Raw genomic sequence first — 56,964 nt, forward strand, 5'->3', positions numbered from 1 at the left:
ATTAAGGTCGGAAAAGCGCCGAGCAACATCTTCACGGGCATTGAACTTGGCACATCCTCCCTTTGGGTACAACAGCAATTGGGGCACCCAACAAGAGTGGGAGAGAACTGGTGGGGCTATCGTTTTTCTGACGCGTTGGTCTCCTTAGAATTCGATGCAAGCATGGGCATAGACACTATTGCTGTGGCTTTGGTAGACGCTAAATCGACATTCGATTTCCCTACAGTGCATTTTGACAGCCCGCCACTGGGGAAAATGATGTTATCGGATGTCCTCGTCGAACACCTTCAACTGGAGCATGTAGAGTCCCTAATGGCACTACATTACTTTTGGCGCCCTGTGGCCACACTTTCCCGGAATGCTCTTTGAAAGCGAATTCGAATGGAGCAAAGACGAAGAACGGCTCATCACCCCACCGAACAAAGTAAGAATTAACTGGGCAGCCCTTTCCAGGCGTTCGGGGCCTGCACACTTTCCATGGGACTTCGGGTTGAAACTCTAACGTAGACTTTCTGATCCGTCCGACAAACGCAAGGGCCAAGAAAGACTCTCCTATTCACAGGTGCTCTGCTGACCCGCTTTATGGCAGCGTTGCGGAGAGGCAATCTGTTTATTTTTCTTTCATTCGTTGTTAAGCTTCGGCTTCGCGCGCGAGTACATGGAATGCTTCATCATTCGACATACACCATCCAATCCCGGAAACATAGTTCCTGCGGTTAAACCCATGTACTTTAAATCTTGTAGCGCCTCGGTCGCAAACTTGATCGGCACATCTGCAGCAACAAGATACTCTTTGCCCTCCACTGCTCCAGCCTCAAGTAACACATGCTCGACATTGGTTGCATTCGTTACCATAAATAGTCCCTGTTGCGCATATAGCCGTGGATTTCGCAATGGGCCAATCTCAAGCGCCGCAGCGTATGGACGATAGAACGGTACTGTTATTGAACTCTTGCCTGTTCGGGTTATAAAATCACTAGATAAACCATAAACCCGTACATGAGTAGCATCTCGCGAATCTTGCCATTCGATTGCATCTGCAAACGCAAAGAAGGCCGCAACATAAGGAGAGCGAGTCCAATCTAGCAGCGGAGTAGGCAAACCGTGATGCTGAGCCAAACCCAGTAGAGTTGCGTAATCCTCTCCGTTTGAGAGGGCAAATCGTGTTCCTTCAACCGCTTCAACGTGTGCTTTAAATTCCGGCAGCGTCTCTGCACAATAACGTTCTAACCGATTACGGCCTACTCGCTGAAGGGACGTGCGCAACCTAAATTTGTTGCTTCCATGACCTCGGAAGGCGCTCATTAAACCGAGCTGGCGCACCTCATCGGCCCATCGCTTAAATTCCGCCCAGCTACCGCATTGATGCGCATTTAACTCAGCAGTATCTTTCACTGGAGAAAAATCTGCGTCGCCAGATGAACCGTCAGTGCATGACCAGCGGCCCCGCCACTCCTCCCCTTCGCGAATGAGAGACATTCGGTAAGAAGCGAAATTGCTTTCTAAAATTTTCTTATCCTGAGCAACAACCAGTCCCCCGCCTTGGTCAGTATCGTAGAGCAGCGTAGGTACTAATTGGATACTGGTCCCCACGGCATTGTCATAAACCACTTTAGCCGATACCGCGAACGGCTTTTCCTCGTTTCCCCATACATGAATAGTGACCTCATCTGGCTCATCATCGTCTCGGAACAGGAAAGCTGGACGCCATCCAGTTAAGGTCTCGACTTTACCGACGTATTGGTTATCCATAAGGAAGGCTTGAGTTCAAATGTCAGAGGATACGAAACGGCCGAGCGAATGTCTATAAAGAAAGCAGAATGCCAAGTGATCTCTGAACAACAACGGCGCGTGGTATCCTCTCGCCTTCATCGGCATGAGCTAGCGTTGTGTACCACATGCACGCAGCGCCTGAGTCCTCAATGCAGCACAAGAACTAACATAAGCTATTGATTCAATGAGAAAAATTATTCTCTACGGCATTCCGAACTGCGACACCGTCAAGAAAGCGCGCACCTGGCTCGCCGAGCACGGCCAGGACGTCGAATTCCACGATTTCAAGAAGCAAGGTCTCACACGGGAGATCCTTGCGGCCTGGTTGCAGCAGCTCGACTGGGAAGTCCTGGTCAACCGCAAGGGCACGACCTGGCGCAAGCTGTCCGACGAGCGCCGCGCGCAAATCGTCGACAAGGCCAGCGCGCTGGAGCTGATGCTGGAGAACACCTCCGTGATCAAGCGCCCGGTGCTGGAAGGCGCCGGCCCGCTGAAGGTCGGCTTTTCAAGCGACGCGTACGAGCGCAGCTTCGGAGACTCGCCGGCATGAAGACCACCCGCACCCTGCAGCTGACCGAGGAACTGATCGCCCTCGATTCGATCACCCCGCAGGACAAGGGCTGCCAGCAGAAGCTTCAGGCGCTGCTGGCGCCGCTCGGCTTCAGCTGCGAGACCATCGAGTCGAACGGCGTGACCAACCTGTGGGCGCGCCGCGGTACCGAGTCGCCGGTGTTCGTGTTCGCCGGCCACACCGACGTGGTGCCGGCAGGCCCGCTCGACCAGTGGCAATCGCAGCCCTTCGCCCCGACCCGGCGCGACGGCAAGCTGTACGGGCGCGGCGCGTCCGACATGAAGACCTCGATCGCGGCCATGGTCGTCGCCGTCGAGGAGTTCGTCGAGGCGCATCCGGGCCACGCCGGCTCGATCGCCTTCCTGATCACCAGCGACGAGGAAGGCCCGGCCGTGGACGGCACCGTGGTCGTCTGCGAGATGCTGGAAGAGCGCGGCGAGACCCTGGATTACTGCCTGGTCGGCGAACCGACCTCCAGCCACGTGCTGGGCGACATGATCAAGAACGGCCGCCGCGGCTCGCTCAGCGGCTGCCTGACCATCAAGGGTGTGCAGGGCCACATCGCCTACCCGCACCTGGCGCGCAATCCGATCCACCAGGCGGCGCCGGCGCTGGCCGAACTGGCCGCCGAGGTCTGGGACGAAGGCAACGAGTACTTCCCGCCAACCAGCTGGCAGGTCTCGAACATCCATGCCGGCACCGGCGCCAACAACGTCATCCCCGGCGAGATGAAGGTCGACTTCAACTTCCGCTTCTCGACCGCCAGCACGGCCGACGGGCTGGAGCAGCGCGTGCACGCCATCCTCGACCGCCATGGCCTGGACTACGACCTGAAGTGGACGCTGTCCGGCGAACCCTTCCTGACGCCGAAGGGCACGCTGTCCGAAGCCATCTGCGGCGCCATCAAGCACGAGCTGGGCGTGGTCACCGAACTGTCGACCACCGGCGGGACCTCCGATGGGCGCTTCATCGCCCGCATCTGCCCCCAGGTGATAGAATTCGGGCCACCGAACGCCAGCATCCACAAGATCGACGAGCACATCGAACTGCGCTACATCGATCCGCTCAAGAACATCTACCGCCGCACGCTAGAGACGCTGCTGGCGCCCGCGCCCGCTGCGGCGTAACCATTTTCCGCGAGACCCATCATGGCCACGACCAATTTCAGCACGCCGCGCGACCTGCTGCGCTACGCCGTCACCCGCTTCAACACCGCCAAGCTGTTCTTCGGCCACGGCAGCGCCGAAGCCTTCGACGAGGCGGCCTACCTGATCCTGCACACCCTCAAGCTCCCGCTCGATCGGCTCGATCCCTTCCTCGACGCCAAACTGCTGCCGGAAGAAGTGCTGCAGGTGCTGGCCGTGATCGAACGCCGCGTCAGCGAGCGCGTGCCGGCCGCCTACATCACCAACGAAGCCTGGCTGGGCAGCTACAACTTCTACGTCGACGAGCGCGTGCTGGTGCCGCGTTCCTTCATCGCCGAGCTGATCCCGAACCTGTTCAGCCCGTGGGTGTCGGACCCGGAAGGCGTCGAGAACGTGCTCGAACTGTGCACCGGCTCCGGCTGCCTGGCGATCATGCTGGCCGACGCCTTCCCGAACGCGCTGGTCGATGCGGTCGACATCTCGAAGGATGCGCTGGCGGTGGCCGAGCGCAACATCCGCGACTATAAACTCAATGGCCGCGTCAACCCGATCGAGTCCGACCTGTACGAGAACGTGCCGTTCAAGAAGTACGACCTGATCGTCACCAACCCGCCTTACGTGAACAGCGATTCGATGGGCAAGCTGCCGCCGGAGTACATGCGCGAGCCGCAGATCGCCCTGGCCGGCGGCGAGGATGGCATGGACCTGGTGCGCAAGATCGTCGACGGCGCCGCCGAGCGGCTGACGCCGGAAGGCGTGCTGATCGTCGAGATCGGCAACGAGCGCGAATACGCGGAAGCGGCCTTCGGCCACCTGGGCCTGACCTGGCTGACCACCAGCCAGGGCGACGATGCGGTGTTCCTGCTGACCGCGGAGCAGCTGGCCAAGTAATTCTCACCGTCGTTCCCGCGAATAACTCTCACCGTCGCCCCCGCGAAGGCGGGGGTCCAAGTTAACGGCGAACCACCAGCACTTGGATTCCCGCCTGCGCGGGAACGACGATTTCGAAGTGACCTCCAATGATCCGATTTCTCAACGTCAGTCTCATGCGCGGCACCAAGCCGCTGCTGGAAGACGCCGACCTGACCCTCAACCCCGGCGATAAAATCGGCTTGATCGGCGCGAACGGCGCCGGTAAATCCAGCCTGTTCGCGATGCTGAGGAGCGAACTGCACCCGGACCAGGGCGCGATCGATTTCCCGCAGCGCTGGCGCATGGCCTACGTGGCGCAGGAAACCCCGGCGCTGGACCGCCCGGCGATCGAATACGCGATCGACGGCGACGCCAACCTGCGTACGCTGCAGGCCGAGCTGGAGCGCCTCGAAGCGGCCCCGCACACGCAGGAAAACGGCATCGCGATCGGCAACCTGCACTCGGCGCTGGCGGATGCCGACGCCTACACGGTGCAGTCGCGCGCCGAGCAGCTGCTGCTGGGCCTGGGCTTCTCGCTGGAGCAGATGCAGCAGCCGGTGGCCAGCTTCTCGGGCGGCTGGCGCATGCGCCTGAACCTGGCGCAGGCGCTGATGTGCCCTTCCGACCTGCTGCTGCTGGACGAACCGACCAACCACCTGGACCTGGACGCGATCATCTGGCTGGAAGACTGGCTCAAGCGCTACCAGGGCACCCTGATCATCATCTCGCACGACCGCGACTTCCTCGACGAAATCGTGAACGTGATCGTGCACATCGACGAGCGCAAGCTGAAGCGCTACTCGGGCAACTACTCCGCCTTCGAGCGCCAGCGCGCCGCGCACATGGTGCTGGCCCAAGCGGCTTTCGAGAAGCAGCAGCGCACCCGCGCCCACCTGCAGTCCTTCGTCGACCGCTTCAAGGCCAAGGCCACCAAGGCGCGCCAGGCCCAGAGCCGCATGAAGGCGCTGGCCAAGATGGAAGAGCTGGCGCCGCTGCGCGCCGCCGCCGAGTTCTCCTTCGAGTTCCGCGACCCGGTCTCGGCGCCGAATCCGCTGCTGGTGATGGAAGACGTCGACGCCGGCTACCCGATCCTCGACGCGCACGGCGACAAGGTCGGCGGCAAGACCATCGTCCACCGCGTGAACTTCTCGCTGCAGACCGGCCAGCGCATCGGCCTGCTGGGCGTGAACGGCGCCGGTAAATCCACGCTGATCAAGACGGTCGCCAACGAACTGGCGCCGCTAGCCGGCAAGGCCACGCTCGGCAAGGGTCTGGTGATCGGCTACTTCGCCCAGCACCAGGTCGAGATGCTGCGCCACGACGAATCGCCGCTGTGGCACCTGCAAAAGATCGCGCCGACCGTGCGCGAGCAGGAGCTGCGCAACTTCCTGGGCGGCTTCAACTTCCCGGGCGACATGGTGACCAGCCCGATCAAGCCCTTCTCCGGCGGCGAAAAGGCGCGCCTGGCGCTGGCCCTGATCGTGTGGCAGCGCCCTAACCTGCTGCTGCTGGACGAACCGACCAACCACCTGGACCTGGAAACGCGCGAGGCGCTGACCATGGCGCTGGCGCAGTTCGAGGGCACGCTGGTCGTGGTCTCGCACGACCGCCACTTGCTGCGCGCCACCACCGAGGAATTCATCATCGTCGCCGACGGCCGCCTGCAGCCCTTCGACGGCGACCTGGACGACTACAAGAACTGGCTGTTCCAGACCAAGCTGGGCAAGACGTCCGAATCCACGCCGCTGCCTTCGAAGGACGACAAGCCGGCTGCGGCTGCGGCGGCGCCGGCCGCGGCGCTCGACCGCAAGGAGCAGAAGCGCCTCGAAGCCGAGGAGCGCCAGCGCCTGGCCGCCGTCAAGAAGCCGATCGAGAACCGCATCAAGCGCATCGAGGAGCAGATGGCCAAGCTGAATGCGCGCAAAGCGGAAATCGACGCGCGCCTGCTGGAGCCGGCGATCTACGAAGCGGACAAGAAGGAAGAGCTGAAGACGCTGGTCGCGGACCAGGCTTTCCTGGTGCGCGACCTCGGGACGCTGGAAGAGGAGTGGCTGGAACTGCAGGAGCAGCTGGAGAGCCTGGCGGCCTGACCGTCGCTCCCGCGAAGGCGGGAGTCCCAGTTTGACGCGCTGTGGAGTTGTCGGAAGAACTTGGGTCCCCGCCTCCGCGGGGACGACGGAACATTATGCAACTTGCCGCGAACTGGCCGGCCTTTGCACCGACATCAGCTTCTCGATATCGACCAGGATCAGGCGGCGTCCGCCCGCCTGCCCCAGGCCGAGCAGGTAGTCCGGGCGCGCCTCGTCGCCGCCCGACGGCGGCAGCGGCGCCACCTGGTCCTGCCGCAGCGTCACCACGCCGGTCACGCCATCCACCACCATCCCCATCGCGCAGCTGGACAGCTTGAGGATGATCACGTCGGTCATCGGGTCGGGCGCGTCCGGCGAGGTGCCGCAGGCCACGCGCATGTCGACCAGCGGCATGATCACGCCGCGCGACACGGCCACGCCGCCGATGATCTCGCCGCTGGAGGCGAAGCGCTCAAGTGCCTTGAGCACGCGCAATTCCTGCACCTTCGCAAAGTCGATACCGTATTCGAGGCCGCCGAGCGTGAAGCTCAGGAACTGGGTCGGATGAGAGCCGGAAGAAGTCGTCGTGTCATGCATGGCGCGTCCTTTATTCAGGATTGTCATACTACGGTGCATGCCCGGTTTCACAATTGACTGCAGTCAATCTTTCCTACAAGCAGGAACAAGCTTGCTTTCGCCGGATGCGTCCGTACAATGACCGCGCATGTGCGCAAGCGAAATGAAGAGGAACCGATCATGTACCAGTGGCTGCGACGCCTGATTTCCGGTCGCCCCGCGCCTGCGCGGCCGGTGCCGCCCGTGGAGCCGGTGCCCACCCTTGCGCCCGCCGCTAGCCCCTCCTCTGCGCCCTCCCCGCCCGCCGCGCCTCCTGTCCCCGCAGCGGCTCCGGCGCCCGACGGCGCTGCCCTCTCCGCCGCGCAGACGGGACGCCCGCCGGTGCCCTTCGAGCTGCTCGACCGCGTCGGCACCGCCTGGCATGCCTGGCTGTTCCAGCGCGAGGACGAAGGCGGCCTCGAACTCAATCCTTTCGAAGCCCAGGTGCTGGAGACCCTGGCCGGCATCCTGTCCTCGCAGCAGTCGGGGGCCGCGCTGGTGCGGCGCATGCCGGGCCTGATCCCGCAACTGCTGCAAAGCCTGCGCAGCGAGTCCTTTTCGGGCAGCGCCCTGTCGCGCACCATCTCGTCCGACGTGGTGCTGGTGGCGGCGGTGATCCGCCTCGCCAACAGCTGCTACCAGGGCACCGGCGCGACCGTCACCAGCGTCGAGCAGGCCGTGATCCTGATCGGCCAGGAAGGCCTGCGCCAGCTGATCACGACGGTCGCCTTCCGGCCCATCATCGACGTGCATTCGGGCTTCTACGTGCGGCGCCTGGCGCCCATCCTGTGGGAACACTCGGAGCGCTGCGCGACGGCGGCGCGCAGGATGGCGGCAGCGCGCGGCGTCGAAGCCTTCGACGCCTTCCTGGCGGCCCTGCTGCAGAATGTCGGCCTGACGGTGGCGCTGCGGACCATGGACCAGGTCACCAAGGGCGAGCCGCAGCTGGGCTCCGGCATCTTCTGGGCCCAGCTGGCACGCGACACGCGGCGCCTGAGCGTCAGCATCGCGCGTGAGTGGAACTTCCCGGAAACCGTGGTGCAGGCGCTGGACGAACAAGGCGGCCTGCGCAAGGGTGCGCGGATGTCGCCGCTGGGGAGTCTGCTGATGCTGACCGACTACCTGGGCAAGCTGCGGGTGCTGGCCGAGAAAGGGGTGATCGAGGATGGCGACCCTGCGCCGATGGCCGGGTTGCCGGAGGATGCCGGGGAATGCTACGCGCTGCTGGCGGCCAGTTAAGCGTCATCCCCCGTCATCCCCGCGCAGGCGGGGATCCAAGTCTGCCTGTGCCGACGTGACGCCTGCAAAACTTGGGTCCCCGCCTGCGCGGGGACGACGGTAATCAGGCTAACGACGACGGTCAAGGCTTCACGGATGCATCGGTCCTGGCCAGCTCGCGGTTCTGCTCATCCAGCCAGGTCTTCAGCGGCGCGAAATAATCCAGCATCGCGGTCGCATCCATTTTGTCCTCGCCGGTGACGGCTTTCAGCGCTTCCGGCCACGGCTTCGATTTGCCCATGGCGAGCATCTGCTGGAACTTGGCGCCGGCCTGCTTGTTGCCGTAGATCGAGCAGCGGTTGAGCGGGCCGCTGTAGCCGGCTTCGCGGCACAGCGCGCGGTGGAACTGGAACTGCAGCACGTGGGCCAGGAAGTAGCGCGCATACGGCGTATCGCTGGCGACGTGGAACTTGGCGCCGGCATCGAAGCCGTTCTCCAGCATCGGTGCCGGACGGCTCACGCCCTGGTACTGCTCCTTCAGCGCCCACCAGGCCTTGTCGTAGTCGGCCGGCTTGACCTGGCCGGAATACACCTGCCAGCGCCACTTGTCGACCATGTAGCCGAAGGGCAGGAAGGCGACCTTCTGCAGCGCGGTGTACAGCAGCGGACCGATGTCCGCCGACGGATCCGGCTCGGTCTTCATCAGGCCGACCTGCTTCAGGTAGGCCGGGGTGATCGACAGCGCCACGGTGTCGCCGATGGCTTCGTGGAAGCCGTCGTTGGCGCCGTTCTTGAAGAGCGGCGGCTGCACGCTGTAGGCCAGGTCGTAGTACAGGTGGCCCAGCTCGTGGTGGATGACGCGGAAGTCCTCGGCGGTCGGGGTGATGCACATCTTGATGCGCACGTCGTCCTTGCCGTCCAGGTCCCAGGCCGAGGCGTGGCACACGACTTCACGGTCGCGCGGCTTGGTCAGCAGCGAGCGCTCCCAGAAGGTCTCGGGCAGCTTGCGCATGCCGAGCGAGGTATAGAAACCTTCGGCGTAGCGCGTCATCGCCACGGCGTCGGTCTTGCGCTCTTCCAGCAGCGCGGTCAGGTCTTCGCCGCCGTCCTTGGTGGCGGGTTTCAGCAGCGGGTAGAGGTTGTCCCAGCTTTGCGCCCACATATTGCCCAGCAGGTGGGCCGGGATCGGACCAGTCGCCGGCACGACGGACGCGCCATAGGCCTGGCGCAGCTTGAAGCGGGTGTAGGTGTGCAGCGAATCGTAGAGCGGCTTGACCTGCTGCCACAGGCGCTCCATCTCGCTTGAAAAGGCTTCGGGGCTCATGTCGTAGCCCGAGCGCCACAGCGCGCCGGTATCGGCATAGCCCATGGTGCGGGCGCCCTTGTTCGACACCTCGACGTATTTGGCGTAGTCGTCCTTGTAGCTAGGGGACTGCGCATGCCAGCCGAGCCAGACTTCCTTCAGGCGGTTCGGGTCGCGGCTGGTGGCCAGCACTTTTTCGAGCTCGCCGAGCGGCATGCAGGCCGGCTTGGCGGCGCCGGCGGCAGATGTGGAAACCGAGGCCGGGCAGTACTTGGCCGAGCCGTAGGCGCCGGTCATGTGGGCCGCCAGGCGGGCGTAGGTGGCGCGGTCCTTCGCTTCCGGCAGCATCAGGGTCTGCTGCAGCAGCATCAGCTTGCGCGCGCTGGCTTCGGGCAGCTTCAGGTCCTTGTAGCGGCGCGCCTTCAGGGCGGTCTCGCCGCTCAGGGTCAGGAAGCCTTCGCTGGCCTGGGCCGTCATCGACTGGGTGTCGAGGGTGATGAAGTTCTCGGCCACCCATTCGGCGCGCTGGGCGTCCAGACCGAGCTGCTCCAGGCGTTCTTCGGCATCCTTGATGAAGGCTTCGGCCTCGGCGACGGTCGGCTTGCCCTGGGCCTTGGCGGGCGCCCTGGTGGCGGCAAACGCCGGCAGTGCCACGACCGCGCCGGCCACCAGCGTGGCGATCAGGCTGCGGCGGAAATTCGGATGATGCGTCTTCAAGCTGTCTTCTCCTCTTGGTCTTTTTTGTCGTCGCTGCTCCATGCAAAACGTCCGTGCGCGCCGGAGAACAGCAGTGCGCCGTTCTGCGGTCCGCGCAGGCGCGTCCTGATCTCGCGCGGCGCTATGATATACGGGCTGCCGGCCGCCGGGCTGAATCCGAGCACGCGCACCAGGGTGTCGCCCTGTACCTGCTGCACGCCGACGCTGGACACGCAGGCGGCATCGCGGCGCTGGCGTTCGAGGTCGGCCAGCACCTTGCGGCCCTCTTCCTGGTCCGCCTCCAGCTGTTTGAGCCTGGCGGACGCCTCGCCGATCGCTTTCAAGGCCGGCGCCACCTCCTGCGCCATGCGCTGGAACTGGCGCGCCTGCTCGGGGGTGAAGCTGATCTCGTTCTTGCGCACGGTTGATGCCAGCAGCAGGTAGCGCCGCACCTCCGGCTGCGCGGTCAGGCTGTCCATGCCGGCCTTCTGGCGCGCCGCCAGTTGGGCGAACTGGGCCAGGCGCGCCGTGACCACGGCGATGATCTCGTCGATCTGCGGCCCCTCCGGGCACAGCACGTAGACCAGCATCTCGCCCTGCTTGCGCGGCGCCGCGCATTCGATGTCCACGCGGCGCCCGGCGATGGCGCTGCCCTCGGCCTGGCCGATGCGCACCTCGTCGCCGATCACTTCGCAGTTGACCGCATGGGCGATCGTGATGCGGGTGCCGGAGACCACGCAGTTCTCGGCGCGGTCCAGCACGATCGCGCCGTCGGCGGCATGCAGCACCGCGCCCGATGCGACGCCGGCCACGCGGATGTCGCCGTGCTGGTTATGGGCGCTGCCGCCGACCAGGTTGGCATGCAGCAGGATGCGGCCGCCGCGCGAGACCAGGCGCCCGTAGACGTCGCCGTGCACGGTGATGCTCTCGCCTTCGATGACGCGCTTTTCCTGCACCTCGCCAAACTCTTCGTAGTCGCCGCTCAGCTCCAGGTTGCCGGTGGTCTTGGCGCTGACACCGTCGCGGCTGACGATCTTGTCGCCCACCGAGATCTTGCTGGTCGCGCTGTCCACGGTCAGGAAGCCGGCCTGTTGCGACACCAGGAATTCGCCGTCCTGCGCGCGTTCGACCCTGGTGCCGGGACCGGCATATTCGCCCAGGTCGACGTCCTTGCCCGGCTTGGCAGGCAGCGCCGAGCCGGCCATCTCGAAGCCGGGCGTGCCCAGCGTGAGCGGGATCTTTTGCAGCAGGCGCACGCCGGGCTGGATTTGCGGGAAGCGGTTCTGGAAGCGGTGCAGGTCGAGGCGGCCGTTGGCGAGCTGGCGCGGCGCGTCGTTGCGGTGGATGTCGTCCGAGATTTCGACGATGCGGGCGTCCTGCCCCGGCACCGGTTCGAGGCGCCGGGCCACCGTCACGCGGTCGGCCTTGCTTGACGCGATCGCGGCGCGCACCGCGTCCAGCTCGATGCCGAAGCGGATGCCCTTGCCCCACATGTCGGCGATGAATTCGTCGGGGTCGAGGCGGGCCGGCAGGCCGGGCGCGTCCGGATCGGCGGGGTCCGTCAGCCAGACCGGCTCGAAGTAGTATTCGGCGTAGCCCTTGCCGATCTTGACCGCGCGGTACAGCTCGCGCCGGGCGGGATCGAAGGGCAGGATGTCGGCGGCGATCCGGATTTGCTGGTTCGCGCCGTCCGGGCCGGCAAGCGCCGGACCATGGCCGAACAAGGCCTTGAGCAGGACGGGATAGTCGACGCCGGCCAGGTAATGGCCGCCGCGGAAGATGCTGTCGATGGCAGCCACCAGCGTGGTGCCGAGTACGGCGGGGTCCGCATACACGCCGTCATGCCGCTTGGCGATGCAGTGTTCGGAGGTAGACACGTGAACTCCCAGTCCAGGTACGGCCCGGCGCGGTTTGGGCCGGGGCTCAGACTGGGTAGCGTATCACGTAGATTGTGATGCGGAAAGGATTATGCGATCAGCGATGCGGTCAACGGCGGGGCGGGTACAGGTCCATGCCCGCCTCGTTGATCTGGCGGCGCATTTCGCGGCGCTCGTCCGGCGTCATGCGTCCGCTGCCGCTGCGGCGCACGTCGCGCTGCTCCTGCTGCTGTTGCTGGTACTGCTGCTGCATGCGGCGCTGTTCTTCGTAGGCGCGGACGTCGTAGCGCGGGTCGCGCTCCGGGCTCAGGTAACGGCCGCCGCGATCGCCACGGTCGCCGCGGTCGGCCTGCATGGCCGGGCTGTCGCGGCGGTCGAACTGGCGGTCGCCGTACTGCTGGGCAAACGCGGCGCCCAGGCTGCCGGCCATCAGCACGCACGCCAACGCACCGCGAAGCGCGCAGCGGGCAAGCAGCCCGGCCTTCGTTCCTGCGATGTTGTGAGTGACGCTGTTCATGGTGTGCCTCTTCCGCGATGCCAAGTAAGGAGATAAGCTAAAGCTGTGATGCGATTCGGTTTCGATGTGAGCCCAGTTTATGAGGATTCCACTGCGGGTATAAGGCTAATTGGGTAAAGTTTGTAACACAATGTAATGCCTCGACAATATCTCCTGTCCGCGAAGGCATATGACGTTACCATAGCGACATTAATCTGACAAATCTGACAGACTCATGAATGCAACAAGCTCGAACAACGGAGGCCAGAACAACGGCCATTCCGCGAAGATCATGGTGGTCGACGACGACGTGCGCCTGCGCGATCTGCTGCGCCGTTACCTGACCGAACAGGGCTTCCAGGTGGTCACCGCCGAGAGCGCGCCGGCCATGAACAAGCTGTGGCTGCGCGAGCGCTACGACCTGCTGGTGCTGGACCTGATGCTGCCCGGCGAGGACGGCCTGTCGATCTGCCGCCGCCTGCGCGGCGCCGGCGACCAGACCCCGATCATCATGCTGACCGCCAAGGGCGAAGACGTGGACCGCATCGTCGGCCTCGAGATGGGCGCCGACGATTACCTGCCCAAGCCCTTCAACCCGCGCGAGCTGGTGGCCCGCATCAACGCGGTCCTGCGCCGCAAGGGCCCGGACGAGATCCCCGGCGCGCCGTCCGAGACGCCGCAGACCTTCGAGTTCGGCGACTTCGTGCTCGACCTCGGTACCCGCACGCTGAAGAAAAACGGCGAGACCGTGCCGCTCACCACCGGCGAATTCTCGGTGCTGAAAGTGTTCGCCCGCCACGCGCGCCAGCCGCTGTCGCGCGAGAAGCTGATGGAACTGGCGCGCGGCCGCGAGTACGAAGTGTTCGACCGCTCGCTGGACGTGCAGATCTCGCGCCTGCGCAAGCTGATCGAGCCGGATCCTTCCAGCCCGCTGTACATCCAGACCGTATGGGGCCTGGGCTACGTGTTCATCCCCGAAGGGCAGCCGCGCTAAGTGTCCGTTTCAGTCTCTCCGACGAGTTTCACGGCGCGGCGCAGGCGCCTGTTCGGCCGCATGAAGAGCGGCCTGTTCTGGCGCACCTTCCTGCTGCTGTCCTTCCTGACCGGTCTGTCGATGGCATCGTGGATCGGCATGATCAACGTGTTCCAGCGCGGCCCGCAGGCGGAGCAGACCGCCGAACTGCTGGTCTCGGTGGTCACCCTCACCAAGGCCGCGCTGACCCACTCCGCGCCCGACCTGCGCACCGAGCTGCTGTTCGAGCTGGTCTCGAACGAAGGCATCCGCATCCTGACGCTGGAACCCGACGACAAGGTCGAGCCGCCGCCCTCGAACGCGCTGATGCCGGAGATCGCCGCGATGGTCCGCCAGCGCCTCGGCAAGGACACGCGCTTCTCGCGCAAGGTGAACGACATGCCGGGCTTCTGGGTCAGCTTCGACATCGACGGCGACAAATACTGGCTGATGCTGGAACGCGACCGCCTGGCCGGTCTGACCCGCGTGCAGTGGCTGGGCTGGGCCACGGTGGTGGGCGCGCTGTCGCTGCTGGGCGCGGCGCTGATCTCGACCCTGATCAACCGCCCGCTGGCGCGCCTGACCGCGGCCGCACGCTCGATCGCCCAGGGCAAGCGGCCCGCGCCGCTGCCCGAAAAAGGCTCGCAGGAGATCATCGAGGCCAACCGCAGCTTCAACCAGATGGTCGACGACCTGCAGCAGCTCGAGAAGGACCGCGCCATTATCCTGGCCGGCATCTCGCACGACCTGCGCACGCCGCTGGCGCGCATGCAGCTCGAAGTCGAGATGGCCAATTTGTCGCCGGAAGCGCGCGAAGGCATGCAGTCCGACATCGCGCAGATGGACGCCATCATCGGCCAGTTCCTCGACTTCGCCCGCCCGACCGAGGCCGCCACCTTCGTGCCGGTCGACCTGTCCGAGCTGCTGGAAGACTGCGCCCATGCCGCAGCGCGCCTGCCCGACGTGCGCACCCGCACCGCGATCGAACCGAACATCCGCGTGCCGGCGAATGCCACCGACCTGCGGCGCGTGATCAACAACGTGATCGAGAACGCCCGCCGCTACGGCAAGACCCCGGGCCATGACGTCACCGAGATCGACATCGTCTGCCAGGTCCGGATGACCGCCCACGGCCGCCGCGCGGTGGTCGAGATCGGCGACCATGGCGTCGGCGTGCCGGACGACCAGATCCAGCTGCTGCTGCGCCCCTTCACGCGCCTCGACAGCGCGCGTGGCCAGGCCAACGGCGCCGGCCTTGGGCTGGCGATCGTCGAACGCGTGATCACCCGCCACAACGCCGACCTGCAGGTGCGCAGCCGCGAAGGCGGCGGCCTGGTGCTGCAATTCGCCTTCCCGCTGGCGTCCTGAACTTTCTCTTTTTTGCCATGACCGATACTTCCCTCTCCTATTCCGACGTCGAACAGGCTGCCGCACGCATCGAAGGCGCGGCCCACCGCACGCCGGTCCTGACGTCGAGCACCGCCGATGCGATGGCCGGCGCGCAGTTGCTCTTCAAGGCCGAGAACTTCCAGCGCATGGGCGCCTTCAAGTTCCGCGGCGCCTACAACGCCATCGCCAGGTTCAGCGAGGCCCAGCGCCAGGCCGGCGTGCTGACCTTCTCCTCGGGGAACCACGCGCAGGCGATCGCGCTGTCGGCCAGGCTGATGGGCATCAAGGCCGCCATCATCATGCCGAAGGACGCGCCGGAACTGAAGGTGCGCGCCACCCAGGGCTATGGCGGCGAAGTGATCTTCTACGACCGCTACACCGAGAACCGCGAAGAGATCGGCGCGCGCCTGGCCCGCGAGCGCGGCATGACCCTGATCCCGCCCTACGACCATCCGGACGTGATCGCCGGCCAGGGCACGGCCGCCAAGGAGCTGTTCGACGAGGTCGGCGAGCTGGACCTGCTGCTGGTGCCGCTCGGCGGCGGCGGCCTGCTGGCCGGCTGCGCGCTGGCCGCGTCGAAGCTGTCGCCCAACTGCACCGTCATCGGCGTCGAGCCGGAAGCCGGCAACGACGGCCAGCAGTCGCTGCGCAGCGGCCAGATCGTCGATATCGGCGTGCCCCAGACCATCGCCGACGGCGCCCAGACCAGCCACCTCGGCCAGCATAATTTTGCCGTCATCAGGAAGATGGTGTCCGACATCGTCACCGTCAGCGATGCCCAGCTGGTCGAGACCATGAAGTTCTTCGCCGAGCGCATGAAGACCGTCGTCGAGCCGACCGGCTGCCTGGCCGCCGCGGCAGCACTCCACGGCGTGGTGCCGGTGACCGGCAAGAAGGTCGGCATCCTGATCAGCGGCGGCAACGTCGACCTTGCCCGCTTTGCAAAACTCGTGAGCGCGTAAGCCGCCACGCACCCTGTCAAGGGCGGCAATCCCGAAGAACGGGCGGTAAAACCGCCTGTAATCGTGGCTTAGAAAACAATAGCGCCCCGCTATTCTTCTTCCTAGTTTGATATCTCACAAAGGGAAGATGATGTTTTCGGGATTTATTCACCTGTCGTCCAATGCGGTCATGGTGGCCATGGCCGTTTCGTTCGCGCTGAGCATCATCGCCAGCGAACTCTACCTGCACAGGTCGCGCAGCCACCGTGCGATCACCTTTCATCCGGTGATGTGCCAATTCTTCCGGATGTGGATCTTCCTGACGACCTTCGGGATGACCACCAAGGCCTGGGTTGCCGTGCACCGCAAGCACCACGCCAAGACCGACACCGTCGACGACCCGCACAGCCCGGTCATCCATGGCCTGATGACCGTCCTGACCAAGGGCGTGCTCCTGTACCGCAAAGCGGCCACCGATCCCCAGGTGATCAAGACCTACGGCGTCGGCATCCATGACGACTGGATGGACACCCACCTCTACACCAAGCACCGCTTCAAGGGTGCCTGGTTCTTCCTGTTGCTGGAGATGGCGCTGTTCGGCGCCGAGCATGGCCTGTACATCTGGCTGTTCCAGCTCTCGGTGTCGCCGGTCTGGGCGGCAGGCTTCGCCAACGGCTTCTTCCACGTCGTCGGCTACCGCAACTTCGAAACGCGTGAGCATTCGCGCAATTTCTTCCCGATCGCCATCCTCCTGTGCGGTGCGGAGCTGCACAACAACCACCACGCCTATCCGGCCTCGGCGAAAGCCTCGATGCGCTGGTTCGAATTCGACGGCGGCTGGCTGATCATCCGCGTGCTGGCTTTCTTCCGTCTGCTGACGATCAATCGCGTCGAAACCGGCGTGTTCGAAACGCGCGACCAGAGCGCGCTCTCCGAGAGCGGCGCCAACGCCTGAGCGCGTTAAACCGCGCACAGTCGGGCTGGCCTCCCCGGCGTAGAGTGACATGGCAGTACAACTCTACATGGAGGCCACAATGAACAAACTGCAAAAGCTTCTGCTTGCCAGCCTGGTCGCCGGCGCCTTCGGCAGCGTTGCCGTCCCGGCGCTGGCCGATACCATCATCATCCGCGAGGCGCCGCCGGCGCCGCGTGCCGAGCGGGTTCCGCCACCGCGCCGCGGCTACGTCTGGGCGCCGGGCCACTGGGAATACCGCCACGGCCGTTACGTCTGGAACCGCGGCACCTGGCTTCGCGAACGCCACGGCTACGCCTACCGCGCCCCGACCTGGGTCGAGCGCGATGGCCGCTGGGTGATGGAACGCGGCGGCTGGCGCCGCGGCGACCGTGACGGCGACGGCATCCGCAACGGCCGCGATCGTGACCGCGACGGCGACGGCATCCCGAATCGCATGGATGCGCGTCCGAACAATCCGAACCGCGGCTAAGCTTTCAATCAAGTATCGTTCAGGAAGCGGGCAAGGCACGGCGTGAAAACGCCGCCCTTGCCCGCTTCCTTTTCCGCCCTCACGGTGAGGCACCGAACAGAGAGCAGCGGGCACGGCGCGCAGACTGTAGCCATACCACAGGAGAACGATATGAAAAGCCCTGTCAAGCTACTGAGCATGTTTGCCGCCGCCGCGCTGTCGGCATCGATGGCGGTCCCGGCACTGGCCGGCAATGAAATCGTGAAGTGCGTCGATGCGAGCGGCCACGTGACGCTGACCGACCAGCCCTGCGAGGCCGGCGCCGCGATGGTCAAGCTGTCGAGCGCGAATTTGGAACCGCAGCCGCAGCCGCAACGCCACGTGGTCACGCCCGCCGAGCTGCGCCACGACGGCTGGAAGCGGCCGCAGGCGGCCCGCCCCGCCACCCTGTCGCGCGACATCGCCACGCTGAAGGAAGCGCGGCGCATGCTGATGTTGCAGGAAACCCGCCCGCGCCTGGCCGGTCTGAATTAATCCGGACGGCTCAGTGCAGGTCGCGCAGCGGAACGATGTCGGCCAGTGCCGGCTCGTTGGCCGGCGCGCCCAGCGTGCGCACCAATTGCAGCACTTCCTCGCTCTTGATGAAGCTGGCCGACGAACTGGCCGTCAGCAGTTTTTCCGGCGGCTGCGAACGCGAAATCGCCCAGCCCTGCACGTAGTCGACGCCGATCTCGGCCAGCGTACGCACCGTTGCCGCATCCTCGGCCCACTCGGCAATCGTCTTCATGCCCAGGTTCAGTGCCAGGTTGACGATCGCCTCGACGATGGCGACGTTGGCCGGGTGAGCGTTGATGTTGACGATGAAGTTACCGTCGATCTTCAGCACGTCGGCCGGCAATTCCTTCAGATAGGAGAACGAGGTGTAGCCGGCGCCGAAGTCGTCCAGCGCCACCTTCACGCCGAAGGCGCGCACCTGGTCGATGAAGCGGCGCGTGTTGTCGAGGTCATGCAAGGCCACGCTCTCGGTGATTTCCATGCAGAGGCGGCCTGCCACGTGTTCGTGGCGCGCCAGGATTTCCAGCGTGTCCTGCACGAAGCGCTCGTCGTTCAGCGAGGCCCCCGACAAATTCATGCAGACGAAGCGGGTATTGGTCAGCGACTCGACGTGGTCCTCGATCCAGGCCAGGGTGCTCGACAGCACCCAGCGGTCGATCACGCCTGCGCGGCCGCTCTTCTCGGCCGCCGCGATCACCGGGCCGGCCGCCGACACGCGCCCATCCGGCTCGCGCATGCGCAGCAGCACCTCGAAGTTCAGCGATTCGTGCGGCGAGCGCAGCGACATGATCGGCTGCATCTCGAGGAACATGCCTTCGGTCGGGTTCGGGCCGTTCAGGCGGGCGACCAGGTTCAGCTCCGCCTCGCGCTCCTCGAAGGCGCTCGAACCGCGCTTGTACACGACCAGGCCTTCGCTGTTGCCGTCCTTGGCTTCGCGGCAGGCGCGGTCGGCGGTCGAGATGGCATCCTTCATCGCCATGCCCGGCGCGACTTCGATCAGGCCGACCGAGCCGCGCACGTGGAAGGCCTTGTCGCCGACGCGATAAGGCGAGCCGCCGATGCGGTCGACGATGCTGCGGCAGATCAGCGAGGCCAGCGAGATCGCGGTGTCCGGCATCACGATCACGAATTCGTCGCCGCCCACGCGGCCGACCTGCTGGTTGCCGGCCAGCGTCATCGCCACCCGTTCGCAGACCTGCTTCAGGACTTCGTCGCCGGCGGCGTGGCCGAACAGGTCGTTGATCAGCTTGAAGCGGTCGAGGTCGAGATAGGCCAGGGTCAGCGGACGGCCCGGCGCCGCGTTCGCGGCGACCGTCTCGAACAGCTTTTCCAGCCCGCGGCGGTTGAAGACCTTGGTCAGCGGGTCGTTGTTGGCCATGAAGCGCAGCTGCTCGGTGGCCTTGTGCTTTTCGGTCACGTCCTGCAACACCGCTTCGATGCGGCCGCGCGCCAGGGTGGCGCTGACCATGAAGCGCTGGCTGCCGTCGCGGCTGTCGAGCTGCATCTCGGCTTCGCTCTGCAGGTGCACCTTTTCATGCAGCTCGACCCACAGGCTCCCGGCGAAGAACTGCTTCCAGGCGGTGCGGCCCGGCACGATGGCGTCGGCGCCCAGCATCTTGCGCAGGGCCGGGTTCGCGCTCAGGAAGTTACCGTAGGTGTCGAGGGTGAACAGGCCGACCGGCATGGCCTCGTAGGCGTGTTCGAGTTCGGCCTGGGCGGCGATCCGCTTCCTGGTTTCCATGCGCATCTGCTCGGCGATCGCCAGGGCCGCCAGCAGGCTGGAGGCCAGCGCCGCGGTCACGCTGTTGACCACGCCCAGCAACTGGCGCGCGCCGAGGGCGGCGGAAAACACTTCGGTCAGGCCGCCCACGTAGGTGACGACGAAGGAGGCGGCAAACCAGATCGCGACCCGCGACTGCGAGCGCAGCATGATGGTCAGCAGGCCCATGATCATCATCGTCAGGCCGGCTGCCACCACGCCCCACATCACGGGCAGGAAGTAGCCGTAAGGCAGCCACAGTGCGCACGGCAGCAAGGCCAGCGCCAGCCACTGCATGAAGCGCAGCGGCGTGATGAAACGGGTCCGCTGCAAGTCGTGACCGAACAGGGTCATGTACAGCGTCAGGGTCGACACCGAGTACAGCGCCATGGTCAGCGCGCGGCTCGGCAGCAGCCACTCGGCCGGCACCACCTGCCCCAGCCATTGGGTGTCCCAGCCGGCCGACAGGGCGCCGACCCGCAGGTTCAGCATCAGCCAGGCCGCGAACTGCAGGTAGATGGCCTGGCGGTTGATGATGGCCGTGATCAGGATGAACAGGCTCAGCACGATCATGCCGCCGTCGAGCAGGCCCGACTGGCGGTGGAAGTGCCGGGTCGACAGCTCCAGCTGATCCGCCGGCCACAGCAGCGCGGTCACATGCGCCGGCCCCGAGAAGGTGGCGCGGCACAGCACGTCGACCGGCATGTTCGGCAGCCGCAGCGCAAAGCCGGACTTGACCGCGGCAAGCGCCCCCTGCTCGCCGCCGCGCGAGGCATGGCCCAGCTCCTGCAGGGTGGCGGCGTCCCAGCAGCGGATCGCCAGCGCATGGCGCGAGGGAAGCTCGACCGCCTCGTTCGGGATGCCATTGGTACGCAGCTTGAACCACAGCGGCGCTTCGGAAAGGTGGGTATCGTGGAACTCGACCGGTTGGGTGCGCGCCAGGGCATGCAAGGCCGCCGCGGGCGTCAGCGGGCCCGCGCTCTCGTCCACCGCGTGCAAGGCCAGGGGCTGGCTGCCGGTGGCGACGTCATGGCTGTTCCACGCCACCAGCGCCAGCACCGAGACCAGTGCGACGCAGGCCGGCACCAGGTACACCGACAGGAAACGCATCGTCGCTTCGACGATGCGATGCGCTGCCATTACCGGGAGCGATTTCTGCGACGGAACGAGGGGCTGGAGCGGCTGAAACATGTAAGCAATCGATTGAACGTCAATTGCCCGCAAGAATACAGCCTGCCTATGATTCCGTCATGCAATTTCTGTGTCAGGCAACGGCAAACTGCCTGATCGGGCTGGCGATGGGGGCCATCTGCGGCATCGCTGCCCTGAGCGTGTGGCGCGTCCGCAACTCGCCGACCTGAATGTCCGGGTGCGAGGTCTGGCGCACGAACTTCAGCAGCGGGTGTTTGGCGGCGGTCCAGCGCGCTTCCGCGGTGGCGATCTCGAAGGCCATCACCCGGTGCGGGATGTTGCCGACATGGCTCAGCGGAATCATCTGGCCAGGTTCGAACACGTCGGAGAACATCAGTTGCTCGTACTGGCGATCGATCGGGGCACGTCCGGTGGCGATCGCGAATTCGGTGCCGCTCTGCTCCCAGAACTGGAAGAAGGCCTTCATCAGGGCCACCTTGACCACGTGGCCGATGCGCCCTTCCGATACGCCAAGACGGGTCACCTCGGCCAGGCGGCGGCCCTGCAGCCAGTCCGGCAACTCGATCGATTCCTCGACATGCAGGGGACCGTGGACATTGGTCTGGATGCGTGCGGTGCCCAATGCCGAGCCGTCCAGCTTGGATTCGGCGAGCAGCACGATCGTGTCGTTCGCATAGTCGCAGGCTTCCGGCAGGGCCAGGGTGCGTGCGAAGTCCGGCACATGGCGCGCGTAGGCGGACTGGCGGATGCGGACAGCCTTCCACAGCGCCTCCTCGGTATCGACACGGCGCACGGTGAACGGCAGGCGCTCGACCGGCATCTCTTGCTTGGCGTTGATGGATACGGGAATAGCGGGTTGGCGCATGTCCATGGCAGACTTCCTTAATTAGGGAATAACGAGAATTTATGTTGACTATTATCAATTCCCCAAAAAATTCCGAACTGCTGAGCAGGGCCCCTTTTCACCCCTTATTCATGAATTTCCGCACGGTCGTTCTACGCTTGTTCAATTTCTTTTCCGCTTATTTTTCGCTTATTTTCCGCTTACATGAAGCGAGCGGTTCCGGCCACCCGGATCGCGCTGCCCGGCGCATCGCCGATACCGGCCTGCAGGCGCGAGCGCATGCCCATATCCTCGCCCTGCACCACCTCGATCGCGCCGCCGTGCGGCCAGCCGAGGTCGCGCAGGTAGCCGGCCAGGGCCGCGGTGCCGGCGCCGGTGGCCGGGTCCTCGTACACGCCGCCGAAAGCGAAGGGATTACGGGTGTGGAACAGGCGCGCGCTCTCGGCCCACACCAGCACGATGGTGACCAGGCCATGCGCCTGCATCAGCGTGCGCCCCGCTTCGAGCTCGTAGCGCATGGCCGCCAGCAGGTCGCGGCTGGCCAGGGCCAGCACCAGGTGGTCGTTGCCGGCGTGCGCCAGGCCGGGCGGAATGCGCGGGTCGAGGTCGGCCTCGCCGTAGCCGAACAGGTCCAGCGCGGCGGCCACCAGTTGCGGATCGGCGGGCTGGCTGCGGGTCGGCGGCGACTGCAGGCTTGCCAGCGTCAGGCCGCCTTCGCGCCGGCCCTCGACGGTGATGTTGGCCTGGTTCAGCGCCAGCGGGTAGACGCCGTCACCGAATTGATGCGCCAGCGCGGCACCGAGCGCGATCGTGGCATGGCCGCAGAACGCGACCTCGGCTTCGGGCGAGAAGTAGCGGACACGGAAGGTATCGCCGCTGCGCGCCGCGAAGGCGGTTTCCGAGAAGCCGACCGCATGCGCCATGCGCTGCATCTCGGCATCCGGCGGCAACGCGCTGCCGATCCAGACGCCGGCCGGGTTGCCGCCCTCGTCGCCGTCGGAAAAGGCGGAAATGCGCAGTACATCGGTGGACGTCGGGTTCATGGCGGCTCCTGATAAAAAGACCATGATAATGCCGGACAACGAAGCTTGCTGAGGGCTTGACGATGGCCCCGGCCCGGCCTATAGTTAGATCATTGTCTAATTAGATAAGATTCGAACATGACCGGCAAGCTGACCGCCGCCTTCAAGGCCATCGCCGATCCGACGCGCCGCGAGATCCTGCACCTGCTGCGCAAGGAAGAGATGACGGCCGGCGACGTGGCCGCCCGCTTCGACATGACCAAGCCGACCATGTCGCACCACTTCTCGGTGCTCAAGGACGCGGGCCTGATCAGCAGCCGGCGCGAGGGCCAGACCATCTGGTACGCGCTGAACACGACGGTGCTGCAGGACGTCCTGGCCTGGACCCTGGACATGGCCGGCGGCGCCGCGGCGGACAAGACAAACAAGGCAGACAAGGGAGACCGGCAATGACGAAGCAGCGCTTTCTGTGGTGGTCGGTTCCGGTGTTCGTGCTCGTGCTGGCGGCCACCCTCTTCGTGTACCGGGACCTGCCGGCGACCATTCCCACGCACTGGGACGCGGCCGGCCAGGCCGACGGCCATGGACCGCGCGCCATGATCTTCCTGGAGCCGCTGCTGATGGGGCTGACGATTTTGCTGTGGCCCGCCTTGCCGCGCGTCTCGCCGGACAAGTTCAGGGTCGAGGGTTTCAGCGATACCTGGTGGTTCAGCGGGCTGGTCGTGGTCGGCCTGTTCGCCTATATCCAGTGCGTGCAGCTGGCGGTGCTGACGCAGGGCGCGCTGGACATCGGCCGCGCGCTGCTGGGCGGCATCGGCATCGCCATCGTCCTGCTGGGGAATGTGCTGGGCAAGGTGAAGCGCAACTTCTGGCTGGGCGTGCGCACGCCGTGGACGCTGGCCAGCGAACGCGTCTGGTACGCGACGCACCGCCTGGCCGGCAAGAGCATGGTGGTGGGCGGCCTGGTGGTGCTGGCCGCCGCGCTGGCCGGCCTGCCGGGGTATGTGGCGACCGCCGCGCTGCTGGCGGCGGCGCTGGTGCCGGTGGTGTTTTCGCTGGTGTACTACAAGCGGCTGGAACGCGCCCAATAACGTCATCCCCGCGCAGGCGGGGATCCAGGTTCCGTATGCGTTACGGCGACGCGTGCACACTTGGATTCCCGCCTACGCGGGAAGTCATTTCCGGCAATGCCGGGAATGACGTATCAGAAACCCGGCGGGCGCTCGCCGGCAACGCCAGCCGCTTTCTCCAGCGCCAGCCCCACGCGCCCTATCGTCCCCTCGTCGAACAGGCGCCCGATCAAGGTCACCCCATGCGGCACGCGGCGCGCCGGCGAAAAGGTCGGCAGCGGCTGCACCGGATTCGGCGCCCAGTCCGACCTCGCCTGCTCCACCATCACGGCACCGGTGCGCAGGGTCAGCGAGGGGTGGCCGGTGAAGTTCGAGATCGTCAGCATCTCGTCGCGCAGCGAAGGCACCAGCAGCAGGTCGACTTCGCGGAAGATGCGCGCCATCTCCAGCGCCACTTTGCGGCGCATGCGGTCGGCCTGCACGAAGTCCACCGCCGACAGGAAGCGCGCCTCGCGGAACAGGTTCGGCCAGGCGTCCGGCACCTGGGCCTTGAGCTGGTCGACGCGGTGGTCCAGCGTGATCTCTTCGAACGCCGCCGCCGCTTCGGCGAACAGCACCGCGTTCAGCGATTGGTAGGGCCAGTCGGGCAGCGTCACCGGCACCGGCGTCAGGCCCAGCTTCTTCAGGTTCTCCAGCGCGGCGCGGTCGACATCGGTGGCCGGCGCTTCCTTCATCCAGCCGGCAAAATAGCCGACCTTCAGGCCTGCCACCTTCGCGTTCGCATCGTAGTCGAGCTTTGCCGGCACGCTGGCGACGTCGCCGGCGTCGACACCGGAAATCGCCTTCAGCACCAGCATCGCATCCTCGACGCTGCGCGTCATCGGACCGAGTTTGTCGAGCGACCAGCACAGGGTCATGGCGCCGGTGCGCGGCACCCGGCCATAGGTCGGGCGCAGGCCGGTCACGCCGCAGCGCATCGACGGGCTGACGATACTGCCGCCGGTTTCGCTGCCGATCGAGAAGCCGACCAGGCCGGCAGCGGTGGCCGCGCCCGGACCCGCGCTCGAGCCCGAAGCGCCCTCCTCCAGCAGCCAGGGATTCATTGTCTGGCCGCCGAACCAGACGTCGTTCAGCGCCAGCGCGCCCAGGCTCAGCTTCGCGATCAGCACCGCGCCGGCGGCGTCCAGTTTGGCCACCACCGCCGCGTCCTGGGCCGGCACGCGGTTCTGATAAAACTCCGCGCCCCAGGTGGTGCGGATGCCCTTGGTGTCCAGCAGATCCTTCACGCCGTAGGGGATGCCATGCAGCGGGCCGCGGTATTTGCCGGCAGCGATCTCCCTGTCCGCCTGGCGGGCGCGGGCCAGCGCATGTTCTTCGGTCAGCGTGATCACGCTGCGCAGTTTGCCGTCATGGCGCTTGATGCGCTCGAGGTAGATGCGGGTCAGGCGCTCGGACGTGAGCGCGCGCGCTTCGATCCAGCGCGAGAGTTTCGTGACCGGAGCAAAAGCGATGTCCTCGTCTTTCTGCGGCAGCGGGCCGGCATCGTTGCGGCTGCGCACGAAGCGCTCGCGTGCCGGGCCAGCGGGCGCGCCGACGGCTGCCGCCGCGTGCCAGACCGTGGCCGGCGCGACGCTGTCCCCGATCGCCAGCTTGCGCGGGCCGGTGCGCCGCTCCATGGTCGAGGCCAGCGAGACCTTCCAGCTGCCGGCCATCATCGCGCGCTGGGCAGGCTTGTAGCTCACCTGCATCAGCTTCTCGGCTTCGGCGAAGGTCGTGGGCGTGACGTCCGGGCCGACCGCCGCGGTGGCGCCGAAGGTCGGCGGCGCACCCGGCGTGGACAGGCTGGGCGGATTGGTCGGGGTGGTGGAATCCTGCGGCTCGGCTTTCGCGACGCCGGCGACGGCGAGCAGGCCCAGAGGCGCGTTGATCAGGAACTGGCGGCGTTGTGTCATGCATCTTATGCTACCCGATGCTCATGAGCAAAACAACAAGCTTTTATTTGTGCAGCAAGGGTCCGAGCCGCTGGGCCAGGAAGTCGACCAGCGCGGCCACGCGCGGCGCCAGCGCCTCCTGTTTATAGAACACCGCCCAGACCGGCTGGGTCCAGGGCAGCGCGCTGTGCTCCAGCACCGGCACCAGGCGGCCGGCAGCGACATCGCCGCTGGTCAGGAAGTCGGACAGGCTGGCCAGGCCCGCCCCTTCGACCGCCAGGTGGCGCAGGGTCTCCCCGCCGGACGCCGTCACCTGCGGCCTGGCGAGCCAGCCCTCCTGCCCGCCGTCGCTCAGCGGCCAGGTGTTCAGCGAAGCCGGCGCCGTGAAGCCGAGCAGCCGGTGCTGCGCCAGGTCGGCCACCTTTTCCGGGCGGCCGTGGCGCTCCAGGTAGGCGGGCGAAGCCAGCACGCGGATGCGGCTGTGTCCCAGCAGACGGGCGTTGAGGCTGGAGTCGGGCAGGATGCCGATGCGGATCGCGACGTCGACCTTTTCCTCGATCAGGTCGACGAAGGTCTCGCCGCTGGTCAGTTCGAGCGTCACCTGCGGATACTGGTCGAGAAAGTCGGCCACCAGCGGCGCCACCAGGTGGTCGAGCGTGGGCGTGGCGGCGTTGACGCGTACCAACCCCGCCGGATGGCCGCGCCGCGACGCCGCCTGGGCATCCAGGTCCGCCAGCTCGGCCAGCACCCGGCGCGCACGCTCCAGCAGCCAGGCGCCTTCCGCAGTGAGGTCGAGGCGGCGCGTGGTCCGGTGCATCAAGGTCATCCCCAGCTCTTTCTCGACCCGCGAGACGGTGCGCGACACGCCCGAGGGCGTCTGCCCCAGTTGCTGGGCAGCGGTCGAAAACGAGCCGGTTTCCGTGACGGTGACAAAGGTAATCAGGGCGCCGATGTCCAGCATTTGTGACTCCGAGTCAAAAGTCTATTGTACGGCAGCCTATTTTTCCTACACGGCTACGTCATCAGAATGCTGGCTTCGATCAAGGCAACAAGGAGAACCTGCCATGCCACTCGCTTTATGGGCGCTCACGCTGAGCGCCTTCGCCATCGGGACGACGGAATTCGTGATCGTCGGCCTGATCCCCACCATCGCCGCCAGCCTGCAGGTGTCGGTGCCATCAAGCGGCCTGCTGGTCAGCCTGTACGCGCTGGGCGTCGCCATCGGCGCGCCGGTGCTGACGGCGCTGACCGGGCGCGTGCCGCGCAAGCTGCTGCTGCTCGGCCTGATGCTGCTGTTCACCGCCGGGAACCTGGTCGCCTGGATGGCGCCCGGCTACGAAGCGCTGATGGCCGCGCGGGTGCTGACCGGCCTCGCGCACGGCGTGTTTTTCTCGATCGGCTCGACCATCGCCACCAGCCTGGTGCCGAAGGAGAAAGCGGCCAGCGCGATCGCCCTGATGTTCAGCGGCCTGACCGTCGCCCTGGTGACCGGCGTGCCGCTCGGGACCTTCATCGGCCAGCGCTTCGGCTGGCAGACGACCTTCCTGGCCGTCGCCATGCTGGGCGTGATCGCCTTCATCGGCATCGCCCTGCTGGTACCGAAGGCCATTGCCGGCAGCCCGCCTTCCAGCCTGCCGACGCAGATGGCGGTGCTGAAGAAGCCGCGCCTGCTGCTGGTGTATGCGATGACGACCCTCGGCTACGGCGGCACCTTCGTCGCTTTCACTTACCTGGCGCCGATCCTGCAGCAGGTGGCCGGTTTCTCGGCCGGCGCGGTCGGGCTGGTGATGCTGGTGTACGGCGTCTCGGTCGCCTTCGGGAATATCTGGGGCGGCAAACTGGCGGACCGCAAGGGCCCGGTGCGCGCGCTGCAGATCGTGTTCGCGCTGCTGGCCGCCGTGCTGCTGGTGCTGCAGTTCACCGCCGCGAACAAGATCGCCGTGTTGATCACGGTGCTGGCCTGGGGCGCGGTCGCCTTCGGCAACGTGCCCGGTCTGCAGGTCTATGTGGTACAGCGCGCCGGCCGCGATGCGCCGCAGGCGGTGGACGTGGCGTCGGGTCTGAACATCGCCGCCTTCAACGTCGGCATCGCGCTCGGCGCCTGGGGCGGCGGCATCATCGTCGACCGCATCGGCCTGATGGCCACGCCCTGGATCGGCGCGCTGGTGGTGCTGGGCGCGCTGGGCTTGACGACGCTGGCCGGACGCCTGGACCGGCTCGATGCGGCGCGCGGTATCGCGGCGCCCTCTTCAAGCGAACCGGCGGTCCTCACCCATTAACGCATCCAAGGAGAACACAGATGAACAACATGCCCCAACTCGGCCTCGGCACCTTCCGCCTGCAGGGCCAGCAAGCGGTCGACTCGGTGCGTAACGGCCTCGAGCTCGGCTACCGCCACATCGACACCGCCCAGATCTACGGCAACGAGGCCGAGGTCGGCCAGGCGCTCGAAGCTTCCGGGGTCCCGCGCCGCGAAGTCTTCGTCACCACCAAGATCTGGACCGAGCACCTCGCCGGCGACAAGTTGATCGCCAGTCTGAAGGACAGTCTGCACAAACTGCGCCTGGAGCAAGTCGACCTGACCCTGATCCACTGGCCTTCGCCGCAGAACGCGGTGCCGGTGGCCGAATCGATGCAGGCTTTGCGCGAAGCGCGCGACCAGGGGCTGAGCGCCGCGATTGGCGTGTCGAATTTCACCAACGCCCTGCTGGCACAGGCGATTGCCGCGGTCGGCGCGGCCAGCCTCGCCACCAACCAGGTCGAGCTCCATCCTTACCTGCAGAACCGCAGCGTGGCCGCTTTCGCGCGCGAACACGGCATCCATGTGACCGCCTACATGCCGCTCGCCTACGGCAAGGTACTGGCCGATCCGGTCATCGCGGCGATTGCGCAGCGTTTGCATGCGACGCCGGCACAGGTGGCGTTGGCATGGTCGCTGGCCAAGGGTTACGCGGTGATTCCATCCTCGACGCGGCGCGAGAACCTGGCTGCGAACCTGAAGGCGCCGGCGCTCGTGCTGGCCGCGGAGGACATCGCCGCGATCGATGGGCTGGAACGCGGCGAGCGCCTGGTGAGCCCGGACTTTGCGCCGGTCTGGGACTGAACCGCCATCCCCGCGCTGGCGGGGATGAGCTCAGCTTTTCTCGTCGTTCTCCAGCTCCGGATAGTGCCGGAAAATCCCTTCCTCGTTGAAGGGCAGCCGCCGCTCCGACTTCAGGTAGGCGGCAATGTTGGGACGCGCCGCCACCCGGTCGCGCAGGGCGCCCAGCAGCGGATAGCCGGCGTCGATCCGCGCCATCGTCGCCGGGAAGGCGTAGCGCAGTCCCTCGATCAGCTGGAACAGCGACAGGTCGGCATAGGTGAGCGTGGCCCCTAGCAGGTAATCCTTGGGCTCGGGCCGCGCCAGGATGCCCTCGAAGTAATCGAGGAACTTCGGGATGCGCGTTTCGATAAAGTCGGCGGTGCGGCGCTTGGCCTCGGGGCGCTGGTCCTCGTAGTACAGCGAGGTCGCGATCGGATGGTGCGTATCGTGGGTTTCGGCGACCAGGTCGGCGATCGTCAGCTGCAGCTGGTGCACCCACAGGCCGCCGGCTTCGTCGCTGGGCGCGAGACCGTGGTGCTGGCCGAGGTAAAGCAGGATATTCGCGGTCTGGCCGATGGTCAGGCCATCGACCTTCAGGAAGGGCGGCGCGAAGGGCGGATGGTCGGGACCATCCATCGCGGCCAGCATGCGCGCCATGCCGCCAGCCTCGCGCGCGACGTCGACGTAGGCGACGCCGGCTTCCTCCAGCGCCAGTCGGACGAATTCGCCGCGCCCCTGGATCGTCGGCCAGTAAAAAAGTTCAACCATGATTCGACGCTCCTCGTCTTATTCGGGATGACTCAATTATTCATGATGATTTCGATGTTCGGCGCGGCAATCGTGCTAGTCTTGCAAATGGCAACTCAGCCTGACAAAAAATCAACAAGAGACATCGTGATCACGACGAAAAATACAAAAGGGATGCGTTATCGAGCGTGGCGATCTTGACCTGCCCAGCATTTTATTTCCGTTGAGCAATATCACCGTCCCGTCCAAGGCGGTGAGTCAAGATAGAACCACCCGATAATGAATGTCCGGAGCGCACCATGATTTTCGCTCACCTCACCAAGCACTGGATGGCCCGCCGCAGCCAGTATGGCCTGACTTCCTGGTTCCTGTGCATCGCACGCAGCCTGCGCGTGCTGGCCTACCTGCGCGACCACCGCGCCCTCTGCCAGCTCGGCGTCTACCGCAACCACGTGGCGCTGCCGCCCAACGACGACCTGTTCCACCACCTCAGCCACCGCGACTACCTGGTCAAGGGCCTGTCGGCGCGGCAGCGTGTGCAGGCGGTCCTGAGCCATTACCGCTTCGAAGAAACGACCTTCAACGAAGCCTACAAGCAGGCCGTCTACGGCACCCGCTGCCTGCCGCTGTGGCAGTGCGAGGCCGAAGGCAGCCGGTTCCTGATCCAGCTCGAGATGGCCTCGCGCAGCGATGCCGAGGGCGACCTCACGCTGGCCCTGGTCGCCGACGGCAAGTGCCTGCACCGCCTGTCCTTCAGCTGGCTCGAAGGCCAGATGGTCGGCGTCGATGCGCCGGTCGTCCCCTTCATTGCCCGTAACCAGGGCCGCTGGATCGATTCCGGCGCCGCCTTCGAGGCGTTCGAGCGCGTGTTCCCGAACAATTCGCCGAGCTTCTTCTGCTTCGCCGCGATGCAGGGCGTGGCGCAGGCAGTCGGCATCGACCAGGTGGTCGCCATTCGCAGCGAAGACCACCCCACCTACGACCCCGATCCGGAAAAGCATTTCGCCAACGCCTACGACGGCTTCTGGAAAATCCTGGGCGGCGAAGAAATGCCGGGCAAGCAGGGCTACCGCATCGCACTGCCCTTCTACGTCAAGCCGCTGTCCGAGATGCCATCCAAGCACCGCAAGCGCGCCGCCCAGCGCCGCGAGCACTGGCGCCGGATCGGCGAATCGGCCCGCACCACACTGCAGCGCCACCTGTTGCACGCCCGCGCCCACGTCGAGCATGCGGCGCCGGTGCTGGAGCCGGCGCAGGTTTAGCTGCCGCCAACGCGCTTTCCGCGCTTGCGCCATAATCCCCCTCCTGTGCAAACCCGAGGGGGATTTTCATTTTGCTTAACTTCGATTTCTACAACCCGACCCGCATCCTGTTCGGCGAAGGCCAGATCGAGCGCCTGGCGCGCCTGGTCCCGGCCGGTGCCCGCGTGCTGGTGCTGTACGGCGGCGGCAGCATCCGCGCCAACGGCACCTACGACGCCGTGATGAGCGCACTCAAGGACCACACCGTCTTCGAATTCGGCGGCATCGAGCCCAACCCCAGCTACGAGACCCTGACCCAGGCCATCGCCCTGGTCAAGCGCGAGAACGTCGATTACCTGGTCGCCGTCGGCGGCGGCTCGGTCATCGACGGTACCAAGTTCGTCGCCGCGGGCGCCAAGCTGGACGAGGATCCCTGGACCATCCTCGAGCAGCACGCGAAGAACGTGCGCGCGGCCCTGCCCTTCGGCGCGGTGCTGACCCTGCCGGCCACCGGTTCCGAGATGAACTCCGGCAGCGTGATCACGAAGAAGGCGACCCAGGAAAAGTTCGCCTTCATGTCGCGCCTGGTGTTCCCGCAGTTCGCCATCCTCGACCCGACCCGCACCTACACCCTGCCGGCGCGCCAGGTCGGCAACGGCATCGTCGACGCTTTCGTCCACATCATGGAGCAGTACATGACGGTGTCGGGCAATACCAAGGTGCAGGACCGCTTCGCCGAGGGCCTGCTGCAGACCCTGGTCGAAGAAGGCCCGCGTGCGCTGGCCGAGCCCGAGAACTACGCCGTCCGCGCCAACCTGATGTGGACCGCGACCCTGGCCCTGAACGGCCTGATCGGCGCCGGCGTGAGCCAGGACTGGGCGACCCACATGATCGGCCACGAGCTGACCGCGCTGTACGGCCTGGACCACGCGCAGACCCTGGCGGTCGTGCTGCCGGCGATGCTGCGCGAACGCCGCGAGGCCAAGCGCGCCAAGCTGCTGCAGTACGCGGCGCGCGTGTGGGACCTGCGCGAGGGTGACGAAGATGCGCGCATCGAGGCGGCGATCGCCCGCACCGAAGACTTCTTCCGCTCGGTCGGCGTGGCTACCCGTCTGTCGGACTACGGTCTCGGCCAGGATGTGGTGCCGGCGGTGGTGAATGCGCTGGAAGCCCATGGCATGACCAAGCTGGGCGAAACCGGCGAGGTCACGCTGGCGGTCAGCCGCAAGGTGCTGGAGCGCAGCCTCTGATTCCGTCAGGGCTCGGCGGGAAGTGACAGCGGCAGCACGGCCGCGATGCGGGTACCGCGGCCGGGCATGCTGTCGATGGCGAAGCTGCCTTTCATTAGCTGCACACGCTCTTCCACGCCGAACAGGCCGGCGCTTCGAAGCCGCAACCGTCGTCCCTTACGATCAGCTCGAGTTCGCGGCTGCCTGCGTCGCCCACGATTTCGACCACGACCTGGCGTGCGCCGGCGTGGCGTACGATGTTCGTCACGCACTCCTGGACGATGCGGTAGATGCTGATTTCCAGCATAGGCGCAAGGCGTGCCGGCAGCCCGGCATACTCGAACACCCAGGCCGGACCGTGCGCCAGCCGCCGCGCCAGCAGTTGGCGGATCGACGCTTCCAGCCCGAAGTAATCGAGGTCCGGCGGACGCAGCGAAACGGCAATGTCGCGCACCAGGCCCACCATCGACCTCAGCTCCTGCTCGGCCTGCTGCCAGAGCGCGGCTTCGCCGCCGGCCTCGAACAGCGGCTGCGTCCGGTGCAGCAACAGGTTCAACGCCGACAAGCGCTGCCCCAACTCATCGTGCAGTTCGCGCGACAAGGCTTTGCGCTCGCTTTCCTGGGCCTGGATCAAGTCCCGCGCCATCGCTTCGACCCTGGCAAGCAGGGTCCGCTCGAGGGTGACATCGTGCTGGAACCCGACGAGGTGGCTGACGGTCCCGTCCTCGCCTTCGAAAGGAAACACGTAAAGCTTGTTCCAGAACATGTCGCCGTTTTTGCGGTAATTCCGCAGCAGACACTCGCAGTCCCTTCGCGCCGCCACCGCAGCGGCAAGTGCGTGCCGGCCCGGCTGTTCCCGGTCTTCGCCCTGCAGGAAGCGGCAGTTGCGCCCCAACACGTCCGCACTGGCGTAACCGCTCATCTTTTTGAAGGCAGCGTTGACGAAAACGATGGGATTGTCGGCAGCATGCACGTCGGTAATGACGACCGATGAGTTACTTCGATTCAGGAAAGAGTAAAGGAAAGTCAGATCCATGGGTGCTCACCGGGCGAGGCCTCGTCGCTGCATGGTAGAAGAATTCACCCGGCCCCGGCGCGCGTCGCGTGCTCGGCGTTTTTCTGTGGCAGGCTAGACTGGCGCTCAATATCGTCAAATTAAGCAAGTGCCCATGAACATCGCCTGCATCGCCTGGGGTTCGCTGCTGTACAAGCCCCAACCCCTCAAGCTGGCCTCCGGCTGGCATCCGGACGGCCCCCATCTCCCCATCGAATTCGTGCGCCAGAGCGACGACGATCCCGAACTGGCGCTCGCCCTGTGCGAGGGCTTCAAGCCGGTGCCGACCTACTGGGCCTGGCTCGCCACCCGCGACCTCGACACCGCGCGCGCCATGCTGGGCGAGCGCGAGCAGATCCGTCCCGGCTATCCCGAATGCGTCGGCAGCATCCCGCCGGTCGACGGCGCCGAGGCCGATCCGCGCATCGCGGCATGGATGCAGCGCAAGGGTATCGACGCCGTCGTCTGGACGGCCCTGCCCGCCAAATTCGCCGGCGCCAGCGGCCGCGCACCGACCTCGGAAGAAGCCGTCGCCTGGCTCGACAGCCTGCAGGGCGAAGACCGCGCCAAGGCCGAAGACTACGTGCGCCGCACGCCGGCCCATATCGACACCCGCTACCGCCGCCTGTTCGAAAAGCGGCTCGGCTGGCGTCCGCTGCGCGAATCCTACGTCACGCAACGCGTCTGAATCGCACACCAGCACGGTGTTGACAAGCGCACCACGTCGCCGCGCATCCGTGCTACACTCGCGCCTTCGCTAGGGGTCCTGGCAGCAGATATTCGCTGTCGGGTGAGAAATACCCTTCGTACCTGATCTGGATAATGCCAGCGAAGGAAAGCGCAGCGTGATGCCTGAGACGGCGTCCATTCCCGTTTGCCCTTCCCCAGCCGGCGCGAAGACGAGCAAACAATGAACCCAAAACTGAAGTATTCCATTCTGGCCTGCGCCATCGCGCAAGCCTTCTCTCTGAACGCGCACGCACAAACCGGCGCGCAGCCGATGAACGAAGTCGTCATCACCGGCGCCCGCGCACCCAACCTGGAGCGCGCCGCCGTCGGCGGCTTTGCCGACACGCCCATCGTCGACACCCCGGCCTCGATCACCGCCTTCGGCCGCACGCAGATGCAGGACCTGTCGATCCGCTCGACCACCGAAGCCGTGCGCTACGACGCCTCGGTCAGCGACGCCTACAACGCGGTCGGCTATGCCGAGCAGTTCTCGATCCGCGGCTTCGCCCTCGACAATAACTACAGCTACCGCAAGGACGGCTTCGCGATCCCGGGCGACACCCAGATCCCGCTGGAGAACAAGGAACGCATCGAGGTGCTCAAGGGCCTGGCCGGCCTCACCGCCGGCATCGCCACGCCGGGCGGCATCGTCAACTACGTGACCAAGCGCCCGACCAGCACGCCGCTGAGGTCAGCGACGGTGGAAGTGAGCGAGCGCGGCACGCTGTACGGCAGCATCGACCTGGGCGGCCGCTTCGAGGACCGCCGCTTCGGCTACCGCATCAATGCCGCCGCCGCCGACCTGCACTCCTACGTGCGCGGCGCGAACGGCGAGCGCCAGTTCGTCTCCGGCGCCTTCGACTGGCAGATCACGCCGGATGCCAGGCTGGAGCTCGACCTCGACTGGCAGCACAAGGCGCAGCTGACGGCGCCCGGCTACCAGCTGATCCGCAACGAGGTGCTGCCGAGCGGCGTCTCGAACAAGCTGCTGCTGAACGACCAGCCCTGGGCGCGTCCGGTCGACACCCGCGACGCCAACCTCGGCCTGCGCTTCGAATACAAACTGGCCGATGGCTGGAAAGCGACGGTCGCCGCCAACAAGCACTGGTTCAAGCGCGACGACTACACTGCCTTCCCCTACGGGTGCAGCAACGAGGGCGATGGCTACTATCCGGGCTTCTGCTCGAACGGGGACTACGACGTCTACGACTACCAGAGCGTCGGCGAGCGCAAGACCCCGTGGGGCCTGCAGGCCATGCTGCAGGGGCGCTTTGCGACCGGCATCGTCAAGCATCAGCTCACCGTCGGTGCCTCGTATTCGGAGCGCCACGACAGCTTCGGCGATTACGTGTACGACCTGGTCGGCTACAGCAATATCTGGCACCCGCTGGACACCCCGCACGTCGGCCCCGAGCGCGTGACCGGCCCCGTGTTCGAGCGCCGCAGCGACCAGGAAAGCGCGCTGTTCGCCCAGGACATCGTGACCCTCACGCCGCAGCTGACCCTGCACGGCGGCCTGCGCTACGTGCAGACCAAGCGCCGCGACTGGGAGGCGGATCTGGCCGTCCCGGCCTACGTCGCTAGCCGCGCCGACTTCCTGCTGCCGAACCTGGCGCTGGTGTATGGACTGAACCCCGACTGGAACGTCTACGGGGCGATCAGCCACGGCCTGCAGCACGGCGGCATTGCGCCAATGGAGACCGCGAACGAGAACCAGGTGCTGGAGCCGGGCCGCGCGAAGCAGTTCGAGATCGGCACCAAGGGATCGATGGCCGGGCTGAACCTGTCGGCAGCACTGTTCCAGATTCGCCAGGGTCTGGAATACACGGACCCGAACCGCACGCTGCCAGTGATGGTCGATGGCGAAACCCTGCAGCGCCACCCCTACGTGCGCGGCGGCCGCGAGACCCACCGCGGCATCGAACTGGCGGCCGACGGCAAGCTGGGCGCCGGTCTGCAGGCGGGCGTGTCGCTGATGGCGCTGAACACCCGCCAGGACGGCACCGGCGATGCGAGCATCGACGGCAAGCGCGTCACCGACGTCCCCAACTTCAAGTCGACCACCTGGATCGAATACGCCGTGCCGCAACTGCCCGGCCTGAAGCTCGACGCCAACTGGCAGTACGCGGGCAAGAAGGGCTTCGACGTCGAGAACCGCGTGTTCGTGCCCGACTACCACGTGTTCGGCCTGGGCGCCGCCTATGGCGTGAAGCTGGGCGCGGCGAAGCTGACGCTGCGGGCCCGCGTCGACAACCTGTTCGACAAGTTCTACTGGCGCGACGTCACGCCGGCGCTGGGCGGCTACCTGCTGCCGGGCGCGCCGCGCACCTTCCGCATCTCCGGCCAGTTCGACTTCTAAAGTCTAGCCGAGCAAGGCTTCGACCTGCCGCATCCGCCGCGGCAGGTCGCCTTCCACCAGCGTGAACGGGATGCCCCGTTCGCGCAGCACCGCCAGCAGGCATTCGTGCACCTGCTGTCTGACCGCTTCCGATTCGCGCTGCAGGCCATCCGGCACCCAGGGCAGATCCAGTCCGGCGACCAGGGTCAGGGCGTAATCGTGTTCGGCTTCCAGCGCCAGCAGTTCGGGCGGCACCCTGCCCCAGTAGATGCGGCTGTAGACCGCCGTCATCAGCGGCGTGGTATCGCAGAACAGGAAGCGCCGCGCGTCGCTGGACGCCGCCATCGCGTCCTCGCGCGCGCGCTGGGTGCGCGCGATGCCGAACTGGTCTTCTTCATGCGGCACGCGCTGCCGGGTCTCGACGAACTCGCGCAGGTACTCGGGCACCCACAGCGTGTCGTAACGCGCAGCGAGGGCCGGCGCCAGGGTGGACTTACCGGTCGACTCGGCGCCGAGGATCGCGATCCGTTGCAAAGTCATCGCACGCCCTCGCGCGCGGCACGCGCCCAGGTCCGCAGGCCCATGGCGGCCATGAACACGAAGGCCGCGTACAGGATCGCGGTCAGGTGCAGGCCCTTGTAGACGTACAGGCCGACGTAGAGCACGTCCACCGCGATCCACACATGCCAGTTCTCGACCTTCTTGCGCGCCGCGAGCAGCGTGCCGAGCAGGCTGCCGGCGGTCAGGAAGGCGTCCATGTGCGGCACGTCGGTGTCGGTGTACGCGTGCAGGAACCAGGACAGCAGGACGAAGCCCAGCAGCCAGCCGGCCAGCGACGCGATCCAGCCCTGGCGGTTCAGCCAGCTCACCACCAATGGTTTGTCGTCCTGGCCGGTGCCGCGCAGCCACTCGTACCAGCCCCAGATCGAGGCGACGATGAACACCGCCTGCAGGCCGGCGTCGCCGTACAGACGGGCCTCGAAGAACACGATGCCGTAGGTGCTCGATGAAACGATCGCGAACAGCCAGGCCCAGTGGATGCGGCGGATATTCAGGAGCACCGTCACGATCGACAGGACAAAGGAGATGAGTTCCAGCGGCGTGGTCGGAAAGCCGAGGAAGGAAAACGGGTCGTTCATGCGCGGCAGGCAGGGAGGTGGCAGGTCAGCAGGCGATTATGGGAGGTGGCGCGCGAATCCGCAAGCCAGCCTCCGGTTTGTTTGGCTACCACGTCGTGACAAAGTGAGGATATCGGCAGCAGCCATGGATATATACTCATCCGCATTCTCTCCACACAGCATTGATCGGAACGTCATGCGCCTGACCAGAATCCTGCTTTGCACCGCCCTGCTTGCCGCCCGACTGCCCGCCCTCGCTGCGCCTGCATCTGCGCCCGCCGCAGCGCCGATCCCGATTGCCGCCTTCGCCGGCGAAGACCAGTACTCGCTGCCGCGCCTGGCGCCGGACGGCAAGCACATCGCCATCACCGTCCGCATGCCGGGTGGGGAGCGCCCGGTACCCGTGGTGATGGTCTACTCGCTGCCCGACCTGAAGGTGGAAGGCGCGATCCGCCTGTCCGCCTTCGAGGTGCCGCTTGACTGCCGCTGGGTGAGCAACAAGCGCCTCGTGATCGCGCGCGGGATGGAGCTGGGCTCGCGCGAGAAGCCGATATCGACCGGCGAACTGCTCGCCACCGACTACAACGGCCAGAAGCAGGAATACCTGCACGGCTACCGCATGTTCGAGCAATCCTCGCGCAGCAACCGCTATCCTTCCGACGAAGCCTATGGCTATATCGAGGACACGACCAGCAGCTACAACGACCACGTCTTCGTGACCTCGCGCCTGTGGGGAGCCAACCGCACGCTGTTGTACGATATCGACACGCGCAACGCAGTCCGCAAGCTGATCGCCACGCTGCCGGTACGCGGCCTGGGCTTCCTGATCCAGCATGACGGCAAGCCGCGCTTTGCCCACGGCACCGACGAAGACAATTACGCCCTGCTGTTCCGGCGCGACGATGCGAGCGGGGCCTGGAACAAGGTCGAGGCCGACGTGGAGCGTTATGTACCGATCGGCTTCTCCGCCGACGACACCCGCTTCGCGGCGCTTTACTCGAAGTCCGGCGAGCCCGACGCGCTGATACGCGAAGACCTGGCGACCGGCGCGCGCACCACGCTCTATACCGATCCGGAGGCGGAGCCGGCCGGCCTGCTGTACGGCGCCGGCAGCGGCGTGCCTTTCGGCGCCCGCGCCGGCCTCGGCGCCGCGCGTGCCGTGTACTTCGACGAGGGCAGCGAGGATGCGCGCCTGCACAAGCTTCTCAGCCAGCAGTTCCCGGGGGCCTGGGTCAGCTTCCACAGCTTCAGCCAGGACGGCAGGCTGGTGCTGTTCGGCGTCGCCAGCGACCGCGATCCCGGTTCCTACTACCTGTTCAACAAGGACACCGGCAAGGCCGACCTGCTGTTCTCGGCGATGGAAGGCATCGATCCGGAGCGGATGGCGCAGCGCCGCCCGATCAGCTTCCGCAGCCGCGATGGCGTGACGCTGCACGGCTTCCTGACCGCGCCGGCCGCCGCGCCCGGCGTCAAGCTGCCGATGGTGCTGCTGCCGCACGGCGGTCCGCACAATGTGGCCGACGACTGGTTCTTCGATACCGATGCCCAGTTCCTCGCCAGCCGCGGCTACGCCGTCCTGCAGGTCAACTTCCGCGGTTCGGATGGCCGGGGGCCGAACTTCATGCGCGCCGGCTACCGCCAATGGGGCGGCAAGATCCAGGACGACCTGGTCGACGGCGTGCGCTGGGCCATCGGCCAGGGCACCGTCGATCCGCAGCGGATCTGCGTGGTCGGCGCCAGCTTTGGCGGCTACGCCGCGCTGATGCTGGCGGCGCGCGAACCCGACATCTTCCGCTGCGCGGTCGGCTATGCCGGCGTGTACGACCTGAACCTGATGGAGAAGACGGATGAGGTGAAGAGCGACGTGCGCTTCCTGGCCCAGCTCAGGCGCTACATCGGCACCGACAAGGCGGAGCTCGACCGCTTCTCGCCGGCGCTGCTGGCGGCGAAGATCAAGGCGCCGGTGCTGCTGGTCCACGGCGGCAAGGACAAGCGCGCCCCGCTCAACCAGGCCGAGGCGATGCGCGATGCGCTGGTCAAGGCCGGCCACCCGCCGGAGTGGTTCCTTGCGCCCAACGAGAGCCACGGCTTCTACGACACCAGGAACGTGACCGAGTTCTACCAGCGCCTGGAAGCCTTCCTGGCCAAGAACATCGGCCACTGAGCCGACGTCGACTGCCCGGATCCGGACACCAGTGCCCGCGCACGGGCAGCGTGACGGCGCGCCGGCTGCATCCGCCAGAGGGAAGCCCCTCTGGCACGATGCTTGCAATGAAGGATGCATCTTGACTTTGAAACCTGCATCCCCATGGACCAAGCCATCGGCATCGACACCCTGCGCCGCCGCCACCTCCTCCGCCTCGCCACCGGCATCCTGCTGTGCGCCGGCTTCCTGGCCGCGGCCTGGGGCATCAACCGTGCCGTGCGTCCCGCCGTGCTTGCCAGCGACATCGTCGTGGCCGAGGTCAGGCGCGGCAACGTCGACAACACCATCAACGCCGCCGGCGTGGTCATCCCCGTGCACGAAGAAGTCGTGTCCAGCCCGGGCGCGAGCCGCGTCGCGCGCGTGCTGGCCAAACCGGGCCAGCAGGTAAAACAGGGCGAGCTGCTGCTGGAACTGGACGACCGCGAAATCCGCCTGGCGCTCGAAGCGCTGAAGGAGCAGCTGGCGCAACAGGAAAACAGGATCGTCACGCTGAAGCTCGAGATGGAACAGAAGCTCAAGCAAACCGCCTCCGCCATCGAACTGCTGGAGATCGACCTGCAGGCCAGCCGCGCGCTGCGCGAGCGCAACCGCAAGCTGCGCGAAAGCGGCCTGGTGTCCGGCCAGGATCTGCTGACCTCCGAACTGAACGTGCAGCGCAACGAAGTCCAGCTGCGCCAGCAGCGCGCGCTGATCGAGGATACGCGCGGCAGTACCGCCAGCAGCATCGCCGCGGCGAACCTGCAAAAAGCGATCCTGCAGAAGCAGATCGCGCGTCAGGAAGGCCTGCTCGAACAGACCCGCGTGCGTGCGCCCTTCTCCGGCATGCTGACCTCGCTGGTGGAGGAAGCGGGGGCCAGCGTGGCGGCGGGCCAGCTGGTGGCGCGCGTCTCGGAACTGAACAACTACCGCGTCGAAGCGACCCTGTCCGACTTCCACGCGCGCCAGCTGGCGGCCGGCCAGCCGGTGCGCGTCGAGCAGAACGGCGAGGTGTTGGCCGGCACGGTCCGCACCATCCTGCCCGAAATCCAGAACGGCACCATCAAGCTGCTGGTCGACCTCGAACAGCCGCATAACCCGCACTTGCGCAACAAGATGCGGGTCGATGCCAACATCGTCACCGAGCGCCGCGCCAACGTGCTGGTACTCGACAACGGCAGCGCCTTCAACGGCAAGGGGCGCCAGCCCGCCTTCGCCGTGCGCGACGGCGCCGCACACAAGATCCTGCTCACGCTTGGCGCCAGCGACGGCAAGGTCATCGAAGTGGTCGACGGCGCGCAGGCCGGCGAACGCTTCATCGTCTCGGACACCAGCGCCTTCAAGGACCTGGACCGTATCCGTATTACCGAATAAGGAGAACGACATGATCAAACTGAACAAGGTCAGCAAGACCTACCGCACCGACAAGGTCGAAACGCTGGCCCTGAGGGACATCGACCTGCACGTCAGGGAAGGCGAATTCGTGGCCATGATGGGCCCCAGCGGCTGCGGCAAGAGCACGCTGCTGAACATCATCGGCCTGCTCGACCGGCCCGGCCAGGGCAGCGTCGAGATCGGCGGCGTGTCGATGAAGGGCCATGGCGACCGCCAGCTGGCGGCCCTGCGCAACCGCACCTTCGGCTTCATCTTTCAGAGCTTCCACCTGATCCCGGACCTGCGCGTGATCGACAACGTCGAATTGCCGCTGCTCTACCGCAGCGGCGGCGGCGCCGAACGGCGCCGGCTGGCGCGCGAGGCGCTGGAAAAGGTCGGCCTGGGTGCGCGCATGGACCACTATCCGAACCAGCTGTCGGGCGGCCAGCAGCAGCGCGTGGCGATCGCCCGCGCCATCGTCGGCCAGCCGAAGATCCTGCTGGCCGACGAGCCGACCGGGAACCTGGACAGCAAGATGGGCGAGGAAGTCATGGACATCCTGCTCAAGCTGAACGGCGAAGGCACGACCGTGGTAATGGTCACCCACGACGAACAGGAAGCGCGCCGCACCAACCGCATCGTGCGCGTATTCGACGGCCAGCTGGTCACCCCGGAGCACCTCCATGCTGCGTAATTACCTGCTGACCGCCTGGAAGGTCTTCATGCGCCGCAAGCTGTTCACGGCGATCAACCTGGCCTGCATCGTGCTCACGCTGGTGGTGCTGATGGTGATCACCGCTTTGCTGGAGACCGCCTTCTGGCCGAGCGGGGTGGAAGGCAAGAGCGAGCGCTTCCTGCAGGTCTACGGCATCCGCAGTGAAAGCGCCGACCACCACACGACGCGCACCTCCCTGCTGGGCTTCAAGACCATCGACAAATACCTCAAGCCGATCCCCGGCCTGGAGCGCGTCTCGGCCTTCACCACGCCCGCCTCGGTGTCGGTCTACCAGGGCGACCGCGTCAGCGAACTGCAGATGCGGCGCGTCGACGCCGACTATTGGCGCATCCTCGACTTCAAGCTGCTGGCGGGCCGCCTGCCGGACGTGGACGACGACAGCATGGGCCGCTTCGTTGCCGTCATCAATGCCACCACTGCGCGCAAGCTGTTCGGCGACGCATCGGCCCTGGGCCAGAAGATCAGCATCGGCGGCCAGATGTTCGAAGTGATCGGGGTGGTCGAGGACGTCATCCACATGAATGCCTTTGCCGATATCTGGGCGCCGCTGTACACCTTCCCGTCCGGGACGTGGCGCGACGACTTGACCGGTTCCTTCGCCGCCATGCTGCTGGCGAAGGACTCGTCCGACCTGCCACGCGTCAAGCGCGAAGTCGAACGCGCCGCCAGGACCTTCGTCGACAAGGACCCGCATACCTTCGCCATCACCACCTTCTGGGCCGACAGCAAGCTGGACCTCGTTGCGCGCGAACTCCTGGGTAACAAGGAGCAGGTCGACTCCGGCGGCGGCACGCTGCTGCTGCGGATCGCCGTCGGCATGCTGCTGTTCATGCTGCTGCCCGCACTGAACCTGGTCAACCTGAACACCGGCCGCATTCTCGAGCGCAGTTCGGAAATCGGCGTGCGCAAGGCCTTCGGTGCGACCAGCATGCAGCTGGCCGGCCAGCTGGTGGTCGAGAACGTGCTGCTCTCCCTGGCCGGCGGCTTGATCGGGCTGGCCTGTACCCGCCTGGTGCTGTGGTGGCTGGAGAGCGCACAGCTGATCCCCTACCTGAAAGTCGGCATCAACCCGACCGTATTCGCCTGCGGCATGCTGCTGGCCTTCGTGTTCGGCCTGCTGTCCGGCCTGATCCCGGCCTGGAAGATGTCCCGCCTCGATCCCGTCCATGCCCTGAAAGGAGCCGCGTGATGCTGCGCCACCTGTTGAAGCTGACCTGGAAGCGCAAGACCAGGAACCTGATGCTGAGCCTGGAGATCCTGCTCGCCTTTGCCGTCGTGTTCGGCATCGCCGCCTTCGGCCTGCGCAACTGGCAGCTGTACCGCGAGCCGATCGGCTTCGATGGCGCCGACACCTGGTCGGTCAGGATGGTGCTGGGCGACGTGCCCGACGAGGCGATTCCGGCCGACGTCTACGACACCCTGCGGCGCAGCCTGCGCGAGCTGCCCGAGGTGCGCGAGGTCGCCTTCGCGGCCTACTCGCCCTATACGATGTCGACCTGGACCACCAGCTACAAGTCGCCGCAGACCGGTGCCGAGGTCCACACCAACATCTTCGAGTCGAGCGACGGCACCGCCGCCGTCCTCGGCCTCAAGATGGTGGCGGGACGCTGGTTCGACGCCCGCGACGACGGCCAGGCCGTGCATCCGGTGGTGCTGAACAAGCGCATGGCTGCGGCGATGTTCCCGGGCCGCCAGGCGCTGGGCCAGCAGTTCACCGAAAAGGAAGGCAAGGATACCGTGCGCACCCTGCGCGTGGTCGGCCTGGTCGAGGACTACCGCAACAAAGGGCCGCTGATGGCACCGGTCAAGTTCGTGCTGACGCGCTTCGACCCGCATGCCGGCAAATCGCGTCCCCGCACCATCCTGATCAAGGTGGCGCCGGGCACCCCGCGCAGTTTCGAGACGGCCCTGAACCGCCGGCTCAAGCTGGTCCGCAATGACTGGGCTTACGAGATCGCGCCGCTCGCGGCAATGCGCGCCAGCACGCTGAAGGAACAGCTGGTGCCCTTCATCGTGATTGCCGTGATCGCTGCCTTCATGGTCGCGATGGTCGCCTTCGGCCTGTTCGGGGTTTTGTGGCAGAACACCACGCGGCGGATTCCCGAGATCGGCCTGCGGCGCGCGGTCGGGGCCAGCGCCGGGAGCATCTACCGCCAGATCATCGCCGAGCAGTTGCTGCTCAGTTCGAGCGCGATGATCGTGGCGCTGGCGCTGCTGGTACAGCTGCCCCTGACCGGCGCCCTGGGCGAGGGCCTCAACTGGGCCGTCTTCACCGGCGCCGCCGGACTGTCGATGGGGGTGATCTATCTGCTATCCTTGCTTTGCTCGCTCTACCCGGGCTGGCGCGCCAGCCGTCTCAGCCCGACCGAAGCGCTGCACTACGAATAAAAGAAAGCCTCGCATCAAGCCTATGGAACCAACACGCAAGCGCCGCATCCTGATCGTCGACGACGACGGCGCGGTCCAGGTCTCGCTGGCCCTGCTCCTGAAACAGTCCGGCTTCGACGCGGTCTGCGCCGACGGTCCCCAGCAGGCCCTCGACCGGCTTCAAGCCGCTCCGGTAGACCTGGTTCTGCAGGACATGAACTTCTCGCTGCAGACCAGCGGCGAGGAAGGGCTGGACCTGCTGGCCCGCATCAAGGGGCTGCAGCCCGGCCTGCCGGTGCTCCTGATGACGGCCTGGGGCTCGATCGCGCTGGCGGTGCGCGGCGTGAAGGCCGGCGCCGCCAACTTCTTCACCAAGCCCTGGGACAACGGCCAGCTGGTGGCGCTGGTCGAGGCCACCCTGGACGCTGCCGCTCCAGGTTCGACGCCCAGGCTGACGCGCCGCGCGCTGGATGCGCAATGCGATTTTTCGGCCATCGTCGGCGAGCATCCGAAGCTGCTGAAGGTGCTGGAGACGATCGCCCAGGTGGCGCGTACCCGGGCACCGGTGCTGATCCTCGGCGAGAGCGGGACCGGCAAGGAGCTGATCGCCGACGCCATCCACCGCAACAGTCCGCGCGCCGCGCAAGCGATCGTCAAGATCAACATGGGCGCGATCGCCAGCTCGCTGTTCGAGAGCGAGATGTTCGGCCACGTGCGCGGCGCCTTCACCGACGCCCGCAGCGACCGCAAGGGCCACGTCGCCGCGGCCGACGGCGGCACGCTCTTCCTCGACGAGATCGGCGAGCTGCAGCGCGGCGACCAGGTCAAGCTGCTGCGCGTGCTGCAGGACCAGCGCTACCAGCCGGTCGGCGCCAGCATGACCGCCCAGGCCGATGTACGGGTGGTGTCGGCGACCAATCGCGAGCTGGCGGAACTGGTGGCCAGCGGCGAATTCCGGGAGGACCTGTTCTACCGCCTGAACCTGATCACGATCCGCCTGCCGCCGCTGCGCGAACGGCGCAGCGACATCCCGCTGCTGGCACGGCATATCGCCGACAGTGTGGCGCAGGGCTATGGCCTGGGCGAGGTCGTGCTGGCGCCGGATGCGCTGGACTGGCTGGCTAACCAGCCCTGGCCGGGGAATATCCGCCAGCTGAAGCAGACTCTGGAGCGCGCCCTGCTCCTGGCCGGCAAACAGCATCTGGGGCAGGCCGACTTCCTGGCCGCCAGCGCGGTCGACGAAGGTGCGACCAACGGCCGGCTCGGCGTGGACGGGATGACGCTGGAACAGGTCGAGCGCCACATGATCGAACAGGCGCTGCAGCAGCATGCGGGGAATATCTCGCGCATGGCCAAGGCGCTGGGTCTGTCGCGCACGGCGCTGTACCGCCGCCTCGAACGCCATGGCCTGGGTGCGGGCGTGCGCGAGGAATGAAGCTGCCGGCCATCAAACTACAGACCCGGCTCACGGCTTACCTGGCGCTGCTGCATCTGGCGCTCGCCGGCTGCGCCACCCTGCTGCTGCCGGCGCAGCCGCTGCTGTTCGTCGGCGCCGAAGCGCTGCTGGTGGCCAGCATGGCGCTGGGCTGGTGGCTGATCCGGTGTGCGCTGGAGCCGCTCGGCTACACGCGCCGCTTCCACGACCTGCTGCAGGACCAGCAGTACGCGGCGCGTCTGGCCTTGCCGGGCGTGACGGAACTCGACGCGCTGGTCGCCATGTTCAACGGCATGCTGAGCGTCCTGCACCGCGAACGCCTGGCGGCCGGCGAGCAGCAGGGCTTCCTCGAACGCCTGCTGGAAGCCACGCCGAGCGCGGTACTGGTGTTCGACTTCGACCACGCGATCAGCCTGGTGAATGCGAGCGCCGCCAGCCTGCTGGGACTGGCCGCGCCGCTCGGCAAGCCGTTGTCGGCATGGATCGAGGGCGATGCCGCCTTCGATGGCGCACGCGACGAACGCGGCCGGGCACGCAGCCGCGACCTGGTGCGCCAGCTCGACGCGTTGGCACTCGGCGACAGCCGGCTGGTGGTCGACCTGGACGGCCGGCGCTACCGCGCGCAGCGCAGCCGCTTCTTCGACCGCGGCTTCGCGCGCCACTTCCTGATCGTCGAGGACTTGAGCGCCGAACTTGAAGACTCGGAACGCGCCACGTATGCGCGCCTGATCCGCGTGCTGGCGCACGAGGTCAACAACACGGTGGCGGCCACCGGCTCGGTGCTCGACTCCCTGCTGGCCTACCGCGGCCAGCTGGAGGAAAGCGACGCCGGCGACTTCGTCACCGCCATCGTCGCCGTCAAGCGCCGCAACACCAGCCTGGGCGAGTTCATCGACCGCTTCACCCGCGTGGTCAAGATGCCGGCACCGGAACTGCGGCCGACCCGCCTGCAGGACGTGGTCGACGACATCCTCTGGCTGAACCGCGAGCAGTGCAACGCGCGCGGCATTCAGCTCGGCTGGAGCCGCTGCGATGCGGTCGCGCCCCTGCAGCTCGACGTGCAGCTGATCGAACAGGCGCTGCTGAACATCGTCAAGAATGCGGTCGAGGCGATCGACGAGCGCAATGCGCGCGATGCTTCTGCCGGGGGTGCCATTCGCGTCGAGCTGGAGGATCTGGGGGAACGGGTGCGCCTGTCGGTGTTCGACTCCGGCGCCCTGCTCGGGGACGGCGCGCCGCAGCGCCTGTTCGCGCCTTTCGTCAGCACCAAGAAGGGTGGCCAGGGCATCGGCCTGATGTTCGTGCGCGAGGTGCTGGGGCGGCATGGCTGCACGTATGCGCTGGCGCCGGCCGGGCCGGGCGAGACCAGATTCGATATCTGGTTTCCGGTGGGCTGACATGAAACGTGGGCACGGGGTGCCCACCCTACGATCGCCACCGACCTTGTAGGGTGGGCACACCGTGCCCACGCGTTCCGTCGAGTTACCGCTTACTTCTTCGGGTACTTGATCGTCATTTCCTTCAACAGGTTGTCGGCATGGTCGACTTCCTTCATCACCCACAGCATGTAGCGGATGTCGACGTGGATCGCGCGCGTGATCACCGGGTCGAAGTACCAGTCCTTGGTGATCGATTCGTAGGTCGAATCGAAGTTCAGGCCGACCAGTTCGCCGCGCTTGTTCATCACCGCGGAACCCGAGTTGCCGCCGGTGGTGTCGGCGCTGGTCAGGAAGTTGACCGGCACGGTGCCCAGCACCGGATCCTTGAACACACCATAGCGCTTCTCGCGGATCGCCTGCAGCAGGTTGGCAGGAGCGTTGAACGGCTCCTTGTTGGTGGCCTTTTCGACGATGCCTTCCACGGTCGAGAACGGACCCTTGACGATGCCGTCACGCGGGGTGTACGAACCGACGGTGCCGTAGGTCACGCGCAGCGTCGAGTTGGCGTCCGGGTAGACCGGTTTGCCCTGCGACTTCTTCCAGGCGATCACGGCTTCCATGTACTGCGGGATCACGCGTTCCAGGTTGCCGTCGACTTCCTTGCGGCGGTCTTCCAGCGCCATGCCGGTGTCGTGCAGGCGCACGGCCAGCTGGATGAAGGGATCGTTCGACTTGCGGAAGGCTTCCGGATCCTTGCCGATCCAGGCCAGGCGCTTGGCGGTGTCGGCCAGCTCGGTCGATTTATACATCGCCGGGATCGCATCGATTTTCGGCAGCAGCGCGTCCAGTCCGTGCGGGTGGTTCTTCGCATCGATCTTGGCGTAGCGGTTCAGGCCAGCGGTCCAGCGCGCCTGGTCGACGCTGGGCACGAAGGACTGTTCGAGGCGGGTCAGGCGCGCCTTGATGAAGGACAGGTCGCGTTCCTGGTAGCCGGCTTCGCGCTGGGCGTCCGGCTTCTGGCGCTCCAGCGACAGGCGGTACAGGCTGCGTGCGCTCTTGAGCAGGTCGCTGTGGGTCGCTTCCGCCCACGCGGCTTCCTGCTGCGAGGAAGCCATGTCGTTGCCAATCGCGGTATCGAGGTCGGACAGCAGGCTGCCGCCTTTACCGTGTTGCTTGTACCATCTGCGGAACTCGGCATCCTGCACGTCCTTGATCGCCGCGATGTCCTTGCGCGCGAAGCCGTCGAGCAGGCCCTGGGTCTTCTTCAGCACGTTGTTCAGGCTCTTGGCGACGCTGGCGTAGCGCACATCCCAGGCCGGGTTGCCCATGGTGCTGGCGGCGATGACGGACAGGTCGGCGGTGATCGAGGCGACCTTGGCCGGGTAGTCGACGTCGCGCGCGAAGCGGATCTCCGACGGCAGCTTGTAGCGGCTGGTGCGGCCCGGGTAGCCGGCCAGCAGGATCGGATCGCCGTTCTTCAGGCCTTCGGCCGACACCACCAGGAAGTCCCTGGATTTGTATGGCACGTTATCCGGCGACGGATCGGCCGGGCGGCCATCCTTGCCGACGTAGGCGCGCAGGAAGGAGAAGTCGCCGGCCTGGCGCGGGAACTCGTAGTTGTCGATGTCGCCGCCGAAGTTGCCGACGCTGTCGGCCGGCGCGTACACCAGACGGACGTCGCGCACCATCAGCTGCTTGATGCGGTAGTACTCGAGGCCGCGGTGGAAGGCCGGCACCGAGCAGCGGTAAGCCTTGTCGCTTTCGCATTCGGCGATCAGCTGCTTGATGCGGCTTTCGACCTGCTCGTGGCGCTCCTTGCCCGACATGCTGGCGGACAGGCCCTTCAGCACGTGGTCGGTCACGTTCTCGACCTTCTCGGTCACGTAGACCAGGGTGTTCGGACCGCCCGGCAGCTCGGCGTCGCGGGTCTTGGCCAGGTAGCCGTTGACGATGTAATTGTGTTCCGGGGTCGAGTTGCGCTGCACCGCACCGTAGGCGCAGTGGTGGTTGGTGACGATCAGGCCGTCCGGCGAGACGAAGGACGCCGAGCAGCCGCCCAGCGACACCATGGCGCTCATCGGGTGCTTGGACAGGTCGGCCAGTTTCTCGGCCGGGATGGTGATGCCGATGCGCTTGAGTTCGGACTTCAGCTGCGGCAGCTGGTGCGGCTGCCACTGGCCCTCGTCGGCGGAAGCGGAGGCGATGACCCCCATGACGGCGACGACAGGCAAAACGATGGATTTGAACACGTTGGACCCCAGGGTGAATAAAAAGCAAGTGGGCAGTATATATTTCCTGGTGATGACTGGAAATAGATTTCTCACACATACTCACCCCGTTGGTTCACAGCGTCTTTACATGGTTTGGTCCTTGCGGCGGCGCGCTGCCACGCCCAGCAGGCCCAGGGTGATCAGCGCCAGGCTGGCCGGTTCGGGCACGTCGGCAGCTTCGGTTTCGAAGTTGAAGGTGGTGACGTCGCCGCTGCCGAAGCGGTAGGTCACGTTGTCGACGAAACCCTGGAAGCTGCCGTTCCAGCCGGAGCCGATGCCGAACTCGATGCCGAGGATGGCGGTGTCGGCGCTCAGCAGGTCGGCGACCGCGCTCGGGTGGGCGCCAGCGGCCCATTCGGCCAGGGTGTTGTCGTAGCTTTCGACGGTATTGCCCGGCGTGAACTGGCGCATCCAGAAATTGGCGCCGAGGATGTCGCTGGTCACCCAGGCATCGGTCGTCACCGGACCGTTGTTGCCCGGCGGGTTGTAGACCTGCTCGAATATCAGGTAGCCGGTGTCGTTCGTGGTGCCGACGTTGCCGTCGGCATCGTAGAACAGGCGGAATGCCGGCATCAGGTGCTGGCCGGCCGTGCCGCCGCTTGCGCGCTGCCAGTCGTAGCTCAGGGCGCTCAGGTTGCCGAGCGTGCGGCCCGGCACGTAGCCCCAGGTGTAGACGTAGTCGGCCTTGCCGCTGCCGTCGGTCAGCGACATCTCGACGGACCCGTTGCCGCTGCGCGGCTTGGTATCGGTAATCGCGGCGGTGGTGGTCGAACTGTAGCCGGTGCTCGTGTCCCGGTAGTTATCGAGATGCCACTTGTTCAGGCCCGGTCCGAGGTCGGCGGGGGTGACAACGATTTCGGCGGCCTGGGCACTGGCCCCCAGGGTGAACACGGACAGCACGGCAAGGCTTGCACGGGTCAGGGTTTTCATGTGGCGTCTCTCTCTCTCGGCAGGGGATTATTGTAAGGATTGCCCTAGCAGCATTGCAAGTTCCATACCACAATAAATATTGCGTTCGCAATCAAGCGCTTATATTTACATCTCATCCATTATCGATACGCAATTGTAAGAAATCTCGACATCCGGCGGGCGCGTCCGCAAAGGACTAGAATAGACGGTTGACCTTCTGCGATTCCGAACAGCCGACATGTCCTTCCTCTCCCGCATTTCCGCGCCGCTTCGCCGCCTCATCCCCGATGCCTTTACCGCCTGGCTGCTGTGCACCGTGGCCCTGGCCAGCGTGCTGCCCTGCCAGGGCCAGACCGCCCAGGTGCTGGGCAAGGTAACCGTGGCGGCGATCGGCCTGCTGTTCTTCCTGCATGGTGCCAAGCTGTCGCGCGAAGCCATGCTGTCGGGACTGACCAACTGGCGCCTGCACCTGGTGGTGCTGGCCTCGACCTTCGTGATGTTCCCGCTGCTGGGCCTGGCGATGAAGCCGGTCGTCAGCGGCGTGCTGCCGCCCGAGCTGTACGTCGGCATCCTGTTCCTGTGCACCCTGCCCTCGACCGTGCAATCCTCGATCGCCTTCACCTCGATGGCGCGCGGGAACGTGGCGGCGGCCGTGTGCAGCGCCTCGGCCTCGAACTTCGTCGGCATCTTCGTCACGCCGCTGCTGGTGGGCATGCTGATCGTGCAGGGGGCCTCGGTACCGGGCGGCTCGCCGCTGGATGCGGTGCTGTCCATCGTCGAGCAGCTGCTGCTGCCCTTCCTGGCCGGCCAGTTCCTGCGCCCCTGGATCGGGGCCTGGGTCGACCGCCACAAGCCGATGCTGAAGATCGTCGACCAGGGCTCGATCCTGCTGGTGGTCTACACGGCCTTCAGCGAATCCGTCAACGAAGGCCTGTGGCACAAGCTGTCGCTGTCTTCCCTGCTGAGCCTGGGCCTGCTGTGCTGCGTGCTGCTGGCGATTGCCCTCGGCCTGGCCACCTTGATCAGCCGCCGCCTCGGCTTCTCGCGCGAGGACGAAATCACCATCGTGTTCTGCGGTTCGAAGAAAAGCCTCGCCAGCGGGGTGCCGATGGCCAAGGTCCTGTTCGCGCCGAGCGCGCTGGGCATGGTGATTCTGCCGGTGATGCTGTTCCACCAGATCCAGCTGATGGTGTGCGCGGTGCTCGCCGCCCGCTGGGCGCAGCGCAAGCCGCTGAGTTGAGTCGAGTCAAACCGGGGTCAGAGCCCGGTTTTGGGCAATAGCTACCGGGCACTGCAACCGAGCGCGCTTCCCCACCGCTTGCCAAGCGCAGCTGGTCCAGGTCCCGCGGCCGGTTGGCGGCGATGCCTGCGCGGCCCAGATGCCGGAGCAGGCTTCCGCATGCGCTGCCGGCGCCGGCCCGGCGCATAGCGCCACCGCCACAACGAAGATGCGTCCCGATCTGCCACAGATTGCGGTCTTCGCCTGGCCGCTCAGGACGGCGCGTACACATGCATCAGCGCCGAGCTGCCCCACCACACCTCCAGCGTGGACGGCAACAGCACCCCGGCAGCGCCGATGGAAGCGACGATGCGGCGCTGGCGCAGCGCCAGGCGTGGATTGCGCATCGCCGTACGTGCATCGGCAGAAACGAAACCGAACAGCCCGAGCACCCCGAGCACAAACAGAAGCCGCAGCAGCCCATCGCCGAGCCTGGCGCCAAGCTGCACATTCCAGTAAGCCAGTGCCGGTAACGCCAGGCTGATGCTGCTCAGCAGGTCGAGCGTGGCGACACCGGCCGCCCTGCCGCCCTGCCTGAACTCGACACGGCGCATCCAGGCCGTCAGGCAGATCGTGCCCGCAATGTAGAGCACGGCACCGGCAGCCGAGTCGTTGCCCGGCAGCGAGAGTTGACTGAAAAGATCGGGAGCAGAGCGCATTCTTGGGTCAAGTTTGGGTCAGAGCACTTCTAGTAGCAATGGCTTTATAGAATATTTTTGGACGCCGCGCACGCTTCTTCGTGGCGAGCGACGCATTGCGCAACACACTCCTGCTCCAGGGATCTTTCCCAAAAAAGGGCTCTGACCCCAAATTCACCAAATTCACAAATTTGCCACCCGGCCCTTTCCAAAAACCGGTGTCTGACCCCGGTTTGATGCAGGTCATTCGGCATGCCAGCCGCCGCCCAGGGCCTGCACCAGCGCCACCGCCGTGGTCTGGCGCGTCGACTGGGTCGTGACCAGGGCGCGGCGCGCGTTCAGGGCCGTGATCTGGGCCTGCACCACTTCCGTGTAGCTCACCTGCCCGGCGTTATAGCGGTTCAGCACCTGCTGTTCGACCTTGTCGGCAGCCTCCGAGGCGCGGCGCTGCAGTTCCTGCTGCTGCGACAGCACGTGGGTGGCGGCCAGCTGGTCTTCGACGTCGGCGAAGGCATCCAGCACGGTCTGGCGGTAGCGCGCCACCGCTTCCTCGTGCGCGGCGCGGGCGCCTGCCACGCGGGCGCGGGTGGCGCCGGCGTCGAACAGGGTCTGGGCCGCGGACAGGCCGAAGGACCAGGCCGCGCTCGACGCGTTGAACAGGTCGCCGACCCGGCTGGCCGAGCTGCCCAGCGATCCGCTCAGGCCGATGCTCGGGAAGTAGGCCGAGCGCGCGATGCCGATCTGTTCGTTGGCGGCGGCCACGCGGCGCTCGGCGGCGGCGATGTCCGGACGGCGCTGCAGCAGGGTCGAGGGCACGCCCACCGGCACCTCGGGCACAAAGAAGGCGAACTGCGCCTGCCCTTGAGGGATTGGCGCGATCGCGAAGTCGGCCGGGGTCTTGCCGACCAGGATCGCGATCGCGTGTTCGAGCTGGGCGCGCTGGCGTACCAGCGTCAGGTCGTCGCTCTGCGCATTCGCCAGCTGGGTCTCGGCCTGGTAGACGTCGGAGTGCGGAATGATGCCGACGTTGTAGCGGTTCTGCTGGATCCTCAGCTCGCGCTGGTAGCCGGCGATGGTGGTCGCCAGCAGCGCGCGCTGGGCGTCGACGGCGCGCAGCTGCAGGTAGTTCGAAGCGAGTTCGCCCTGCGCCGACAGCCGCGCCGATGCGAGATCGGCGGCGCTGGCCTGGGCGCTGGCGCTGGCGGCGGTGACGCCGGCACGCAGGCGGCCCCACACGTCCGGCTCCCAGCTGGTGCCCAGCGACAGGCGGTAGGCGTTCCTCACGCTGCCCCCGCCGCTGCCGCCGCCGATGATATTGCCGTTCGGGTCCACGGTGGCGTTGCCGCTGCCGCCGCCGCGGGTGCCGGAACGCGTGCCAGAACCGTTCAGGGTCACCGACGGGAACAGCGAGGCGCGCTGCTCGGTCACCAGCGCGCGCGCCTGCGTATAGGCTGCCACCGCCGCCGCCACGTTCTGGTTCGAGACCTCGACGCTGGCCGCCAGCTCGTTGAGCTGCGGGTCGCCGAACAGCGTCCACCACGGCCCACGTTCCAGCGCATCGGCGGGCGCAGCCGGCACCCATCCCTGCAGTTCCTTGTAGCTGGCCGGTTCCGGCGCGCTCGGGCGCTGGTAGGCCGGGCCGACGGCGCAGCCGGCGAGCATGGCGGCGGCAGCCAGGGCAATCAAGGAAGGACGCAGGGTGGAAGGCATAGGCATGGTCATGAGTGGGAAATGGAAGCTTCTTGTTCGTGGGGGTGGCGCGCCAGCTCGTGCTCGTCCGGCTTGACGGTGCGCAGCTTGTCCATGTAGACGTAGACCACCGGCGTGGTCAGCAGCGTCAGCAGCTGGCTGGCGACCAGGCCGCCGATAATGGCGATGCCCAGCGGCTGGCGCAGCTCGGAGCCCTCGCCGAAGCCGATCGCCAGCGGCAGCGCGCCCAGAGCGGCGGCGAGGGTCGTCATCAGGATCGGGCGGAAGCGCAGCAGGCAGGCTTCGCGCACCGCCTCGGTAGCGGACAGCCCGCGCGCGCGCTCCGCTTCGAGCGCGAAGTCGATGATCAGGATCGCGTTCTTCTTGACGATGCCGATCAGGAGGAAGACGCCGATCAGCGCGATGATCGAGAACTCCATGTGGAACATCAGCAGCGCCAGCACCGCGCCGACGCCGGCCGAGGGCAGCGTCGACAGCACCGTGATCGGGTGCACCAGGCTCTCGTACAGGACGCCCAGCACGATGTAGATGACGACGATGGCCGCCAGGATCAGCAGCGGCTGCTGCTGGCTCGATTCCTGCGCCTGCTTGGCCTGGCCCTGGAAGCTGCCGCGCACGTTGACCGGCATGCCGATCGCGTTTTCCGCATCGCGCACCGCGGCCTGGCCGTCGGACAGCGAATAGCCCTGGTTCAGGTTGAAGGAAATCGTGGTCGACAGCTCGCCGTCCTGGTGGTTGACCGAACTCGGGGTCGAGCGCTCGGCGAACCTGGCAATCGCCGACAGCGGCACCATGGTGGTGGCGCCGGTCGACAGCGCGGAGCCGCTGGACGGGTCGCGCGCCGCGGTCAGGTTGGTGGCGCCGGCCGGGGTGCCGCCGCCGCTCGAACCGGTGGAAGAACCGGCCCCCGCGCCCACGGTGCCGGCTGCCGCCGCGGTGCCGGTATTGGCGCCGGTGACGCTGCTGCTGGACGTGCCGCTGCCACCGGTATTGGCATTGCCCGCCCCAGCCGAAGCAGCCGCCGCCTTGGCCGGCACGTACACATCGTTCAGCGACTCCGGCGACTGCGCATACTTCTGCGCCACGCCCATGATCACGTGGTACTGGTTCAGCTCATCGTAGATGTTGGCCACCTGGCGCTGGCCGAAGGCGTTGTACAGCGCATTGTCGACGTCCTTCGCGCTGATGCCCAGGCGCGCCGCGCTTTCCTTGTCGATCTCGACATAGGTCTCGACGCCGTTCTCGGCCTGATCGGTATCGACGTCGATCAGCGCCTTCTGCTGCTTCATGGCGTCGGCCAGCTTGGTGGCCCAGGCCCGCAGGTCGGCGCGGTTGTCGCTCTTGAGCGTGTACTGGTAAGTCGAGTTGCTCTGGCGCCCGCCCATGCGCAGGTCCTGCACCGGGTTCAGGAACAGCTGCACGCCGGTGACCCGCGCCAGCTTCGGCCGCAACCTGGCGATCACGGCCTGGCCGCTCTCCCCTTTCGCGCGCTCGCTGGCCGGCTTCAGGTTCATGAACATGAAGCCGCCGCCGGCGCGCGAGCCGCCGGTGAAGCCGACCACGGTATCGACCGCCGGGTCGTTCTTGATGATGTTGACCAGCTGGTGCAGCTTGCCCTGCATGGCCTGGAAGGAGATGCTCTGGTCGGCGCGCATGCCGCCGTTGATCTGGCCGGTGTCCTGCTGCGGGAAGAAGCCCTTCGGCGCGGCCGAGAACAGATAGACGTTCAGGCCGACCACGAACACCAGGATCAGCATCACCAGCGGCTTGGCGTCCAGCGCCCAGTCCAGCGCGTGTTCGTAGCTTTTGAGGATGCGGTTGAAGCCGCGCTCCGACCATTGCGCCAGCTTGCCCGGCTGACGCCTTAGTTGATTCGCCTGCTCGTCCTTGTCGTGTTCCTTGAGCAGCATCGCACACAGCATCGGCGTGGTGGTCAGCGAGATCACCAGCGAGATCATCACCGCCGCGCTCAGGGTGACCGCGAACTCGCGGAACAGGCGGCCCACCTGCCCGCCCATGAACAGCAGCGGAATGAACACCGCCACCAGCGACAGGCTGATCGACAGCACCGTGAAGCCGACCTCGCTGGCGCCCAGCAGCGCCGCCTTCATGCGATCCATGCCCGCCTCGACGTGGCGGCTGGTGTTTTCCAGCACCACGATGGCATCGTCGACCACGAAGCCGGTCGCCACCGTCAGCGCCATCAGCGACAGGTTGTTCATCGAGAAGCCCAGCATGTACATCACGCCGAAGGTGCCCAGCAGCGAGACCACGGTCGCCACCGCCGGCACGATCGTGGCGCGCACGCTGCGCAGGAACACGCTGACCACCGCCACCACCAGCAGGATCGAGATCATCAAGGTCAGTTCGATTTCGTGCAGCGAAGCGCGGATCGAGTTCGTTCGGTCCGAAGCCACCTGCATGGTGACGTCCTGCGGCAGCTGGGCCTGCAGGGTCGGCAGCAGCGCGCGCACGCCGTCCACGGTCTCGATGACGTTGGCGCCCGGCTGGCTGGTCACCAGCACGATCACGGCCGGCTCGCCGTTGAACAGGCCCAGGGTGTTGATGTTCTCGACGCCGTCGGTGACGTCGGCGATGTCCTGCAGGCGGATCGCGGCGCCGTCGCGCCAGGCCACCACCAGGCCGCGGTAATCGGCGGCGGTGCGGCCATTGGTCGGGGTATTCGCCTGCGAATAGATCTGCAGGCGCATGCCGCTGCCTTCGAGCGCGCCTTTCGGACGGTTCGGGTTCGAGGCCTGGATCGCGGCGCGCACGTCCTCGCTCGACAGGCCATAGCGGTTCATCTGGAAGGGATTCAGGTCGACCCGCACGGCCGGCAGCGAGCCGCCGCCGATCTCGACGTCGCCGACGCCGCGCACCTGGGCCAGCTTCTGCTGGACCACGTTCGACACTTCGTCGTAGATCTGGCCGGGGCTGCGCGTTTTGGACGTGAGCGCGAGGATGATCACCGGTGAATCGGAAGGATTGGCCTTGCGGTAGGTCGGATTGCTCTTCAGCGTGGCCGGCAGGTCGGCGCGCGAGGCGTTGATCGCCGCCTGCACTTCGCGCGCGGCGGAGTCGATCTGGCGGTTCAGGTCGAACTGCAGGTTGATGCGGGTCGAGCCATTGCCGCTGTTCGAGGTGATCTCGTTGACGCCGGCAATGGTGGCCAATCGTCGTTCCAGCGGTGTCGCCACCGAGGACGCCATCGTGTCCGGACTGGCGCCCGGCAGGTTGGCCGACACCGACACCGCCGGAAAGTCCACCTGCGGCAGCGGCGAGACCGGCAGCACGAAGAAGGCGGCGATGCCGGCCAGCGCGATGCCGATGGTCAGCAGGACGGTGGCGATCGGGCGCCGGACGAAAGGCTGGG

At 66.2% G+C, this 56,964-nt stretch carries 47 protein-coding genes and 1 riboswitch (1 of these 48 only partly in view); of the genes, 28 read left to right on the forward strand and 19 right to left on the reverse strand.

From position 1 onward, the window contains the following. On the forward strand, positions 1-369 hold a 369-nt coding region (locus NX782_RS21065; RefSeq protein WP_258847457.1), incomplete at its 5' end, for a hypothetical protein. Between the two features lie 252 nt (positions 370-621). On the opposite strand, the gene NX782_RS21070 is transcribed toward NX782_RS21065, so the two are convergent. Then, positions 622-1,752, reverse strand: coding sequence for an FRG domain-containing protein (locus NX782_RS21070; RefSeq protein ID WP_258847458.1), 1,131 nt, complete (start codon positions 1,750-1,752; stop codon positions 622-624). Between the two features lie 205 nt (positions 1,753-1,957). Between NX782_RS21070 and NX782_RS21075 the strand changes: the two genes are divergently transcribed. From NX782_RS21075 to NX782_RS21090, 4 genes are all read left to right on the forward strand, one after another. Beyond that, a complete protein-coding gene (locus NX782_RS21075; RefSeq protein ID WP_258847459.1) occupies positions 1,958-2,323 on the forward strand; it encodes an ArsC family reductase in 366 nt (121 codons plus the stop codon). Further along, positions 2,320-3,471: a succinyl-diaminopimelate desuccinylase gene (dapE, locus tag NX782_RS21080; protein ID WP_258847460.1), complete on the forward strand. Its 1,152-nt coding sequence runs from the start codon at positions 2,320-2,322 to the stop codon at positions 3,469-3,471. The genes NX782_RS21075 and dapE overlap by 4 nt, the downstream gene beginning before the upstream one ends. A 21-nt stretch (positions 3,472-3,492) precedes the next feature. Then, positions 3,493-4,380, forward strand: coding sequence for a 50S ribosomal protein L3 N(5)-glutamine methyltransferase (prmB, locus tag NX782_RS21085; protein WP_258847461.1), 888 nt, complete (start codon positions 3,493-3,495; stop codon positions 4,378-4,380). A gap of 128 nt (positions 4,381-4,508) precedes the next feature. Then, positions 4,509-6,491: an ATP-binding cassette domain-containing protein gene (locus NX782_RS21090; RefSeq protein ID WP_258847462.1), complete on the forward strand. Its 1,983-nt coding sequence runs from the start codon at positions 4,509-4,511 to the stop codon at positions 6,489-6,491. Positions 6,492-6,584: 93 nt separating this feature from the next. Here the strand turns inward: NX782_RS21090 and NX782_RS21095 are convergent, their stop codons facing one another. Further along, the gene (locus NX782_RS21095) at positions 6,585-7,067 is read right to left on the reverse strand and encodes a chemotaxis protein CheW (RefSeq protein WP_258847463.1); all 483 of its coding nucleotides are present in this window, start codon (positions 7,065-7,067) and stop codon (positions 6,585-6,587) included. 159 nt (positions 7,068-7,226) lie between these two features. Here NX782_RS21095 and NX782_RS21100 point away from each other — a divergent pair, with 159 nt between their 5' ends. Next, positions 7,227-8,324 carry an HDOD domain-containing protein gene (locus NX782_RS21100; RefSeq protein ID WP_258847464.1) on the forward strand — a complete coding sequence of 366 codons (1,098 nt, stop codon included), beginning with the start codon at positions 7,227-7,229 and terminating at the stop codon, positions 8,322-8,324. 121 nt (positions 8,325-8,445) lie between these two features. On the opposite strand, the gene NX782_RS21105 is transcribed toward NX782_RS21100, so the two are convergent. The 3 genes from NX782_RS21105 to NX782_RS21115 form a co-directional block, all read right to left on the reverse strand. Next, a complete protein-coding gene (locus NX782_RS21105) occupies positions 8,446-10,323 on the reverse strand; it encodes a M2 family metallopeptidase (RefSeq protein WP_258847465.1) in 1,878 nt (625 codons plus the stop codon). Beyond that, positions 10,320-12,179 (reverse strand): flagellar assembly protein A, encoded by a 1,860-nt coding sequence (locus tag NX782_RS21110; RefSeq protein ID WP_258847466.1) that lies wholly within the window; start codon positions 12,177-12,179, stop codon positions 10,320-10,322. Before NX782_RS21110 ends, NX782_RS21105 begins: the two co-directional genes overlap by 4 nt. A 109-nt stretch (positions 12,180-12,288) precedes the next feature. Continuing rightward, entirely contained in the window at positions 12,289-12,696 is a 408-nt protein-coding gene (locus NX782_RS21115; RefSeq protein WP_258847467.1) for a hypothetical protein, read from the reverse strand. Positions 12,697-12,910: 214 nt separating this feature from the next. On the opposite strand from NX782_RS21115, the gene ompR reads away from it, so the two are divergent. From ompR to NX782_RS21145, 6 genes are all read left to right on the forward strand, one after another. Continuing rightward, on the forward strand, positions 12,911-13,669 hold the full coding sequence (gene ompR, locus NX782_RS21120) for an osmolarity response regulator transcription factor OmpR (protein WP_258847468.1): 759 nt from the start codon (positions 12,911-12,913) through the stop codon (positions 13,667-13,669). 60 nt (positions 13,670-13,729) lie between these two features. Continuing rightward, positions 13,730-15,055: a sensor histidine kinase family protein gene (locus tag NX782_RS21125; RefSeq protein ID WP_258847521.1), complete on the forward strand. Its 1,326-nt coding sequence runs from the start codon at positions 13,730-13,732 to the stop codon at positions 15,053-15,055. Positions 15,056-15,072: 17 nt separating this feature from the next. Next, complete coding sequence (locus NX782_RS21130) at positions 15,073-16,038, forward strand: threo-3-hydroxy-L-aspartate ammonia-lyase (protein WP_258847469.1); 966 nt, start codon at positions 15,073-15,075, stop codon at positions 16,036-16,038. A gap of 178 nt (positions 16,039-16,216) precedes the next feature. Next, on the forward strand, positions 16,217-16,972 hold the full coding sequence (locus NX782_RS21135) for a fatty acid desaturase (protein WP_258847470.1): 756 nt from the start codon (positions 16,217-16,219) through the stop codon (positions 16,970-16,972). A 79-nt stretch (positions 16,973-17,051) separates the two neighbouring features. After that, on the forward strand, positions 17,052-17,462 hold the full coding sequence (locus NX782_RS21140) for a YXWGXW repeat-containing protein (RefSeq protein WP_258847471.1): 411 nt from the start codon (positions 17,052-17,054) through the stop codon (positions 17,460-17,462). 150 nt (positions 17,463-17,612) lie between these two features. Continuing rightward, positions 17,613-17,975, forward strand: coding sequence for a DUF4124 domain-containing protein (locus NX782_RS21145; RefSeq protein WP_258847472.1), 363 nt, complete (start codon positions 17,613-17,615; stop codon positions 17,973-17,975). 10 nt (positions 17,976-17,985) lie between these two features. On the opposite strand, the gene NX782_RS21150 is transcribed toward NX782_RS21145, so the two are convergent. The 3 genes from NX782_RS21150 to NX782_RS21160 all read right to left on the reverse strand — a co-directional run bounded on the left by NX782_RS21150 (position 17,986) and on the right by NX782_RS21160 (position 22,794). Continuing rightward, a complete protein-coding gene (locus NX782_RS21150) occupies positions 17,986-20,895 on the reverse strand; it encodes an EAL domain-containing protein (RefSeq protein ID WP_258847473.1) in 2,910 nt (969 codons plus the stop codon). A 124-nt stretch (positions 20,896-21,019) separates the two neighbouring features. After that, positions 21,020-21,778, reverse strand: coding sequence for a hypothetical protein (locus NX782_RS21155; protein ID WP_258847474.1), 759 nt, complete (start codon positions 21,776-21,778; stop codon positions 21,020-21,022). 173 nt (positions 21,779-21,951) lie between these two features. Beyond that, positions 21,952-22,794, reverse strand: a complete 843-nt coding sequence (locus NX782_RS21160) for a PhzF family phenazine biosynthesis protein (protein ID WP_258847475.1) — start codon at positions 22,792-22,794, stop codon at positions 21,952-21,954. 117 nt (positions 22,795-22,911) lie between these two features. Here NX782_RS21160 and NX782_RS21165 point away from each other — a divergent pair, with 117 nt between their 5' ends. Both NX782_RS21165 and NX782_RS21170 read left to right on the forward strand, forming a co-directional pair. Continuing rightward, positions 22,912-23,226, forward strand: a complete 315-nt coding sequence (locus NX782_RS21165) for an autorepressor SdpR family transcription factor (RefSeq protein WP_308633059.1) — start codon at positions 22,912-22,914, stop codon at positions 23,224-23,226. Next, positions 23,223-23,864, forward strand: a complete 642-nt coding sequence (locus NX782_RS21170; RefSeq protein WP_258847476.1) for an SdpI family protein — start codon at positions 23,223-23,225, stop codon at positions 23,862-23,864. Before NX782_RS21165 ends, NX782_RS21170 begins: the two co-directional genes overlap by 4 nt. 113 nt (positions 23,865-23,977) lie before the next feature. Here NX782_RS21170 and NX782_RS21175 read toward each other — a convergent pair whose 3' ends face one another. Both NX782_RS21175 and NX782_RS21180 read right to left on the reverse strand, forming a co-directional pair. Continuing rightward, on the reverse strand, positions 23,978-25,795 hold the full coding sequence (locus NX782_RS21175; protein ID WP_258847477.1) for an amidase: 1,818 nt from the start codon (positions 25,793-25,795) through the stop codon (positions 23,978-23,980). A gap of 43 nt (positions 25,796-25,838) precedes the next feature. Next, the gene (locus NX782_RS21180; protein WP_258847478.1) at positions 25,839-26,735 is read right to left on the reverse strand and encodes a LysR family transcriptional regulator; all 897 of its coding nucleotides are present in this window, start codon (positions 26,733-26,735) and stop codon (positions 25,839-25,841) included. Between NX782_RS21180 and NX782_RS21185 the strand changes: the two genes are divergently transcribed. Together NX782_RS21185 and dkgB are read left to right on the forward strand one after the other, a co-directional pair. Then, entirely contained in the window at positions 26,725-28,053 is a 1,329-nt protein-coding gene (locus tag NX782_RS21185; RefSeq protein WP_258847479.1) for an MFS transporter, read from the forward strand. The genes NX782_RS21180 and NX782_RS21185 overlap by 11 nt on opposite strands. Before the next feature lie 20 nt (positions 28,054-28,073). After that, positions 28,074-28,877, forward strand: coding sequence for a 2,5-didehydrogluconate reductase DkgB (dkgB, locus tag NX782_RS21190; RefSeq protein WP_258847480.1), 804 nt, complete (start codon positions 28,074-28,076; stop codon positions 28,875-28,877). 30 nt (positions 28,878-28,907) lie between these two features. Here dkgB and NX782_RS21195 read toward each other — a convergent pair whose 3' ends face one another. Further along, positions 28,908-29,627 carry a glutathione S-transferase gene (locus tag NX782_RS21195; RefSeq protein ID WP_258847523.1) on the reverse strand — a complete coding sequence of 240 codons (720 nt, stop codon included), beginning with the start codon at positions 29,625-29,627 and terminating at the stop codon, positions 28,908-28,910. Positions 29,628-29,902: 275 nt separating this feature from the next. Between NX782_RS21195 and NX782_RS21200 the strand changes: the two genes are divergently transcribed. Together NX782_RS21200 and NX782_RS21205 are read left to right on the forward strand one after the other, a co-directional pair. Further along, positions 29,903-30,865, forward strand: a complete 963-nt coding sequence (locus NX782_RS21200) for a DUF535 family protein (RefSeq protein ID WP_258847481.1) — start codon at positions 29,903-29,905, stop codon at positions 30,863-30,865. A gap of 71 nt (positions 30,866-30,936) precedes the next feature. Beyond that, the gene (locus NX782_RS21205; RefSeq protein ID WP_258847482.1) at positions 30,937-32,094 is read left to right on the forward strand and encodes an iron-containing alcohol dehydrogenase; all 1,158 of its coding nucleotides are present in this window, start codon (positions 30,937-30,939) and stop codon (positions 32,092-32,094) included. A gap of 94 nt (positions 32,095-32,188) precedes the next feature. Here NX782_RS21205 and NX782_RS21210 read toward each other — a convergent pair whose 3' ends face one another. Beyond that, the gene (locus NX782_RS21210; protein ID WP_258847483.1) at positions 32,189-33,109 is read right to left on the reverse strand and encodes a PAS domain-containing protein; all 921 of its coding nucleotides are present in this window, start codon (positions 33,107-33,109) and stop codon (positions 32,189-32,191) included. Positions 33,110-33,242: 133 nt separating this feature from the next. Here NX782_RS21210 and NX782_RS21215 point away from each other — a divergent pair, with 133 nt between their 5' ends. Next, a complete protein-coding gene (locus NX782_RS21215) occupies positions 33,243-33,815 on the forward strand; it encodes a hypothetical protein (protein ID WP_258847484.1) in 573 nt (190 codons plus the stop codon). Positions 33,816-33,876: 61 nt separating this feature from the next. Beyond that, positions 33,877-33,981, forward strand: a riboswitch (TPP riboswitch). Positions 33,982-34,037: 56 nt separating this feature from the next. Then, positions 34,038-36,215, forward strand: a complete 2,178-nt coding sequence (locus tag NX782_RS21220) for a TonB-dependent siderophore receptor (protein ID WP_258847485.1) — start codon at positions 34,038-34,040, stop codon at positions 36,213-36,215. A 3-nt stretch (positions 36,216-36,218) separates the two neighbouring features. Here NX782_RS21220 and NX782_RS21225 read toward each other — a convergent pair whose 3' ends face one another. Both NX782_RS21225 and pnuC read right to left on the reverse strand, forming a co-directional pair. After that, positions 36,219-36,734, reverse strand: coding sequence for an AAA family ATPase (locus tag NX782_RS21225; RefSeq protein WP_258847486.1), 516 nt, complete (start codon positions 36,732-36,734; stop codon positions 36,219-36,221). Then, positions 36,731-37,333, reverse strand: a complete 603-nt coding sequence (gene pnuC, locus NX782_RS21230; RefSeq protein ID WP_258847487.1) for a nicotinamide riboside transporter PnuC — start codon at positions 37,331-37,333, stop codon at positions 36,731-36,733. Before pnuC ends, NX782_RS21225 begins: the two co-directional genes overlap by 4 nt. A gap of 175 nt (positions 37,334-37,508) precedes the next feature. Here pnuC and NX782_RS21235 point away from each other — a divergent pair, with 175 nt between their 5' ends. From NX782_RS21235 to NX782_RS21265, 7 genes are all read left to right on the forward strand, one after another. After that, positions 37,509-39,476, forward strand: a complete 1,968-nt coding sequence (locus tag NX782_RS21235; RefSeq protein WP_258847488.1) for an alpha/beta hydrolase family protein — start codon at positions 37,509-37,511, stop codon at positions 39,474-39,476. Between the two features lie 144 nt (positions 39,477-39,620). Next, positions 39,621-40,868: an efflux RND transporter periplasmic adaptor subunit gene (locus NX782_RS21240; RefSeq protein WP_258847489.1), complete on the forward strand. Its 1,248-nt coding sequence runs from the start codon at positions 39,621-39,623 to the stop codon at positions 40,866-40,868. Positions 40,869-40,878: 10 nt separating this feature from the next. Then, on the forward strand, positions 40,879-41,562 hold the full coding sequence (locus NX782_RS21245) for an ABC transporter ATP-binding protein (RefSeq protein ID WP_258847490.1): 684 nt from the start codon (positions 40,879-40,881) through the stop codon (positions 41,560-41,562). Beyond that, positions 41,552-42,793, forward strand: coding sequence for an ABC transporter permease (locus NX782_RS21250; RefSeq protein WP_258847491.1), 1,242 nt, complete (start codon positions 41,552-41,554; stop codon positions 42,791-42,793). Before NX782_RS21245 ends, NX782_RS21250 begins: the two co-directional genes overlap by 11 nt. Next, positions 42,793-43,992, forward strand: coding sequence for an ABC transporter permease (locus tag NX782_RS21255; protein ID WP_258847492.1), 1,200 nt, complete (start codon positions 42,793-42,795; stop codon positions 43,990-43,992). Before NX782_RS21250 ends, NX782_RS21255 begins: the two co-directional genes overlap by 1 nt. A 22-nt stretch (positions 43,993-44,014) precedes the next feature. After that, positions 44,015-45,406, forward strand: coding sequence for a sigma-54-dependent transcriptional regulator (locus tag NX782_RS21260; protein WP_258847493.1), 1,392 nt, complete (start codon positions 44,015-44,017; stop codon positions 45,404-45,406). Then, complete coding sequence (locus NX782_RS21265) at positions 45,403-46,803, forward strand: sensor histidine kinase (RefSeq protein WP_258847494.1); 1,401 nt, start codon at positions 45,403-45,405, stop codon at positions 46,801-46,803. Before NX782_RS21260 ends, NX782_RS21265 begins: the two co-directional genes overlap by 4 nt. A 92-nt stretch (positions 46,804-46,895) precedes the next feature. Here NX782_RS21265 and NX782_RS21270 read toward each other — a convergent pair whose 3' ends face one another. Both NX782_RS21270 and NX782_RS21275 read right to left on the reverse strand, forming a co-directional pair. Next, complete coding sequence (locus tag NX782_RS21270) at positions 46,896-49,034, reverse strand: S46 family peptidase (protein WP_370661820.1); 2,139 nt, start codon at positions 49,032-49,034, stop codon at positions 46,896-46,898. Between the two features lie 105 nt (positions 49,035-49,139). Further along, positions 49,140-49,985, reverse strand: a complete 846-nt coding sequence (locus NX782_RS21275; protein WP_258847495.1) for a PEP-CTERM sorting domain-containing protein — start codon at positions 49,983-49,985, stop codon at positions 49,140-49,142. Between the two features lie 217 nt (positions 49,986-50,202). Here NX782_RS21275 and NX782_RS21280 point away from each other — a divergent pair, with 217 nt between their 5' ends. Continuing rightward, positions 50,203-51,204, forward strand: coding sequence for a bile acid:sodium symporter family protein (locus tag NX782_RS21280; protein ID WP_308633061.1), 1,002 nt, complete (start codon positions 50,203-50,205; stop codon positions 51,202-51,204). Positions 51,205-51,455: 251 nt separating this feature from the next. Here the strand turns inward: NX782_RS21280 and NX782_RS21285 are convergent, their stop codons facing one another. From NX782_RS21285 to NX782_RS21295, 3 genes are all read right to left on the reverse strand, one after another. Next, positions 51,456-51,836: a hypothetical protein gene (locus NX782_RS21285; protein ID WP_258847496.1), complete on the reverse strand. Its 381-nt coding sequence runs from the start codon at positions 51,834-51,836 to the stop codon at positions 51,456-51,458. A gap of 288 nt (positions 51,837-52,124) precedes the next feature. Further along, positions 52,125-53,591: an efflux transporter outer membrane subunit gene (locus tag NX782_RS21290; protein ID WP_258847497.1), complete on the reverse strand. Its 1,467-nt coding sequence runs from the start codon at positions 53,589-53,591 to the stop codon at positions 52,125-52,127. Between the two features lie 8 nt (positions 53,592-53,599). Further along, positions 53,600-56,964: the 3' portion of an efflux RND transporter permease subunit gene (locus NX782_RS21295; protein WP_258847498.1), read on the reverse strand. Its footprint extends 10 nt past the window's final position; the window shows 3,365 of its 3,375 coding nt (coding positions 11-3,375); its start codon lies beyond the right edge, outside the window; it ends in the stop codon at positions 53,600-53,602.

Origin of the sequence: Massilia norwichensis, from assembly GCF_024753245.1 — a bacterium.
GTDB lineage: Bacteria > Pseudomonadota > Gammaproteobacteria > Burkholderiales > Burkholderiaceae_D > Telluria > Telluria norwichensis.

What these genes read in the sequence shown, in the direction of transcription:
- NX782_RS21170 (WP_258847476.1), top strand. Translation starts at nt 23,223, where the DNA reads ATGACGAAGCAGCGCTTTCTGTGGTGGTCGGTTCCGGTGTTCGTGCTC.
- NX782_RS21280 (WP_308633061.1), top strand. Translation starts at nt 50,203, where the DNA reads ATGTCCTTCCTCTCCCGCATTTCCGCGCCGCTTCGCCGCCTCATCCCC.
- NX782_RS21155 (WP_258847474.1), bottom strand. Translation starts at nt 21,778, where the DNA reads ATGGACATGCGCCAACCCGCTATTCCCGTATCCATCAACGCCAAGCAA.
- dkgB (WP_258847480.1), top strand. Translation starts at nt 28,074, where the DNA reads ATGAACAACATGCCCCAACTCGGCCTCGGCACCTTCCGCCTGCAGGGC.
- NX782_RS21220 (WP_258847485.1), top strand. Translation starts at nt 34,038, where the DNA reads ATGAACCCAAAACTGAAGTATTCCATTCTGGCCTGCGCCATCGCGCAA.
- NX782_RS21250 (WP_258847491.1), top strand. Translation starts at nt 41,552, where the DNA reads ATGCTGCGTAATTACCTGCTGACCGCCTGGAAGGTCTTCATGCGCCGC.
- pnuC (WP_258847487.1), bottom strand. Translation starts at nt 37,333, where the DNA reads ATGAACGACCCGTTTTCCTTCCTCGGCTTTCCGACCACGCCGCTGGAA.
- NX782_RS21140 (WP_258847471.1), top strand. Translation starts at nt 17,052, where the DNA reads ATGAACAAACTGCAAAAGCTTCTGCTTGCCAGCCTGGTCGCCGGCGCC.
- NX782_RS21260 (WP_258847493.1), top strand. Translation starts at nt 44,015, where the DNA reads ATGGAACCAACACGCAAGCGCCGCATCCTGATCGTCGACGACGACGGC.
- prmB (WP_258847461.1), top strand. Translation starts at nt 3,493, where the DNA reads ATGGCCACGACCAATTTCAGCACGCCGCGCGACCTGCTGCGCTACGCC.
- ompR (WP_258847468.1), top strand. Translation starts at nt 12,911, where the DNA reads ATGAATGCAACAAGCTCGAACAACGGAGGCCAGAACAACGGCCATTCC.
- NX782_RS21070 (WP_258847458.1), bottom strand. Translation starts at nt 1,752, where the DNA reads ATGGATAACCAATACGTCGGTAAAGTCGAGACCTTAACTGGATGGCGT.
- NX782_RS21100 (WP_258847464.1), top strand. Translation starts at nt 7,227, where the DNA reads ATGTACCAGTGGCTGCGACGCCTGATTTCCGGTCGCCCCGCGCCTGCG.
- NX782_RS21165 (WP_308633059.1), top strand. Translation starts at nt 22,912, where the DNA reads ATGACCGGCAAGCTGACCGCCGCCTTCAAGGCCATCGCCGATCCGACG.
- NX782_RS21175 (WP_258847477.1), bottom strand. Translation starts at nt 25,795, where the DNA reads ATGACACAACGCCGCCAGTTCCTGATCAACGCGCCTCTGGGCCTGCTC.
- NX782_RS21240 (WP_258847489.1), top strand. Translation starts at nt 39,621, where the DNA reads ATGGACCAAGCCATCGGCATCGACACCCTGCGCCGCCGCCACCTCCTC.
- dapE (WP_258847460.1), top strand. Translation starts at nt 2,320, where the DNA reads ATGAAGACCACCCGCACCCTGCAGCTGACCGAGGAACTGATCGCCCTC.
- NX782_RS21135 (WP_258847470.1), top strand. Translation starts at nt 16,217, where the DNA reads ATGGCCGTTTCGTTCGCGCTGAGCATCATCGCCAGCGAACTCTACCTG.
- NX782_RS21095 (WP_258847463.1), bottom strand. Translation starts at nt 7,067, where the DNA reads ATGCATGACACGACGACTTCTTCCGGCTCTCATCCGACCCAGTTCCTG.
- NX782_RS21290 (WP_258847497.1), bottom strand. Translation starts at nt 53,591, where the DNA reads ATGCCTTCCACCCTGCGTCCTTCCTTGATTGCCCTGGCTGCCGCCGCC.
- NX782_RS21265 (WP_258847494.1), top strand. Translation starts at nt 45,403, where the DNA reads ATGAAGCTGCCGGCCATCAAACTACAGACCCGGCTCACGGCTTACCTG.
- NX782_RS21130 (WP_258847469.1), top strand. Translation starts at nt 15,073, where the DNA reads ATGACCGATACTTCCCTCTCCTATTCCGACGTCGAACAGGCTGCCGCA.
- NX782_RS21185 (WP_258847479.1), top strand. Translation starts at nt 26,725, where the DNA reads ATGTCCAGCATTTGTGACTCCGAGTCAAAAGTCTATTGTACGGCAGCC.
- NX782_RS21235 (WP_258847488.1), top strand. Translation starts at nt 37,509, where the DNA reads ATGCGCCTGACCAGAATCCTGCTTTGCACCGCCCTGCTTGCCGCCCGA.
- NX782_RS21180 (WP_258847478.1), bottom strand. Translation starts at nt 26,735, where the DNA reads ATGCTGGACATCGGCGCCCTGATTACCTTTGTCACCGTCACGGAAACC.
- NX782_RS21090 (WP_258847462.1), top strand. Translation starts at nt 4,509, where the DNA reads ATGATCCGATTTCTCAACGTCAGTCTCATGCGCGGCACCAAGCCGCTG.
- NX782_RS21275 (WP_258847495.1), bottom strand. Translation starts at nt 49,985, where the DNA reads ATGAAAACCCTGACCCGTGCAAGCCTTGCCGTGCTGTCCGTGTTCACC.
- NX782_RS21210 (WP_258847483.1), bottom strand. Translation starts at nt 33,109, where the DNA reads ATGGATCTGACTTTCCTTTACTCTTTCCTGAATCGAAGTAACTCATCG.
- NX782_RS21245 (WP_258847490.1), top strand. Translation starts at nt 40,879, where the DNA reads ATGATCAAACTGAACAAGGTCAGCAAGACCTACCGCACCGACAAGGTC.
- NX782_RS21225 (WP_258847486.1), bottom strand. Translation starts at nt 36,734, where the DNA reads ATGACTTTGCAACGGATCGCGATCCTCGGCGCCGAGTCGACCGGTAAG.
- NX782_RS21215 (WP_258847484.1), top strand. Translation starts at nt 33,243, where the DNA reads ATGAACATCGCCTGCATCGCCTGGGGTTCGCTGCTGTACAAGCCCCAA.
- NX782_RS21150 (WP_258847473.1), bottom strand. Translation starts at nt 20,895, where the DNA reads ATGGCAGCGCATCGCATCGTCGAAGCGACGATGCGTTTCCTGTCGGTG.
- NX782_RS21160 (WP_258847475.1), bottom strand. Translation starts at nt 22,794, where the DNA reads ATGAACCCGACGTCCACCGATGTACTGCGCATTTCCGCCTTTTCCGAC.
- NX782_RS21075 (WP_258847459.1), top strand. Translation starts at nt 1,958, where the DNA reads ATGAGAAAAATTATTCTCTACGGCATTCCGAACTGCGACACCGTCAAG.
- NX782_RS21125 (WP_258847521.1), top strand. Translation starts at nt 13,730, where the DNA reads ATGAAGAGCGGCCTGTTCTGGCGCACCTTCCTGCTGCTGTCCTTCCTG.
- NX782_RS21255 (WP_258847492.1), top strand. Translation starts at nt 42,793, where the DNA reads ATGCTGCGCCACCTGTTGAAGCTGACCTGGAAGCGCAAGACCAGGAAC.
- NX782_RS21145 (WP_258847472.1), top strand. Translation starts at nt 17,613, where the DNA reads ATGAAAAGCCCTGTCAAGCTACTGAGCATGTTTGCCGCCGCCGCGCTG.
- NX782_RS21115 (WP_258847467.1), bottom strand. Translation starts at nt 12,696, where the DNA reads ATGAACAGCGTCACTCACAACATCGCAGGAACGAAGGCCGGGCTGCTT.
- NX782_RS21200 (WP_258847481.1), top strand. Translation starts at nt 29,903, where the DNA reads ATGATTTTCGCTCACCTCACCAAGCACTGGATGGCCCGCCGCAGCCAG.